The sequence below is a fragment of the Butyricimonas hominis genome (assembly GCF_014287455.1).
Taxonomy (GTDB): domain Bacteria; phylum Bacteroidota; class Bacteroidia; order Bacteroidales; family Marinifilaceae; genus Butyricimonas; species Butyricimonas muris.
In genome coordinates this window covers 57672-115342 of record NZ_JACOOH010000011.1, presented here as the reverse complement: position 1 = coordinate 115342, position 57671 = coordinate 57672, and the positions used below count along the sequence as shown (strand labels likewise).

Sequence of the window (57671 nt, the reverse complement as noted above, 5' to 3'; positions counted from 1 at the left end):
CGTAAACCGTCATGGAAAGACCCGAACGCTCAAATCGCTCCTTTCCACTGGGAAGAACAACCGGTACAAGCCGCAACCACGACTCAAACCACGACCGGAACCACAACTCAAACAACAAACACAACAAAATAGTCTATAAGGTCCATAAAGTAGTATTCCAGCTCCTCCTCTGTTTATAGAGGAAGAGATAGAATACTATCTTACCAACCACTTTACAAACCTTATAAACTATAATAAATTACAGGTATGAAAAAGACAATTACAATGAATGACCTCAAGAACTTAGTTCAAGAGGCACACGCGCAAGTGAAAGATTTGAAGGGAGGAAAAAACGCAAATTACATACCCTTCCTAGACAAGATTGATTCCAACCTATTCGGTATTTCCGTCTGTCTTCCCTCGGGAGAAGTAATCACGGTTGGCGACACGGACTACGTTTTCGGTATAGAATCCGTGTCCAAGGTCTACACGGCAATACTCGTGCTACGTCAATACGGGGCTCAAGCCGTTCTCGACCAGATCGGGGCTGACGCCACGGGATTACCTTTCAATTCCATCATGGCCATATTACTCGAAAACGATCACCCGAGTACCCCGTTGGTAAATGCCGGGGCTATCTCCGCCGACAGTATGGTGAAACCTATCGGTAATAGCGACGCCAAATGGAAAGCCATCACGGATAACATGAAAGAATTGAGCGGTAGTGACTTGCAACTACTGGACGAACTATACAAGTCCGAATCGGAAACCAATTTCAATAACCGTTCTATCGCATGGTTGCTGAAGAATTTCAACCGGATATACGATGAGCCGAATATGGCTCTCGACTTATACACCCGTCAATGTTCCATGGGAGTAACGGCAAAACAATTGTCTATCGCAGCTTGTACCATCGCTAACGGGGGACTGAATCCGGTAACAAAACAACAGGTATTCGATGCCTCTTTAGCCCCGAAAATCACCTCTCTAATCGCCACCGTCGGATTCTACGAGCACACGGGCGATTGGCTGTACACGAGTGGTGTCCCCGCTAAATCGGGTGTCGGCGGTGGAGTCCTTGGAGTCGTTCCGGGCATCTTCGGCATCGCCGCTTTCGCTCCTCCATTGGATGAAGCCGGTAACTCCGTGAAAGCACAAGCCGCTATCAAATATATCGCACAAAAGTTGAATATCAACGTATTCGGCGGTGACTATTTGGAAATAAAATAGAAATTGCCCGCGGCAATTTCTAAGTTTCAAGTTGAATTTGCCTACGGCAAGTTACAAGTTGCATTTGCTTTCAGCAAGTTTAAATGTTCAAGTGAAAAACAACTTATAATTTACCGCGGGCAAACTTATAAATTCATTTATCATGGAAAGAAGTAAAGTTCTGGAAAAAATCCTCAATGCTCTTGTTTTAATAGGTAGTATGGCTATCATCGTGGTGGCATCTATTGAATTATTAAAAGGCAATAACGCGCTAAGTGAAACATTCATACTAAAATTCCACCTGTGGGTATGTTCCCTGTTCCTCGCCGATTTCTTCGTGAGGTGGCACACGAACGGTTGGACGTCTCGTTTCTTCCGGGATAATTTCCTTTTCTTGCTCGTGTCCATTCCTTATTTGAATATCGTGTACGGTTTATCGACGCATATATCCCACTCGGCATGGATCGCCTTGAGGCTTATCCCGCTTGCCCGGGGCATATACGGTGTATCCCTTATCGTCAGTTGGATGACCCGCAGCAAAATCACGAATTTGCTTATCACTTATCTGACCATTTTATTCACGACAATATACTTTTGCAGCATCATCTTCTACTACATGGAACATGACGTCAATCCACCCGTGAAGACCTACTGGGACGCGTTCGATTGGGCACTCATGAACGTAACGACGGTGGGTTCCAACATCTTCGGCGTCACGAAACTAGGACAGGTACTCGCCGTCGTCCTCGCCGCCGCCGGAATGATCTTTTTCCCCATATTCACTGCCTACGTGACAACCAAGTTCCAGAACAAAAGACAAGGAAAAAACGGGAATCAATAAACCGGACAAAACACATCACGCGCAACACGTCAACGGGTGCCGTGCCACAAAACAAGTTCCTTGTCCCAGCTCGAAATTCAATTCGATATTGCCTCCAAAGTACCTCATGATCGTTTGGCTGATAGATAACCCCAGTCCGACTCCGCCTTTGAACGAATCCGCTTTATAGAAACGTTCAAATATTTTATTACGGGATTCTTCCGGAATTCCCGGTCCCGTGTCTTGAACGTACAGGCAAACTTCTTTCCCGTTTTTCGCCACGCGATAACCGAAACTGATATAACCTTCGACAGTAAACTTGATCGCGTTATTAATTAAATTGTTTATCACTTGTTTCAATCTCATCGGGTCGGTTCTCAGATAGAAACTATTCTCCGGTACATCCATCCTAAGCTCCACGTTCGGGGGCATATTCAACACTTGTGCGTGATATATATCCGTGAACAAATCATTCAATGACTGTTCCGAGTAATGAAATTCCATCGTATTCGCCTCGATCTTCGACAGGTCGAGAATATCCGAAATCAGCAATAACAACTGCTCGCTATTGGTATTGATTAATTTGGCATACTCCTTCTTCTCCTCCGCATCAAGTTCTGCATCAGAATCGGTCAACAAATTGGAAAAACCGACGATAGCGTTCAACGGGGTACGTATCTCGTGACTCATGTTCGCGAGGAAAGCACTCTTCAACTTATCGCTCACCAATGCCTTATCCCGCGCATCCATCAGGTTATTCTCTATCATCTTGTGATCGTGTATACTTTGGCACACACCCACGATACGGTAAGGCATCCCGTTCACTTCTCCCAAGTAAACTGACTGTGCCTCGAACCATTCCCACGTGCCATCCGCACGATGCAATCGATAGGTATACGGCTTCTTGTTCAAGCTACCCGCTACTTGCCCCGCTAAAGCTCCAAGCAACGTTTCCCGATCATCGGGATGCACCATATCCGAAAACTCCGCCGAGGATAGATAATCGCTCGCGGGATACCCCAAGTGCACGAACCAACGGGGATCTATATTCATTTTATTCCGTTCCAAATCGAAGAACCAAGGAAATATCTTCGTTTTCGCCAAAGCAAGATTCAACAGGTATTCTTGCGTCAATTCACGCTCGTAATTCCGGAAAAGAAAAATAATCTTTGACAAATATCCATTCTCCCTTAACCCGAGAAATTGCCCATTTATATAGAACTTATCACACCCGTTTAAAACACGAATATAGGCATTAGGAACAAGTTCTATAAACTTCGTTCCTTGATTCAATTGATTAATTATCTCGGGCAAAACATTCCGCACCTCATAGAACACTCCCAGTATTTCAAAAAGATTCTTACCGATAAACTCTTCCCTCTTCCAATTTAAATCCTCCAAAGCACGGGTGTTCATCTGCCTGATGATACCGTCATGATTAAAAATAATACTGCCTACAGATAAGGCACTAAAAATAAAATCATTAGCGATCATCTGATCGCAAACTTGTGATAAAAACACATTTCCCTCTTTTTCGGAATAATGATCTTCCATTATAACAAACGCATTAAAAAACTTCACATGAACTGTTTATCAAAAGTATATAAAAAAAAGCATCCAACTATTGATTTATTTAAATTAACAGTGTTATTTTATATTACACACTACATACTAAAAAAAGGGACTTGTAACAAGTCCCCTTTTTTAGTATCATCGAAATGCCCCGATTAACGAGAGTGGTTGAATACTCTTGGTTTCTGCGGTTCTTTCTTGCTCCACATGATAGCACTGTTAGTCGGTTCTTTCAACGTATCGAGTTGTTTCACGCAACGTTTGATGTCTTCCATCAACAAATCGGCGAGGTCAATACCTGTACCTTGACGAACAACAACACGCATGATAATCACGTCTTCCATCGCTTTCGGCATCGTGTAAGCAGGCACTTGCCATCCTTCCACGTGCAGGGCATCAGACAAATCATACAATGTCCAGTTCCGATTCTTGTCTTCTTTCAACTTCCAGATAAACAACGGGTTCGGCATATCGTTACTGAAGAACTCGAATATACCCATGTCTTGCAATTGTTTTTTCAAGTACAAGCACACGTTGATACAGTTTTGTTGAACTTTCTTGTATCCCTCCTTACCCAAACGCAGGAATTGATAGTATTGAGCCAATACTTGATTACCCGGACGAGAGAAGTTGATAGAAATACTCGGGATATTGGCACCAAGATAATTCACTGCAAAGTTCATCTCCTCGGGCAAATATTGTTTGTCTTTCCATACCACCCAGCCCACACCGGGATACACCATACCGAATTTGTGACCGGAAGTACTGATAGAAAGTACCCATTTCAGACGGAAATCCCACAACGTGTCGGGATCGATGAACGGGTGAATGAAACCTCCCGTGGCAGCATCCACGTGGATACAAATTTCCCAACCCTTCTCGGCATTCAATTTATCCAACGCATCGTTGATCTCTTTCACGTTATCATTCAAACCGGTAATCGTTACACCTTGAATAGGCACGACACAGATCGTGTTCTCGTCACACATCTTCACCACATCCTGCGGGTCAAGCGTGATCTTATCCATTGTCACGGGCACCATACGCATCTCCACGTCCCAGTAGATAGCGAATTTCTCCCATACCACCTGCATACAAGTTGAAATAATGAAATTCGGTTTATCGGTGGGAAGCCCTTTTGCCCGACGTCTTTTTTGCCAACGTTTCAACGCGGAGATTCCACCCAACATACAAGCCTCGGAAGAACCGACGGTACTCGTACCCGTGCAATACGGTTTCTCCGGGGAGTTCCATAATTTTGCAAGGATATTCACGCAACGACGCTCAATTTCAGCGGTCTGCGGGTATTCCGTCTTATCGATCATGTTTTTATCCATGTTCTCGGTCATCACTCTACGGGCGTAATCATCCATCCAAGTGGTTACAAATGTCGCCAAATTCAAACGTGAATTCCCGTCAAGCATGGCCTCGTCATGAACCATTTGATAAGCCACTTCGCCCGGCATCATTCCCTCAGGCATCTCGTACTTAGGCGCTACTCGTGCCTCTTCATCCGTCCCAAAAACCGGTGTGATAGGATTTTCTGTCTTCATAATTTAATTAGTTTAGTTTATTTTATAACGAAAAATAAATCGTCGTTCTTTCCGACGGTCGCTAATAATTACGTGATGAAAGCCCGAAGGTTTCAGCCTCGCGCCACATTTAACACCCCTTGTTATTTATTGATTCTACTCGTCCTTCACGACAAGCCCTAACAAACGGGACAAATCCAACGCCTGCAATGAAGTAACAACGACTCCCCGCAAATCCTCCGGGTTCAATCGGATTCCCGCCAACTGTGAAGAACGAAAATCCATCCCCCGCAACGTGGCACGGGAAAACTCCGCCTCGGTCAAGTTGCACGTGTCAAAATTCGCCGGGGAAAAAGAACAACGCTCGAAACTGCCGCTCTGCATATCACTATGGGCGAATAACACCTGCTTCATCTTCCCCATGGAAAAATTCACGTACCGGGCATTACAATGATGCAAAAGCACGTGATTTAGACTGCACTCCCCAAAATTCGTCCCCAATAATTTGCAAGCAACAAATTCCACCCGATAAAAGGAACTCTCGAAAAAAGAGACATTCGACAAATCACAATTCTCGAAACGCACGTCACTCACCTGCGCCCCCCGGAACTGGCAACCACTGAACGTCACCCCGTTAAACACACAGTGATTTATTTCCAAATCTCCCGCGTTCGCCCCCTCTACAATTTCTTTCCTGAATATCCGGTCACAAACCTCTTCTTCCGCCAATAACTCGCCCAACATCTCCCCACTCTCCCTTGCGCTCTGCACCATAGGCGGGGCTATCTTCACTTCTCCTTTTTCTTTACCGTTCTTCTGTCTTAATACCATAACTTCTTCGTTCTACCAAGATTTATTTTCCATGGAACACGTTCCAAAAATACGAATAACAATTGAAAATACAGTCCCTAACGCTAGAAAAGCAACTTGCAACTTGCCGAAGGCAAATTCAACCTGTAACCTGCAACTTGCCGAAGGCAATCTTTATCACCTCCTCGAACTTTTCCGTGCTATTTTCAGTATAACCAAGGATAACATTCTTAACCGATTAATTAGATTTGTCATGGAACAAAGTTTCTTAAAACTAATAGAACACAGCATAAAAGAACACTGGCACCTCCCCTCTCTCACGGATTATCAAGGTGCGGAACATAACTATAAAGACGTGGCTCGTTGGATCGAAAAATTGCATATCTTGTTCGAAAGAAGCGGCATCCGTCCGGGTGACAAAATCGCCTTGTGCAGCCGCAATACTTCAAACTGGGGAATAACCTTTCTTGCCACGCTGACTTACGGTGCCGTAGCCGTGCCCATATTGAACGAATTCCGACCGGACACCATACACCATATCATTAATCACTCCGAGGCTCGCCTGCTCTTTGTGGGTAAATCCGTGTGGGACAACATCGACCACGAGCAAATGCCTAATCTCACGGGAATAATCGCCATGGCGGACTATTCCGTTATCTCCTCGGAGAATGCCTCTTTGCGGGAAACGGCTCTTATCTTGGAAGAACTGTTCAAGTTAAAGCACCCGGAAGGTCTTCAATTAAAAGACATACACTACCGGGTGGAACGTCCCGGGGAACTGGCAATGATTAACTATACCTCGGGGACAACCAGTTCCCCCAAAGGCGTGATGCTACCTTATCGCAGTATGTGGTCGAATCTTCGCTACGCCCTCGACCAGATGGGATACACACCCGGCGAGAAACTCGTGTCCATCCTTACCATGGCACACATGTACGGGCTTGCTTTCGAGTTTATTTACCCGTTCGCCAGCGGCATACATATCTATTTCTTACAGAAAATGCCCTCCCCGAAGATTCTGGGTGAAGTCTTTGCCGACATCCGTCCGCACCTCATCGTGGCAGTACCGCTGATCATCGAGAAAATCATCAAGAGTCGGGTATTACCCCAGTTGGAACGCTTCCACATCAAATTGATGCTGAAAATACCCGTGATCGGCGGTAAAATCCGTCACAAGATCAAACAACAGATACTTGACGCTTTCGGCGGACGTTTCAAACTGCTCGCCGTCGGCGGTGCGGCATTGAATAAAGAAGTGGAAGCCTTCCTCCATTCCGTGAAATTCCCTTACACCGTGGGATACGGCATGACGGAATGTGGTCCGGCAATTGCTTTCGACCATTGGCAAACCTTCCGTCCCACCTCTTGCGGCAAAGCCGTCGACCGGATGGAGATCAAAATTGACTCTGATGATCCTTTTAATAAAGTGGGTGAGATATTCACGAAAGGAGCAAACGTCATGGACGGTTACTATAACAATCCCGAAGCGACAGAAGCCGTACTCGCCCCGGACGGCTGGCTTCATACCGGAGATCTGGGGGTATTGGATGCGGACGGTTATCTCTATATCAAAGGACGTAGCAAAAGCCTTATCCTCGGTCCCAGCGGGCAGAATATCTACCCGGAAGAAATTGAAGACATCTTGAACGCACAACCCTACGTGGCGGAATCACTCGTCATTGAACGGGAAGGCAAACTCGTCGCCCTCGTCTATCCCGATGCGGAAGCGATGAAACAGAACAAAGTCACAAAAGAAGCCCTTAACAAGATTATCAACGAGACACGCAAGACTATCAACCAGCAACTCCCTGCATACAGTCAGATTGCCCGCGTACAAATCCACGAGGAAGAGTTCGAGAAAACCCCGAAACGAAGTATAAAGAGATTTTTATATCAATAACGGCAAAACCGTTATTGATAGTTACAAGTTTCATTCGCCTTCGGCGAGTTGCAAGTTACATTTGCCTTCAGCAAGTTGAACTCAACCTGCAACCTGTAACTCGCCGAAGGCGAATGTAACCTGCAACTTTGCCGAAGGCAAAAACATCATTTGCAAAAACCAAATATATTTCGTAACTTAGCAAAAGTAAATATAAACTTGCCACAGGCAAATGCAACTAGCCGAAGGCGTATGAAACCTGAAACTCGCCGAAGGCGAATGTAACTTTGCCTTCGGCAAAACAAGTAACACCATGAAAACATTGAAAAGAATCATTCCAATAGGAATACTTTTATTCTCCTGCCTTTTCGCAGTAGCAGAGAAAAAACAAAAAGCGGACACGGCCGCGTTGAACAAGATCGAGAAACTGATGAAAAGCCGGATGTTCTACATCGAAGTAGACGCGGCATACCCTAGTGGCAGCGGTAGCATAACCATCAACTCCAAATACGGGCAAAAACGTATCGGTGGTGACGGCTATGTTTCTCTGGCAACCAACCAAGGGCAAATATTCATGCTCGACACGGTGGCCACGGGACGCCTGCCGTTCTTCGGACGGGCATATTCGGTACCTTACGGTGAAGGCGGTGGCGTGGAATTCGAGAAAGCCGAAATAAAAGACGAGTCGTTCAAAGTAATCAACAAGCGGAAAAAGAACTATATCGAGTACAAGTTCAATGTCCGCAATAATAACGATGTCTTCAATTTCTATATCGAGGTATACGGCAACGGGAAATGCACGGTCAACGTGACCAGCAACAACCGGGCATCCATCTCTTACAGCGGCAAATTAACCCCGATACCTGAAGACAAGAAAAAAGCGATGGGGCTATAAGGTTTGTAAGGTTTATAAAGTTTATAAGGTTCATAAAGTGACGGGAGTCCTTCGGACAGTGTTTATCGGTAGCAAACGCTGCCGTAGACAAAGCGTCCCGCAGGGGTCTATGAACCTTATAAACTTTACAAACCTTATGGACTTTACAAACTTATTCGTACCTTTGCTATTTGTTTGAAAGTTACCTGAGAGATGGAAGAAAGTTTTATCTATTATATTGAAAGTAGTATCAAGGAAAACTGGGAACGTCCGGCACTGACGGACTACCAAGGAGTAAATTGCAACTACAAAGACGTTGCCCGTAAGATCGAGAAGTTACATATCTTGTTCGAACACGCGGGCATCAAGAAAGGAGATAAAATCGCATTGTGCGGTAGAAACTCCACGAACTGGGGAATCGCGTTCCTCGCCACGCTTACTTACGGGGCGGTTGCCATTCCTATCCTTAACGAATTTAAACCGGATAATATCCACAACATCGTCAACCACTCGGAAGCCCGTTTGCTTTTCGTGGGCAGTGTCGTGTGGGAAGGTCTGAACGAGGCGTCCATGGAAGCGCTGGAAGGGATCCTTGCCATAGAGGATTATTCGACAATCGTATCACGCAGCCATACATTGACGCACGCGCGGGAACGATTGAACGAACTGTTCGGGAAGAAATATCCCGATCGGTTCCGACCGGAAGACGTTTCGTACACGTATGACAAGCCGGAAGAACTGGCGATCATCAACTACACGTCGGGAACAACCAGTTTCTCGAAAGGAGTTATGCTCCCCTACCGCAGTTTATGGTCGAACTTGGCGTTCGCGTTCGGCGTATTCGGGAAAATGCCCGGCGAACAAGTGATCTCCATGTTGCCCATGGCTCACATGTACGGGCTAGCTTTCGAGTTTATATACGAGTTTGCCAGCGGGGCACACGTGTTCTTCCTGACACGTACCCCTTCCCCCAAGATCATAGCGGATGCGTTCTCGACAATCCGCCCGAACCTGATTATTTCAGTTCCCCTGATTATAGAAAAAATCATCCGGAAGAAAGTATTACCTTCTTTGGAAAAGCCGCTGATCAAACTTATGCTGAATCTGCCGTTACTTGACAAGAAAGTAAAAAACTCCATCCGTCAAAAGGTGATCGATGCATTCGGGGGCAACTTCAAGGAATTGATCATCGGGGGTGCCGCACTCAACAAAGAAGTGGAAGAATTCCTTCGTTCCATCAATTTTCCCTACACCGTGGGTTACGGGATGACGGAATGTGGCCCCATCCTCTCCTACGCGGGATGGGAAACCTTCAAAAAAGGCTCCTGCGGACGGGCTGTACCCCGCATGGAATTGAAAATTGATTCTCCCGATCCCGCCCATATTGTCGGTGAGATTCTTGCCAAGGGGGACAACGTGATGCTCGGGTATTACAAAAACGAATCGGCAACACACGCCGCATTCACTCCCGACGGATGGTTACGCACGGGTGACCTCGGGTTAATTGACGAAGAAGGCAACCTCTTCATCAAAGGACGTTCCAAGAACATGATTCTAGGTCCCAGCGGACAGAATATCTACCCGGAAGAGATCGAAGACCAATTGAACAACCTGCCCTACGTCTGCGAATCCATCGTCGTGGAAAAAGACGGAAAACTGACCGCCTTAATCTACCCGGATTTCGAGGCAATCAACGCCGATCACAAAAATTCGGACGAGATGATTGCCGCCATCATGGAAGAGAATAAAAAGCAAGTAAACGAAACACTCCCGGCATACAGCCAAATCACCAACGTGAAAATATACAACGAGGAGTTCGAGAAAACCCCCAAGAAAAGCATAAAACGTTTCTTGTATCAATAAAAATATTAAGGCTGCCCGTGCATGGGCAGCCTTAATATTTTTATTCAAATTCACGAGGTTTGCCTTTGTCGTACACCACGTACAACTTATCACCTTGCATCAAAATCCCCCTTCCTTTACCCGCTTCACGGTTCTTTCGGTTATTCACGTTCACGGCAACGACCTTCCCGTCAAAGAAAGAAGTCACGTCGTCAAATATCGTGTGTCCCACGAATACACGCCCTACACCATATCGAGATAAAATCCGATCAACATCGGCGGGCGTAGACGGGCGGTATTTTTCGTCGTCTTTCACCATGCCCCGGAACCAGAAGGGCCCCCGGTCACAATAAATAGAATCGGATAGCGCGGACAAAACCTTCCGCTCCTCCTTGTCCAAGAAAACAGAACGCCCCATCTCCTCGTTTACCTCCATCACGCTATTCCCCATACCGGTAAACTCCTTGCTTAACCCGGCATGCACGAAAAGATTATTGCCCACGATCTGCATCAGGTTGCGGGAACGCAACCAACGCCCCAACTCGCTATTCCCGTGCCATAAATCAGCATACTTCATGCCAAGAGAATCCGCCAGATTCTTATATTTACCACGGGTATATTTCAGATTATTGCGCAACACCATTTCTTCGTGATTCCCCAGCATGAAAGTCATCACCCCTCCGGCTTCACGTGCTTCCTGTTCCAGTTTATAGATCAGCCAGAAGATAGGCAATACGTCTTTTCCCCGGTCAAATACATCACCAATGATGATAACCTGATTTTTCCCGAATTTCCAATTATAATCTTTCCCGATCACGCCATTGTTACGTAACACGGAAATAAAACTTTCGAGATCACCGTGAGGATCCGAAATAATCAACGTTTTCTCCTTCTGTCCAGTCTTCCATGCCGAGCGTTCTATCGGATGAAGCGGTACCCGAAAACGATGCCCGCCTTTCTCGGACACCACTTCAAGGGTAAACCCCGCGGGCAGGTCGGCGTACACCGTATCCCGCAAAACTCCCCGTTCGTCTACCCGCACCACACGTACTCCCCCGGTAGAATCATACATCACGTAAGGTCCGTCAACCGACAACCCGTCCTGCTGCTTTTCTTTATCTTGGGCAATACACAACCCGCTACATAACAGGAAAAATAAAAAAAATATATATTCTCTAAACCATTTCATAATTCAAGCTTTAAAAAACTACCGGGAATCCTCCGTACCCTAATTCCCGGTAAGATATACAAAAAAACTAATCGGCTTCCAATCTCATCCACTTGTTCAGGTCTGCAATACTTCTGATCCAGAACACCTCTTCCGTATCCCGGATAACCGTGAAACCTTTGCTACTAAAAAATGCATCGTAAATAACTCCCACGTGCTCGTTTTTATCCTTGTCATACAAATCTTTATCCGTGAAACCGGAAGACGTGGAATGACTCTTCTTGCTGTTATCGAACCGCACTTGGTTTATCGCGTTATTCAATAAAGTAAATGTACCGAAATCGTAATTATGGCTCTTCTCCTTTCCGTCCGCACTATTAACAGCCGTCACTCGGAATGATCCCTCGTAACCGGATTTACGATCCATCTCCAGCGTAAATTTAACGAAATTCGGATATTCTTCTTTCAAAGCCTCCCATTCCGCTTTCAAGCCATCGCTCATGTCCGTGATAATATACTCGTTATTATTCTTCAACATATCGACAGAAGCGATATACTTGTTAGGGACAAATGTCGGCACCTGTTCGGGAGTCAAGTTCAGAGGAGAAAGATCCATGATAAAGAAACGAATCGCCCCGTCGGCATCGTTAGACACGAACTCCCGATTGGTAACGCCATTGCTCAAATCAATTTCCAACCCGTTGAATTTCACCCCGGCAACTTCCACGTCATTATCGAAGCGGCATCCCTCCGCCGTGATGATATACGGGACAGACACCGTGACGGTATTCCCCTCCCCGTCTTTGTAAGCCATCGTGCAAATATGGAATATATCATCCAGTTCCACGTGTCCGCCAACAACCAGTTCACCGTTTACCATCATACCCAATCCGGCATTTCCCAACACGAAATACCCGGCCATTTCCGCCAACTTCTCCACGGTACTCCAATCCGCGGCAGTGGCTTTCTCCATGTTCAACTCCACCCGTGTCTTTTTCCCGATCAATTCAATCACACCGTCCCCCACGTCTTTCACGATAAACTCGAAATCTCCCTCCAGACCGAACCCTTTATTACCGTCCCGGACGGGAGACGCATACCCCGGGTTCGCCAGACGGTGTATCGGACTGTACGAGTCGAATGTCAACACCAGCCCCTCCGAGAGATTAAGATTGTAAGAATAATCCCCCACCTCCGTCTCGAAATCACTCGTCATTTCCACCCGGTTTTTCTCCTTGAACCGGAACAGGAAAGTAAAACCGCCATAACTCCCTTTCTGGGGATAATAAACAAACTTCCACCCGTCGGCAGCCCCCTTCAAGGCTATTTCACATTCCGTCCGAAAAGCCTCTATCCGCTCGCTCGGCAACTCGGAAAACACGTACTCGTCATCGTCCGAACAAGCTGTCGCCAGCAACATACCGGCAATCATACATAGATATATCAATTTTTTCATACTCATCAAGGATTAACAATTACACCATTCACCACGTCATTCAAAGCCTGCTCGCATCTCGCCTGTAAAGCGTATAAATCAACATTCCAGTTATCCCGGTAATACACGACCACCATTTCCACCTTCTGTTTCAACTTATCCTTCGCCTCCTGCGAGGAAGGCAAATCCAACATGGCCTCCCAATCCTCCGCACTGTTGGAAAGCATAAACCCTACAATCTCCGCGAAATCCTCTCCCGGTTCACTCATCGCGTAACCGGAAAGAAATCCTTGGTCATAAGCATCCTGATCTTTAATTTTATCCCACTCTTCCACGTAATTGGGCGTGATCGTTTCAAACTCTTTCGGGTACTCGATTGTCTGTGCCGCAATATGGGCAAACTCGTGGTGTACGGTCTTCATGTACCGTTTCAGACGAGTTGCGTTCGTCCGGTCGTACTGGTCTACTTCAAAAATCACGATTTTACGTCCTCCCTCGGCAGTACCCTTGGTCACCGTTCCGCTACTCGTGTAGCGCGAAGAACCGATAAACAACAATTGTTTCGGCGATACGCTCTTGAAAAAGGTTGCTCCGCCGACCTCCATGTAAGGTTCACACCAGATATTCAGCAACACATTTGCCAATCCTTTCGCGTTCTCCTCCTTGGGCGGAGTAAGATTATACCCCATACTGGTCTCGACATCCTTCCACTTGTAAATCACCTCTATGTTATAAGGATCCACAAATTTCTCCTGCAACCAAAGGTCCAACTCTGTCAACTCATCACCGGAAGTATCAAAAATAGAGGGTCCCAGATCATCATCGGAACACGCCGTTGCGAAAGCCAGTAACACGAACAACAACAAGCTAAATATATACTTTTTCATAATCTACTGTTTTTAAATTAATACACTACCGGGGATTAGCCTCTACCCCGAAAGCCTGCGCCTCGGACGGAATCTGTATGGCTCGTCGTAAATCATCTCCCGTGAGCGTGATTGCCGGTTCGCCGGAAACCTCGAACGTGTGAACCACGGGCAAATGGAAACGCTTGATATCGAACCAGCGCAAACCTTCCTGCATAAATTCTTTCCTTCTCCAATCGACCACGCACTTCAACATGGACATCTGGTCTTCGGATATCGTACCGGAATAAAAAGGCTGCAGATCGGGATACGCTTCCTGACCGTCGTAGAAAGCCTTAATCTTTGCCAAGTCCACCTGATAACGCATGAAATCGGCGTACGCATCATCATTGTTCACCCGAACCCGCTCGCCGAGATACAGGTTGATATCTTCCAAAGCCGAATCGAACTGCCCCTTCATGATATACGCCTCGGCACGATTCAACAGAGCCTCTTCGCCCGACAAAAGAGAGGAAACGACATATCCCTTACCTGAACTGGCACCTATCGCATCACGAATATACAACTCATCGTATTTATACATACGGGCGCTCCCGGACGAATTGGTAGAAATCACAAAGAACGTGGCATACGTCCCGGTCACGGGACTACCCGTCACGTTCTTGTTCATGAACAAAGAACCATGTTCTTCCTTTTTCATGCCGAAATGCAAGCTAAAAGATTGTGCATCCCTCGCCCACCAACTTTTGGCAGATATCATCAGGAATGGTGACGGTTGTTCAACTTTAAAGTATTTCGAAGCATACGCGTCCTTGTCCCCCCATCGCCCGTTTGCTTGAGCGGGATTCCTCAAATCGCGTAACTTGCTTTTCGGACTGTTCCCCAACGCAGCCGTCGCATGCACGATAACACTATCCCATTCCGCCTTATACTGGTAAAAACGAGCCGCGAAAGCGTGAGCCGCCGCCTTCGTGAAATGATACTTCGGCACCTCGTACGATTGATCCTGCAACAAAGGCAACCCCGCTTGCAAATCCTCCTCGATCAGATCATACACCTCTTTCAAACTATTCCGTTTATAATGCACGATTGCTTCCGTTTCCGGTTTCACGCAATACGGGATTCCCAACATCCGTCCCGCCTTATCCGAATCATAATGCTCCGCGAAAAGATTCACCAGAAGAAAATGACAGAATGCCCTGCACACCAACGCTTCACCCTTGATGGCAGCGTACTCCTTCGTGTCCTCTTCATTTTCCAGCGCTTCCAGCACGATATTGGCAGCCGCTATAGACTCGTAATAATTTGTCCACACGTAAACGGGATTATCCGTTCCCGTTTCCGTCCCCTCCTCCCACATGTACATCTGCCTATTCAACGTGGCACGGCTATGCGTTCCGGTTACGAGACGCTCCGCGACATTGTCACTCATCACCTCGCACACGTGATAATAATGTGCCCTCGGGTACGCCGACACCAGCAACTCCTTCATCGCCTCGGGACTGTCCAATTCAGTACGGTTATCCGGGGTCACATCCAGAAACGAGTTACACGCCGTTGCTGACAAGGCTAACATCCCGACCGTTAATATTTTATATGCTTTCATCTTATCTATTTTAACGATTTACCAATCTTTTCATCAAAATCCCACTCTCAAAGAGAACGTCACTTGCCGAGGGACAGGCAGCGCCACACCGCCCGAACGGAAGAACTCCGGATCCTGCCCGTGCAATTTCTTATCACTGTACAACAACGCCACGTTGGACATGATGCACTTCAACGACATCGAACTCAATCCGATATTTCTCACCCATTTATCATCGAATTTATACGTCAGGCTGATATCCTTCAACCGGATAAAAGAACCGTCGGCAATCCGTTCCGTGGAATAATTATAAGCATTATAAACTTTCTTGTACTCACTGTTCTTCCGCTCATTCTGGCGAACGGAAAGAATAGCGGGTACCGATGTAATATTCTCGTCACCCGGAATCATCCACCGGTCGAGAAAATCTTTCGGCATAGCCGACAAATCATTATACTCGCTCTTGAAATAATCGTGTAACCGCACCTTGTTCCCGAACTGATAATTCAAGAAAACGGCAAAAGAGAAATTCCCGTACTTGAACGTGTTTTCAAAACCACCTGTGATCTTCGGGTCTACCGGTCCCTCATATTTCAAGAAGTCCAACTTATTTGTTTCTTGAAAATCAATATCACCAATACAAGGATTACCATCGGAATCCATCACCGTGGGAATACCTTCACTCGTCAACCCGAGGAAAGGAACAGAGAAAATAGCCCTCACCGGATATCCCTGCCGGGGAGCTCCCTCCGCCTTTACCAGATCCATCACGCGGGGACGGGACTCCAGATTCGTGATCTTATTCTTGTTATAAGAGAAAGTCCAGTTCGTCGTCCAACTAAAAGAAGAATATACCACATTCTTCGTGTTCAATGTAAATTCAACCCCGTGGGACCTCATATCCGCGTAGTTTGCGCTCTTCGACTGCTGTCCGCCGATGCCGGAAACCCGTACTTTACCGATCAGATCGAATCCTTTTCTCCAGTAGAAATCGGCACTCAGGCTAACCCGGTTATCGAATACGCCCAAATCCATCCCCACGTTCGTCTCGTACTGCTTTTCCCATGTCAGATCCTTGTTTTCCAAGGCACCGATATAAATACTGTTCTCTTTTTCCTGCTGCGTCGGACGTTTTGTTACATCGTTATACAACACCACCCGCGAATTGCTCGACGGTCCCATGCTTGCCGTCAACCCGTAAGTGGCACGCAAAGTCAGGCGGGAAATCTTCTCCAGCGGTTCCATGAACGCCTCGTTCGATATATGCCATGCCCCGCTGACATTCCACGTCGGCAACCAACGGGCGGAAAGCGATTTCCCCAAACGGTTGGAACCGTCATAACGCCCCGTGGCATTGAAAACATACGTCCCGTTGTAACTATACCCCACCGTGGCAAAAAACGCCACGAAACGATCGAACTCCTCTTCCATACCGTAATAAGACATTCCGGCTTCAATCTGTTGCTTCAACAAATCGGGGTCAAGAAAAGGTACACCCCCGCGATCCCACTGGTAACCGAATCCCTGATTACTGGATTTCGTGCGGTTCGTGTAACGCAATTCCTCCCCTCCCATCACGTTCAACGTGTGTATTCCTTCATTAAAAGAAGTGTTATAATTCACCATTACCCGTTGGTAATAATTCAGCATCGAATTTTCACTCCGGTTATAAAGTCCCCCCTTGGGCATCACCACCTTGGCAGGATATCCCGGCATATCCGGGTCCTCGTACAAAAGTTTGTTCCCGTCCCGAATCGTGGCATCGCCTGCCGCCCGGTAAGCCTCCGCCGCGTTGGAATTATCATACACCCGGTGTTCCCGTGTCGTCTTCACGTAACGAACAGCCCCCAGCACTTTCACGTCCAACCCTTTCAACGGCCGGAATTCCAATTCCGTCTGGAATTTCGTATCCAACATATCGATCTTCAACTTGTTCGTTTCCAACTCGTGCAGAATACTGAACGGGGCATAATTCATCGTGTAATACTCGTAATTACCGTCATCGTCATAAGCCCGCAATGTCCGGCTCGTGTTCAACGCGTAACTGAAAGGGTTGATATCGAAATCACGTTCCACCTCCCCGCTAACGGCATTCGTTCTACGGCTGTTCGTACCCGGTGCATCCTGCATACGCAGTGAACCATTCGTCAACAGATTCACGGTCAACCATTTCTTTATATCAAAAGAAGCATTCATATTCGCCGTGTACCGTTCCACCTTATCCGCTACCGACCAACCGGCATCGTTGAAATAACTCATGGAAGCGTAGAAACGGGATTTATCCGTACCGGAAGACAAACTCACGGAATGCACCTGTTGCAAAGAATTACGGAAAAGAACATCAAACCAGTCCGTGTTCGCCATTTCATACTTTTGCAGGAAAGCGTTCTTCGCTTGTCGTGTATTCTTCAAGCCGAACTTCCCGCTCGTTTCATCGTACATGGAAATCATATCCGCCATCTTCTTGTAAACACCGCCATTTTTCTTCCGGGACACGTCCGCATAATTCAACCACCCTTTCTCCTCCATCTCCTTGTACACCATCATCTGCTCCTGCGAGTTCATCAAATTATATTGCTCGTAATCCGGCTTCATCCGTATCGTGAACTCCCCACTATAATTCACCTTCATCGTTCCCTTCTTCCCTCTTTTCGTCGTGATCACCACCACGCCGTTCATCGCCCGCGCCCCGTACAACGCTGTCGCCGAAGCATCCTTCAATATCTGGAAACTCTCGATATCGTCGGCATTCAAACCCGCTATGGCTGAACTGATCAGGGTCTCCGAGTCGCCCGAGGATAAATCGTCGGCAGAAAGCTCCACCACGTCCTCCAGCACCAGACCGTCTATCACCCACAACGGTTTCTGGTTACCGTTGATAGAAGAAGCACCGCGTACCCTCAACTTCGGGGATGCCCCGAAAGTACCCGAAACATTCTGTATCTGCACCCCGGCAGCTTTTCCTTGCAGCATACGGCTGATATCATTCGATCCTTCCACCATTACATCTTCCGCCTTCACGATGGCTGCCGCTCCCGTGAACAACTTGCGGTCGATTCTCTGGTATCCCGTCACAACCACCTCCTCGATGCTCTTCAATTCCTCTTTCAACACCACCCGTTTCAACGCCGTCGTGTCGGAAGCCGCTATCAACCGCGTCACGTAACCCACGAAAGAAAATTCCAGCATGGTTTTCGGATCGGTTACCTTCACCGTAAACTTCCCGTCCGCGTCCGTCACCGTTCCCCGCACAACACCCTGCCCGTCGGTACCGTTCTCTTTCACCTTTACCGTCGCTCCCGGCAAAGGCTCGCCTTCCTCGTCCACGACCTTCCCTTTCACCGTGATCTCTTTCTTTACCTTCTCGTCCGCACCAAACAGGATAATCGTGTTGTCCTTGATCCGGAACGAAATCCCCGTACCCTTCAGGCAAGCCTCCAACACCGTTTCAATAGCCGACTGCTTCACGTGCAGGGTAATATTCTTCACCCCCATGATCATGCCATCGTTAAAGAAAAAGGTAAAATCCGACTGGCGCTTCACCTGCTCCATGAATTGTGCGAAACTCCCGTTATCCAAGCTAATATCCAGCTTGACCTGTTGCGCGTGTACCGATCCGAAAGACTGGTACACCGTGAACAAGAGGAGTAGCATTGTTACTTTCATAATTCTGCACATTTTTTTTAATGACCCGTTTTTAGGAGGGTCATATTCTCCATTTTTTTTCATACCTTTGTTTCGTTTAAGTTATTATTGCTGATTAACTTACTCTTGAAGCAAACCGCGTGCCCGCGCAGTTTGCTTCTTTTCTATTTATTTTAATACAATTACAATCCTGTCCTTCACTTGAAAGTGAGCGGTCCGGGTAGATTCGATTACCTCCAGAATCTCCGTGAAATCCTCGTACTTCTTCACCTCACCCGTGAACGTGACATCCTTCAACGACTCTTCACTGAACACGACATCCACGTTATACCAACGTGCCAAGCGGCGCAACATATCCTCCAGTCGCACGCTCTTGAACACCAACCGCCCCTTCATCCATGCCGTGTAGATTTCCGTATCCACTTCCCGTTTTGTTATTTTATTCCCGACCAGACAAGCCTGTTCACCGGGTTCCAAGCGCACCCGTTCCTTCGTCCCTTTCACTTTTATCCCCACGGATCCCTTCACGAGTGTTGTCGTGATCTCCCGCTCGTCCTTGTACGCCAGAATATTAAATTCAGTACCGTAAACCCGTATTTCCGCACTCTCCGTTTGTACCTCGAAGCGTTTCTCCGGATCGCAGCTCACGTCAAAGTAAGCCTCCCCCTCAAGATACACTTTCCGGTGCCTCCCGACGAACTCCTCCGGGAAGCGCAAACGACTCTCCGCATTCAACCACACCCGTGTTCCGTCACTCAATTCCAACGAGAACTCGGCGCCTCTCGGAACCGTGATCGTGTTGAACCGTTCTTTCTGCCTCATCGTGCTACCATCCACTTTATACTTGATAATACCGGAGTCCTGCTTTATCGTCACCCTGTCACCCCGGGCAATATGCCGGGAGGACTCCGGCGTCAATTCCACGACCTTGCCGTCAGCCAGTTGAAGAATCGCCTTACTCTCCCCCGCAGGAAGTTCCACCCGAGCCTCTAACCGCGGTTCTGCCGGCAGTACGCCTCGCCCCGGACGGATGTAGAAATAAAAAACAACTGCCAACGGCAATAATATAGCGGCGGCATAACCGACAACACGTGTTACCCGACGCCGTCGAACGGAGCGCTCCAACTGTTTTTTCCGATTTAACAACTCTTCCAAAGGCTCTTTCCGGTTAATCCGCCCGTAGGCCCGCACTTTCTCCGAGAGCATCTTCTCCCCGACAAGCCTGTCAAACAACTCCTTATTCTCCGGAGATACCTCTACCCACTTTTCCAACCATAACTTCTCCGCATCGGTCAACTCCCCCAGTATACACCGGGAAATCATCTCCGACACGCGAAAAACTTCATCTGCCCTGTTCATATTTCTATAATTACGTTTCTATAGAAGAAACACCTCAGGAAATAAAACGGGGGGATGAAAATCAAAAAAAATAAAAGAAATTTACAAACTTATTAGAAATCAAAGAAAAACATACACGAACATACCCATTCCCAACGCCTGCAAACGGGCTCCCAGCCGTTTCTTCCCCTCCTTCTTGTACTCTTTCGCCGTATCGAGCGCTATTCCCATCCGCTCCGCCACTTCCGATATCTTGTACCCTTCCAGTGAAAGCATCATCACGTTCCTGTATTGTTGCGGCAACTCCTCTACCACGTGCATTACCCGCACGTACACGTCTTCCTCCATCACCCTGTCCCAAAAAAGATCCACATCGTCAAATTCCCGTATAACCATCGCCTCGTATTCCTCCCTCACCCGTTCGTGCCGGAGATAATTGAAACACCTGTTTTTCACCGAATTATAAAGATAGACTTTCAACGCAATCATGTTCTCGAAACGCTTCTTCTGCCCCAGCATCGAAATAAAAAACTCTTGAACCACATCCTTTGCCGCCTCCTCGTCCCGAATATACTTCCCGGCAAAAAGCACCATCGGAACATAAAACTGCTCGTACAATATCGTATAAGCCATGTCATCTTCCTTGGCTAAATGTTCTAATAATATTTTTTGCTCATTCTGCATGATCCCTCTTTCAAACACTCGGTTAACAATAAAATATCCGCCATAAACACACGCTCAAATTTCGAAACCAAATTTAAGAAAAATAACTCATACTCTCCAAACAAAGTTTCCTTTTTTGTCCTATATCCGGATTTATTTACCGTCACTTCAAGATACACGTACCCGTGGTTCCCCCGTGGGAACTCCAGACCAGATCCTGACTAAGTCCTGACCAAGTCCTGTATACACAGGAGTTAGTCAGGACTTGGTCAGGAGTTAGTCAATACCTGATAGCCGGGAAACACCCGAAGAACTCCCGTTGAGATAAGGGAGTAATAAGGGAACAAAGACGTTTCACCTTCGATACAAAGACGTTTCAAAGACGTTCACGAACGTAAATGAATGGTCTTTGACTGGAGAGTGAAAAGGATGTGAAAAATGATTACCCCGGTTATAGTATCTGATTACACGAGCAAGTAAAGCGTATATGCCGCATAAATGGCAAACAACACGATTCCCTCCCCCCGTCCGATACGGAAACCCGTGCGCATAAAAGGCAAAAGGAGTAAGGAAGAACCCACCATAACCCCCATGTCCAGCCAATTGATCTGGTTCGTTTCCACGGGAGCGATAGTTGCAGTCAATCCAAGTACCGCCAGTAAATTGAAAATATTCGAACCGACCACGTTGCCGATAGCTATATCCGTCCGCCCCTTGACAGCTGCCACCACGGAAGTTGCCAACTCCGGCATACTCGTGCCTGCCGCCACGATCGTCAACCCGATGACCGCCTCACTCCAACCCAAGGTTTTCGCGATAACCACGGCATTATCCACGAGTAATCCCGATCCCCAGACAAGCAATCCCAACCCCGCGACCATAAACACGATATCCAACACCCAACTCTTTGTCGGTCGAATCTCTTCATCGGTTTCAGCCACTTCACCCCGTTTCGCCTTGTAAATACAATACACCATATACGCGCAAATCCCGGCAAAAAACAATATTCCCGCCCATCGGGCAAATACCCCGTTACGGAAAATGACAACGAACAGAACCGTCGCCAATAACATCACCGGCATATCGAACCGGATCAACCGAGGATTTACCCGCAAGGGATAAATCATCGCCGAAATACCGAGTATCACGCATATATTGAAAATATTCGATCCCATGACGTTCCCCACGGCAATCCCCGGCGTCCCGTCCAACGCGGACTGCACGCTCACGAGTAATTCCGGAGCACTCGTCCCGAACGCCACGACAGTCAATCCCACCACCAGCGGTGAAATTCCCAAACGAACGGCAAGCGAAGAACTCCCTTTCACCAAAAAGTCCGCCCCGAAATAAAGCACCGCGAGCGAAGCAACTACAAGAAGAACCGGTACAAGCATAAAAGCTAAAAGTTAAAAGTTAAAAACTAAAAGTTCGTGTTCACGGAACAATTATTCATCGTTATTCGTACTTTTGAAGTTTCAAAAATAGAAATAAATTTACACTATCAGCTCTTAACTTTTAGTTTTTAGCTTTTAGTTTTTAACTCTATCGGCATGTTAAAGCATTTCAAGGAATTACTCAACACGGCAAAGCATACCCCGAAACTGGGGGGACTGGAAATATTCAAGTATATCGGACCGGGGCTACTCGTCACCGTGGGATTTATCGATCCCGGTAACTGGGCGTCCAATCTTGCCGCGGGAGCTGAATTCGGTTATGCCTTATTGTGGATGGTTACACTCTCGACAGTCATGCTTATCGTCCTGCAACACAACGTGGCGCACCTCGGGATTGCCTCCGGATTGTGCCTTTCGGAAGCCGCCAGCGAACACTTGAAGCCCCGCTATGCCAAAGGCATTCTCTATTCCGCCATGCTCGCCTCCATATCCACCTCGCTCGCCGAGATTCTGGGCGGTGCCATTGCCTTGCAAATGCTGTTCGATATTCCCGTACGTGCCGGCTCCTTACTCGTATTGGTGTTCGTGGTAATTATGCTTTTCACGAATACTTACCGGGTGATCGAGAAATGGATCATCGCTTTCGTGTCAATCATAGGCTTGTCATTCATATACGAACTTTCACTGGTAGACATTGACTGGAACGAGGCACTTCCCGCGTGGGTAACGCCCGCTTTCCCCGAAGGCTCCATGGTCGTGATCATGAGCGTGCTCGGTGCCGTGGTTATGCCTCACAATCTCTTCCTGCACTCGGAAATTATCCAGAGCCGACAATGGAACATACAGGACGATAAAATCATCAAGAAACAACTGCGTTACGAGTATGCCGACACGATACTCTCCATGGTCATCGGTTGGGCAATCAACAGCGCCATGATACTGCTTGCCGCCGCCACGTTTTTCCGTAGCGGAACTCCCGTCACGGAGTTAGAGCAAGCCAACTCATTACTCACGCCGCTGTTGGGTAATAACGCCGCCCTAATCTTTGCCGTGGCACTTCTGTTTGCCGGAATTTCCTCAACCATCACTTCCGGCATGGCGGCAGGCTCTATCTTCGCCGGCATATACAAGGAGCCTTATGATATTAAAGACAGTCACTCCAAAATCGGCGTACTGTCTTCCCTTATTCTCGCCTTTGCACTAATCATGTTAATATCCAACCCGTTCCAAGGACTGATTTACTCGCAAATGGCTCTTAGCGTACAACTCCCGATCACGATCTTCACGCAGGTACACCTTACCTCGTCCTCCAAGGTCATGGGAAAATACAAAAACTCCACTTACACGAAATGGCTGCTGTACGTCATCGGGGGAATCGTCACGGCATTGAACGTGATGCTGTTACTCAGCTTCTTCTAAAAGTTCCTTTAAAGAAAAGGCTGTAATCCAACTCCCCCTCTGTTTATAGAGGGAGTACCCCGAAGGGGGGAGGGAGTTCTTTTCACTATATTCAAAAACTCCTCCGGCACTCCGTGCCACCTCCTCTATAAACAGAGGAGGAGCTGGAATACAGTCTTCAACGCTAGAGAAGCAACCTGTAACCTGCAACTTGCCGCAGGCAACTCTTAAATCTCAAATTAAAATCTCATCAGCTCCTCAGGTACCCGTACCAACTCCTCCCCCCGCAACTCTTTCGCCAGAATCTTTCCGTCAGGGCTGACCAGAATAATGTGCGGGATACCCTTGATGCAGTAACGCTCCATCACATCATCTCCTTTTTCCAACATCAAGTGTTCCCAATAACTACCATCCTCGTGAATAGCCTCGATCCATTTATCCTTATACCTGTCGGAAGAAACACCTAATATCTTGAAATTCTTTCCCTTGAACTGTTTCAAGGCTTTCAGTAAAGCCGGAGTTTCTTCCCTACACCAATGGCAATAAGAATTCCAGAAATCAACCAACACGTAATTCCCCCGGAAATCACTCAATTTCACCGGATTGCCCAAAGTATCCAGACCTACAATTTCGGGAGCCTCGTGACCAATGGCGCAATTTTCGTACAAGTCCAACTTCTGTCCCATCTTGGGCAGATAAGAAGTATTCTTCGCATCTTTCCCGAAACTATCAATATACGCTTTTTCCGATACGATCGATTCTAACGTCGGGAAATCCTTACGCTGAAACACGTTATAATAATAAAGATACATCCCGAAAGGGTTCTCCATATTCTTCTGAACGTATTCTTTTACCAATTCCCGTTCTCTCTCGCTTCCCTCGTCATAATAAGGTTCCGATTCTTCTTTTATCCGTTTCATTTCTTCCCGGTTTCCTGCTTCCCTCGCTTTATAAAAGAGCGCGTTCAACGAATCTTTGATTGCCCCGAAAGTTTCGGCATACATACGTTTTTTAAACTCCCGGTATTTCTTGTCTAACGGAGAACCTTCCACAGACCAATCGATCTGTTCTTCCGAAATCGACTCGGGTTTCAATTTGATTTTGTTCCCGTCCAAGAAGAAATAACCGCCATGCCAAGGGGTATCCCCGATAAAATATAACTCCGGTCGGGCATCCTTCACGACAAAAGTAAATTGTCCGTTCTTCACCTCGGCAGAATCAATCACTTGATGTATACCCCGGTATTCATGCACAACCTCGCACAAGTATATCTTGTTAATATCCAAAGTTCCCGTATTCCCGGTTATCGTTCTCTGCCCGAAAACATAAACAGAGAAAATACATAATATCAATACAACAATCCCTTTTCTCATTTTACACGCTTTTATTATTTCAAAACAGCATCCAGCAAAGCGGTAATACCCTCTTCCGACGGACGGGGAGCATAAGCATTCACGATCTTAAAATCCTTGTCAATCAATATAAAACGAGGTATATACATGATACACCACTCGTCCTTCAACGCTTGATCATGTGATATATACTGCGGTAAATCCTTGTGATGATTTTTCAAGTAAGACAACCACGTGGATTGACGTGCATCCGTGGAAACCGGGATAAACACGATATCTTTCCCCTCGTACTTTTTACTCAAAGCCTCGAACGCGGGAGATTCCTGTATGCAAGGTCCGCACCATGTCGCCCAGAAATCGAGATAGATAGCTTTTCCCCGGAAATCACTCAATTGTTTCGTGTTGCCGTCAACATCCTCGATGACAATATCAATGGCCGGCTGTCCTTCTACCAATTTTCCCGCCTGCCCAGCCTTATATTTTACTTCCGTGGCGATATCCCGATTCTTAGAGCGAGCGATAAAGTCATTCGCTTGTCCCACGGTTTCGGGCGTCACTTCCCAGCGCAAACTCTCTACTTTTTCATAAGCCTCGTAAAGCTCTCCGGTTCTCTCCGGCAACACGATACCCTCGAACCATCCGAATTTATCCCCGTTAGCATAAGAAAGTACATCTCTCACGACGGCCACATTCAATAATAGGGTATCGGTCAAATCCTTGTACATCCGGTTCAATTCCGGTGTAATGGTCGCGAAATGCGCGTTCTGCATTTTCTCCAACTGCTCCTGTATCGCTTTTTGTTCCTCCGGGGTTGCTTTTTGGAAAGCTTGCCAATCCAGACGGTATTCTTTCCCGTAAGAAGCGTAACTGATATAACTATTCACAACGTCCGCGACAATCCGGGCATTCTCCATTCTCTTGAAATCCGGGGATACGTTCTTCAGGTTCTCCAACTCCGTTTTCCGAACAGCGGCAAGACTATCCACCAGAAGTTTCGTTGTCGGAAAATCCGTTCTCACGTTAGAACCGCCTTCCAGAAAAGAACCGCCTTTCGGGAACAATCTCTTCTTCATGTAATTGTTCGCCTCTGCCCCCACACCCTTAAACGTAGCCTCTTTATTACTTTCGGTAATATAAACTTCCATATCATCGCCGGGCGTCAGGTAAAGCGTGTTACGGCTTATCGAGAAATACTCCGGTTTCTTCAACTCGATCACCGTATCGAACATCCCGTTTTCATCCGTGTGCAAAATAATATCCCGACTATCCCCAATCATGGATGCCGTTCCGTTATAACGCATCACTTCCGAAGGTGTCATTCCCTTCAATTGTCCCTTCAAATGAACGGTAGTCTTTTCTTCCTTGCAGGAAAAACAAATAACCACCATGATAAATAAATATACAATACTTTTCATCCTGTTTCAATTTTAATACGTGGTAAAGGAAGAGCTGAACTACTCACCCTCTTTGGGATGTGTCGCCAGCTCCTCCCCCCATAAATTCTATCTCTCGTTAGGCTCCATGTTCGGATTAAAACTCAACACCTTGGGCGGTATCGGGAAAATATACCTCGGACTATTCGCTTCCAACGTGTAAGTCTGTCCGTTTGCCACGTGCGTTATCGTCTTCGCGTAACGAGGCTCCCGATTCAATCGCTTCAAGTCAATCACCCGGGTACATCCCAACATACACATTTCCTTTCTTCTCTCGGTCAACACCTTATCCAAAGCCTCTTCATTCGTTGCCGCACTTTGTGACTGATACCCGACAATCCGGTACTCCAACAATTGATCCAGATAAAGCATTGCCTGATCTTTACTTCCCACCCGGGCTTCGCACTCCGCCGCGATCAAAATAACTTCCGGCACGGACATCGCCATGTTAGCGTAAATATACGGTAACCACAAATAATTATCGTAATTCACCCCCCAAGCATAGTTGGAGAAGAAAAGCTTAAACCGCATATCATTATCGTGATCGTACAAAGCCACCAGTTCGTCGGAACCGAAAGCCGTACCTGAAAAACCAAATGTCCACGGGGCTAAACGGATATAAATATTCTCCGGATTATCCGCACCATAAGGAACATCTATACGACCGATACTTTTTTCCGGGTCAACCACAGAATAATTCTTCAAATCGAGTAAAGAACTATTCTCTGCCAAAGACTGTTTGGCATATTTCAACGCCTCGTTATAATCTCCCATATATAAATACATCCGCGCCAACATACCCAATCCCACGGGTTTGGAAGCCCGGTAGGCTGTCTTCTGTTTATCCGGCAAATAAAGAGCTGCCGTGTCCAAGTCTGTCAATATCTGATCGTACACTTGCTGTACGGTTGCCCTCTCCAAATTGGACTTATTAATATTCTTGTCCAGCATCAACGGTACTCCCGGATCAGTAGCGGCTGTATTCTTGTTATAATGATTCGCGTACGCGTTTACCAAGGTTAAATATTCAAATGCCCGTCCCAACAAAGCCTCTGCACGTAGGGAACGTTTTTTATCCAACGTGACATCTTCCACGTTCATCACATCCTCAATGATTGTATTGTAATAATAGATGCGATTATACGAATATTCCCACAACCCATCTCTCTCCGCATCCCCGAATATCTCCGCTTGAAACGTGTATAAATTCCGATCAGGTACTTCCAAATCATTGAAATTAACATCCCCGTCGTCCGGCAAATACACGTCGTCTGTCATAAAATTCGGGTATGAGTCGGAAGCCTTCAACAATTGGGCATAATTGATCAATTTCTCGTAATCCTCGTAATTTTTCGGAATAACAATTCCTTTCGGTTGGAGATCCAAAAAACTGTCACACGAGATAAAACATCCCGTAAGACACAATAATAATAAATATATCTTGTTTTTCATAATGCTTAATACTTTAGAAAGTTACTGATACACCTAACGTACAAGTTGTCGGGACAGGCAAAGTTCTGGCACCCCAACCATAACCGGTGGTCGTGTATGCCTCCGGATCAAGGTCGCTATTGTTAGCCACCCAGCGCCATAAATTACTAACCTGACAATTCACGGACATACTTTCCAGACTAAACTTCCGAATCCACTCTCTCGGTAAATCGTAAGACAAAGTCACATCACGCAATTTGATATAATCTCCTTTGATAACATGCGTGTCAAGTGCATACCATACTTGCTTCATCGTGTAGGAAGCACTCCTGTTCATGGCAGGCGCAATACCCTTGATATTCTCGTCTCCCGGTTTCCGCCAATGGTTCATTGCTTTTTTAGAGATATTACTTGTTACACTACCCGTCAAGTAAGGAGATATCTCATCTCTCAACACGTGTCCGCCATTATATATAAACATAAACGACAAACTCCAACCTTTGTATCTAAATCTATTAATCAACGAAGCCGTGTAAGGTGGACGCGTCGTTCCCGAATACTCCAATTCCTCGATCGACCCAACATTTGAGACCTTCTTACCATCCTTATCATACACTAACGGAGCTCCGTTTTCCGGGTCAAGTCCCGCGGACTGGTAACTGAACAAACTGTACATCGGTCGTCCCTTCGTGTGTACTACTCCTTGCACGTAAGAAAATACAGTAGTACCACTATGTTTCATCTTGGTTATTTTATTTTTATTGTACGAGAAATTCAAATTAGTCCGCCACTCAAAATCGGGTTTTGAAATATTAATACTTCCCAATGCCACTTCAATACCCTTATTATTCAAACTACCGTAATTCACCTTCAAACTACTCCATCCTAACGTCGGGTCCGTATCTCGATTTCCTAACAAATCCGTACTCTTGCGAATATAGTAATCTATCGTTCCGTTCAAACGGGTATTAAACATCGTGAAATCCACTCCGATATTTGTGACAGCCGTCTTTTCCCAACGCAATTCCGGGTTAGGCGGACTCGTGATGTTAGCACTAAAATCCCCCGTCCAATTGTTATAACCGTAATCCTCCACAGTCAAATAAGGTCCGGTTTCTTTCGATACATTACCGTTTATACCGTAAGTTAAACGTAAATTCAAACGATTGATCCATTTTACATTACTCATAAATTCCTCCGACGCCATAAACCAACTGGCACCCACCGACCACAACGGGCGATATTGGTATTTCGGGTCCGTACCAAATAAATTGGATTGATCCACACGAATACTCCCGTTAATAGAATAACGATTATTATACGTGTAAGAAGCATTACCGTAAAAAGAAACGTAACGGTCCTCGTCCTGCGAGAAATAATTCCAATCCCAATCAACCCAATTATAAGAACCGGAAAGAGCCTCCGTTCCGCTTATCGGACTCATTTCATTAGGGTTAACCGGTTTATAACTAAGACTGTGATCGTCATATCCCATCTTGTAAACACTTGTCTTTGTATCTCGTATCAACCTACGTTCCGCACCTGCCAAGGCTGCCACACCATGCATTTCCTTAAACACCCGGTTAAAATTCACTTGACCTCTCATCGTGTAAGAGTAAATATCTTCTTCCATTTGTAACAGTTGTCCACCAGAAGGAATGTTCATGGTAACTTCTCCGGTTTGCTTGTCTACCGTGGATGCATCGTTCACCATATTCCTCACGTAGTAAGAATCTTTATCATACAACTGTCTATTTTTGATCTGTGTGTTCTCCGTCTGATACCTCAAATCCACTGTCAATCCTTCGATAATCTTCACGTTAAACCCTGCCTGCAAACGATAGTAAGACGATTTATCCTTGTAATGTTTACGCTCCAACTCTTCCAGCGGAACATATCTCTCGTTCAACAAACCAAGACTCTCCAAACGCTCCAACTCGTAATCCGATTTACCTTTTCTCCATTCCCGGGGACTTCCGTCATCATTTCTCAACATCTGATAGGAAGATCCTCCCGTGTACAAGGACAACTCTGTATTACTCCGGGTTCCAGAACTACTTATATTGTCAAAACCGTTCTTTCCGCTATCCTTCGTGAAACTACCGATCACGCCAAAATCTGCCGATAACCAATCGAAGAACTTCACGTTTTCTTTCAACGTGAAACCGATTCTCTCGTCACTACGATTTTTCTCGTAAGGATTATTGCCGTAATAATTCAACGAAACCAAATAATTATTTTTCTCCGTTCCTCCCGTGAGCGACAGATTGTGCTGATGCGTGATCGCCGTTCTTAGAAATTGATCCTTAACTTGATTCTTGTTATTGGCATTCCGGTACACATCTAATTTTTGCTGCAACTCGGTTTCTCCGATTTGTCCCTGCTCCGCCATATACAACAATTCCGTCACCTCATTCAAAGCATTCCGCTTGTTCAAGTTAGCATAAGGAGTATGATAATACTCGAACCCTTCCACTTGTAAATCCACTAGTTGCGAACTATTCATCAATTTCAGGTAATCCAAATCCGGAAGCGGTTTGAACTTCACGCTACCATCATACGTTATTCTAGTCTTACCGCTTCTCCCACCCCGGGTAGTAATCACGATCACCCCGTTAGCCGCACGTGCACCGTAAATAGAAGCTGCCGTCGCATCCTTCAACACGGAGATATTCTCCACGTCCGCCGGGTTAATTGCCTCGATCTTACCCTCGTAAGGAACTCCATCTACTACATATAGCGGATTCCGGTTCCCGTAAACGGTAGATACTCCCCGGATACTCACCTGTTTGTTATAATTTACCAAACCCGTTACCAATCCCTCGATTCGGGACATGATATCCGTTTCCATCTTACCCTTATAATCTTTCGTCGTCACGACCGAGAATGATCCGGTTGCTCTCTCTCTTGAAATCTTCTGGTACCCGGTTACGATCACCTCATCCAGATTCTCCGCCTCAGCCTCCATGACCACGTTCACTTCTTGCTGCTGTTGCCCTACCGTGATCTCTTTATTTTTCATTCCCACGAACGAAAACACCAGCACGATAGTCGAATCGGGATCACATTTCAATTCAAACTTCCCGTTGACATCCGTGGCGACTCCCGTTAACGTTCCTTTCACCAACACGGTAACACCGGGTAACGGTATCCCCTTGTTATCCTTCACGGTACCCCTTATCAACCGTTTTTCCTGTGCTGCGGTTTTCTCTCCTTTCGCACGAATCAGAACTACATTATTAAAAAGTTCGTACTCCAAATTCACTTTTCCCAACACCATTTTCAACACACGTTCCAACTCCATGTCTTTCACCTTCACGGAAACAGTTCCAGCCTCCCGTACCAGTGCGGAATTGTACATGAAACGGACTGTTGTCTGGTTTTTGACAGCCTCCACAAACTGTTCAACCGACACGCCCGCCAAATCCAAAGTCACCAGACTTTGCTGTGAATAGACGTGTGCTGACAGATTCAGACTAAACAAGAAAACAAATACGATACAACATTTCATAATCATTAAATTTTTCTTGTACCTTTTTAATAGGTCGGAAAACCTAATTAATCGCTTTTTTTTCATACTATTGTACAATTTATATTAGAAATATAGATTCACGGGAGCCGGACACCGAACCTGAGAAATTTGTTGCCCGGTTTCCCTTTTTTATTTAAACAAAATCACTGTATGCCCTTTTATATCATAATGTACATCTTTTAATCGCTCCAATAACTGCAAAAAAGTATTGATATTATCATACCGTTCCAAGCTACCCGTGTACTCCAAATCTCTTAGAGAATCATCCTGAAAAACGGCTTCTACCCCGTACCAACGTCCCAAAATATCCATGATAGCACCTAACGTCCTATTCTTAAAGACAAACAACCCGTCTTTCCATCCCACGTATTCCTCCACGTCCACCGTTCTTTTTTCCAACACCCCGGAAATGTGAACAACAGCCTGTTCGCCGGGAGCCAACAGCATATCTTCGTTATTTCTCGATGTAAACCGTACTTTACCGGATACCAGAGTCGTGTATCCCTCCTGTCCTTTATAGGCTCTTATACCAAACGAAGTTCCTAAAACGGTAATATCCCCCGTTTCCGTTTTAACCACGAACGGACGGGAATCTTTTTTCACGTCAAAGTATGCCTCCCCGTAAAGTTCCACGTGGCGGGTATCCCCGTTAAAACGAACCGGATATTTCAATTTGGAATCTGCGTTCAACCAAATCTCTGTCCCGTCGTCCAAACACACGTGACATTCCCCTCCTACCGGAACCTCCAACTCATTATATAACTCTTCCGACGTAGCCACCTCTGAAGAATATGAAAGATAACCTTCTTCATATTTCAAGACACTTCCTCCTGTTTCCTCGATCTCCAGACTCTCGCTACCGATAGGAACCATTCTCCCGTCTGCCAGTTTCAACATGGCAGTCTTGTTACCCGGGGGAATAATATGTTGTGCTGCGACCTGTTCTTTCACGGGTTCGATATTTTGTTCTCCTTTATATACAAGCACAAAAGCCAGAATAATCGCTGCTGCCACGGAAGAAGTCCACGCGATCAAACGACGATTTCTACGCTGCCGATGATAACCTTTCAATTTATTAAAAGCCGGTTTATACTCGTACTCGTCAAATTCTCGGAACTTTTCAACAAGAAAGGTTTCATCCGACAATTGTTCATAGGCCTTTTTTAAAGAATCATCGTCCAGAATCCCTTTCAACTCCTCCCCTTCCTCTCCGGTAAGGGATGAAGTAAAAGATTTTCGGAACAATTCGATCACTCTATGCAAATCCATTTTCATTCTTTATATTTTAGTCTGTCATATAACTCTTTAGCCACATCTCACGCATTATTTTACAGTATCAATAATGGATCGTTTTTTAATGGTTTCTACTTTACTCTAAACTCATTTTTTCCTTTTTTGCAAGTCACTTGATTTCAATTGCTTACTTTTTAACATGTTATTATTAACTGTGAAGATCGCTTCTATTAAAAAACGATCGTTTAATTGTATAATACATGAAAGTACCAAGAGTATGACAAAAAAGGAAAGTTTTTTCAATTAAATTAAAAATAATAGAACGGAGTCCTTCAACTTCTCTCGCAAATACTTGAAACTCCGGTTTTTTTGTGTTTTAACCGTGTGAATGGTCACGCCTAGTTTTTTCGCAATTTCCGGTCCGGAAAGTCCCTGTACACTCAATTCGATAATTTCACGGGCACCTTTCGGCAATTCCTTTATATAGTAGTATAATTGACGTAATAATTCATCCCGGACGGTTACCGCGAACATTTCATCAGAGAATTCCTCCTCAATTTCCAACACGATTTTCTGCTCGATTTCTTTGCGCAAACGGACATTCCGATTGTGAATCAAAGCATTATTATAACACGCCTTATAAAGATAAGACGTCAACTCCTTCATGTCCGCAAAACATCTGGAAGACTTCCACACCGCGACCAAAACATCCTGCACAATATCCTGTGCCTGATCCCTATCTCGTGTGATTCCATTCACATACGAACAAAGCACGGCATAATACGCCGCGTAAAGTTCTTCCCACGCCCTCATTTCCTTTCTATTAACACCTTCTAATAAAGCCTCGAAATCAATTGACATAAAAAGGATGTTTTAATCTAACAAATATACACTGAAAATTAATTTTTTCAACAATATGGATAAATAAAACACAAAAATAGAGGTGTGTTTGACACACCTCCAGTCTGTAAAGTCCATAAAGTCGAACCTTCGGTTCCTAAAGTCCGTAAAGTCAATGAATATCAACAAAACAATGATTTGACCTTACGGACCTTATAGACCTTACGGACTTTATGAACTACTCAAATTCCTTCAACGTCTTCTCGATAACTCCGATTGCTTCCAGCAACTGTTCCTCGTTGATAACCAGAGGCGGGGCGAAACGGATGATATGATCGTGTGTCGGTTTTGCCAACAAGCCGTTGTCACGGAGTTTCAAACAAACATCCCAAGCGGTCTTGCCGTTTTTCGGGGTAACCACGACGGCGTTCAACAAACCTTTACCACGCACGAGTCCGATCATATCCGATTTGATCTGTCCCACGCGTTCACGGAATATCTTACCCAATCTCTCGGCATTCTCGGCAAGTTTCTCGTCTTTAATCACTTGCAATGCAGCCATGGATACCCGACAAGCGATCGGATTACCGCCATAAGTGGAACCGTGTTCTCCCGGTTTGATCGTCATCATGATCTCGTCGTCTGCCAACACGCAGGAAACGGGCATCAAACCGCCGGAAATAGCTTTACCGAGGATCAACACGTCGGGACGTACCCCCTCGTGATCGCACGCCAGCATCTTACCCGTGCGGGCAATACCGGTCTGCACCTCATCGGCCATAAACAACACGTTGTGTGCCTTACACAAATCATAAGCTTTCTTCAAATAGCCCTCGTGCGGCACGTAAACCCCGGCTTCTCCCTGAATAGGCTCCAACAGGAATCCCGCCACGTTCGGGTCTTTTAAAGCCTCTTCCAACGCGGGAATGTCATCGTAAGGAATACGCACGAATCCGGGTGTAAACGGTCCGAATCCGGCATACGAAGAGGGATCGTTGGAAAGCGTCACGATAGTAATCGTACGACCGTGGAAATTATTCTCGCACACGATAATCTTTGCCTGATCGGCAGGAATACCTTTCACGTCATATCCCCAACGACGACAAAGTTTCAGAGCTGTCTCGTCCGCCTCTGCACCGCTATTCATCGGCAGCACCTTGTCGTACCCGAAATACTTGGTGATGTATTCTTCCCACTCTCCCAACACGTTGTTGTAAAAGGCACGGGAAGTCAGCGCCAGCGTTTTCGCCTGCTCGGTCATAGCCTCAACGATCTTCGGGTGGCTGTGTCCTTGGTTCACGGCAGAATAAGCCGAAAGGAAATCAAAATAACGTTTCCCGTTGACATCCCACACGTAGATTCCTTCTCCTTTTTCCAACACCACGGGTAGCGGGTGATAATTGTGGGCGCCATATTTCGCCTCACGATCCATGTACTCTTGTTCGGTCATTTTTTTCATAATATCATTTTAGTTAGGTTCGACGTTTTCACGTAACGAGCCCAATTTCACGAAAAAAAACCAAAAAAACAATGACAAACAATTGAAAATTGAAAATTGAAAGTTGAAAATTACAATTACTGCTTATTATCAGATGATTGCGAAGACTTCTTTTTCCGTTTAAAAATAGCCGTGTACTTGCGGAAGAGTTCCCGGAAGGTATCAAAGGCTTCCTGATAGGAAACACCGACACCCTGCACGGTCTCCGTGGCGTTATACGTGATCTTTTCGTTCGTGTGGGAATAAGCCTTCAGCTTCAACGTTCCCTGCTGGTTCAGCTTCACGTCCACGTCAAAGTCACCCGTGATAGAGGTATTCGAGTTCGTTTTCGACCCTTCCACCATGTTGCCGTTGGCGGAAATGGTCACGCGGTTGTTCCATATCTGGGTAGACAATGCCAACTCGAACTCGTTCGTCGTCACTTGGTCACCCGGGCGGTACGAGAAACCGATATCCAAATTATTGCTGATCTGCGACAACCAACGGGACACTTGATTCGACAGCAACTCGCTCGCCGTCGTTACCCCCATCTGGTAGCCCGTGTTGCGCTCCTCCTGCTCCGCATCCTTATCCAAATAATCGGGCGTGTAGAACTTGTTCAACAACAAAAGCGAGAACATTTGTTTGTTTACCTCGTCCTGACTGGAGAAAAGACTCTGCATCAAACTCCGCATCTGCACGTCGAGGGAGGGGAAATTAATCCCGAATTGCACGTTCGGGTTCATCAGATTGTCCCCCAGCTTCAACACGCATTCCACGGGAACTTTCGTGTTCTTGTCCATTGTCGTGTTCGTCCCCGCCAACAAATCACTCAGAGAAGTACGCAGGTTATAAATCGCGTTCACGTCAATCGTGGCGTCGTAAGGCGAACCGTTCCATTTGATACTTCCGCCGGGAGTCAACACGAACTTCTTGTTTATCAAGTTACTCAACGTGAAAAGATAATCTCCTTTCGCGATCTTGTACTCCCCGAACAAATCCAACTCGTTGTCCTTACCCAAGGTAAAGCGCAGATTACCGCTTCCCACGGTTTTCAGTATATCCCCGATCGTGGGGTCGAATATAATCTGCACCTCCAGATTGTCGTTCACCTCGATATTCGCGTTCAAGTCGAAATCGGATATCAGGGAAGACCGTTCCTCGAGCATCGCGGACTGTTCGCCGGGTTGACGGTTATTTATAAACCGCAGGATACTGCCGTCCTCCTCCGTCAAGGCGGAAGTCAAGGGTATATACAGCACGGAATGGGGTTCCGGCTTCAAATTGACAGACAGTGCGGAATTACCCGACAGATTATTCATCCGGGTTTGTCCCGTGATATACAACTGCCCGTAAAACGTCTCGCCTTGGGATTGCTTCGTGTTCAACACGCGGAAATTATTAAACTTCAAGTTTACATCATACTTGTTCTGTTGCAAATCGTAGAACCCGGAACAGACGGACGCCCGCCCCTTGGCATCGTATATTTTGAAATCATCAAGCACGATCCGATTATCCTTCACTGGGATACGGTCATGAATCATAAACGGCGTGTTCAGCATACTCAAGGTCAAAGCCACCGAGTCCATGGCCAGAAAACCGTTGATCGCCGCCGTCCGGCTCGTCCCTTTCATTTCCAACTCGCCGGACAATGTACCCTCCCCGCTTTTCAACATATCCGGGAAATAACGGGTCAGGTAATTCACGTCTATTCCCGAAAGCACGAGATTCATGTTCAGGCTGTCCGTGGACGGTTTATAATAACCGAACACGCTGAACGGCGCCTCATCGTTCTTCATCTGGTTGATCACGCTGACCTGCAAGGCACTGTTCGCCGCATCCCACTGGGACATCAGGTTCAACGTCCCCAAAGTATCCCGGTTAAGCCCCCAGCGGTCGATCTCCATATTCGCGTAAATAAGACGGTCGTTGTACGCATCCTGTATCGTGGCTTTCCCGTTTACCAACCCGAAAAGCTTCACTTTATTGTCAAAAAGAATATTATTGAACTCCGCCAAATTGAAATTATGGAACGCCATGGAGAGGGTATCCCGCTTGTTCCCGCTCACCCGTCCCCGCAGGGAAAAACTTTGCTCTCCCCGGCTGATCTTGAAATTATTCACGAAAATATCATCTCCCTCTTTCAATATCATGGAACGTCCCACCTGCCACACGCTATCCGCCATCACGATCGTGCTGGGCTGGATAAGCACCTGTGTCATGTGCCTGCCCCTGTAATTCAACAACCGGAGATTGGCGACCAGCGAGCCGCAATACGTCTCTTTCTCCCAGTTACTCCACGTCAGACGGTTCGTGACATTGTTCGTGTACACGTTCATCGTGTTGCGCACGTTATACAGTTTCCCGAAATTCAAGTATTTCAACTCGTCGGCAACACAGGTACAGATCAAGTTGGTACCGTTGCCCGCTACTTTCACCCTCGCGTCCCGCGTCTTCAGATCCCCGAAAGAGATCGTATCCGCTTCCAGTAACAGATTCGTCCGCCGGTCGGCATAATTGTATTCACACGATAAATTGACACCGCTCGAAAGTTTCAATCGCGGGTAAGCGACCCGCAGCAAAGGATTGACATTCTTCAACCGCACTTCGGCAATCAGATTGGTTCCTTCCGGCAATGGTTTATCCACCGCGTAGCGGTAAGCGGGCAAATAGGTCATGACAAAACTATTCCACAAATCCGACAATTCCAGCGAATGGAAAAATCCCTCCATGGTGACATCCCCCACTTCCGATTGCAGGTTCGAGTAACTATATTCTCCCAGCACGGTATTCGTCAATCTCACCGAATCCGTCGTGAACACCCCCCTCGTGTTCTCGTATTTCAAACGGGGTATGATTGCCTCGAACCAATTGTTGTCCTCTTGCATTTTCAGGTTCCCCGAGAAATCAAATTCAAACGATTCCTTTTCCCCGCAAACGGACTGTCCCCATGAATCCCATTGCCGGACATTCACGTACCCCCGCGCGTCCGCGATTTGAAGAGAATCCCCCATGACATAATTCAATTCGAAATCAGCTTGCAAACTATCGTTCTTCACGGACGACAGCAAATACAGGCGATCATTTTCCGTCCCCACCGAGAGGCGTACCCCCCGTAGCCGACCGTCGTACACGTCGAGGTATCCTAACGCACTCGACATCCCGAAACGAGAGGTGGAGTCACCCAGTACCCCGTTAAAGTTCGCGAACAGCGAACCGTTCTTCAAGAAAGACTGCCCCGTCAGAAAACCGAAATTCACCCGGAACAGGTTAGCCCGTCCCCCGTAACGATAATCTCCCGCGCTATCCAAAACATAGTTGAACACGAGAGAACCTTCCATTCCCGGGGTAACGCTTTTCGCATCCACGACAAAATCCTCGATCTTCCCCTTGAAAGTACCATCAAAAGTGAAATAATCATACTTGTGCAGCATTTCCGGTATCTTCACGTAACGGCTTTCCAGCCACGGCATATAAATAGCTTCCAGTTCGGGCGGCGAAATCCGCGTATCGGTAAATTCGATAGTGAAGTCCGTATCAAAAAAACGGGGCAACCCCTTGGAAACAAATGAACCGTGGAACACACTTTTCTCACCCAGATACACTTCCAGATTCTCGCCCTGCAAATTACTTATCGTGTTGAAAACCACGCCGCTCCCGTACAACACATTATTCATTCCCAGCAACTTGCCGTTAAAATAAGCTATATCATCGAAATGTACCCTTGAAGAGGTGAACACGTATCGTTGTTGCATCTTCGTGGTAAAATTACGCCAGTACTCCTGATCCGGAACCCAATTATACTCCAACGTATCCAGATGAGCCTCACTCCGTTCGGTCTGAATCAAGGTATTCGTGACCAACAGGTTATTATTCGTGGCGACAACCCTTCCCCCCATGTTAATCACCTCGAATCCGGATTTCTCCCTGAAACTCAACCCAGTAACCGTGGCCTCGTAACGTCCCTCCTTCGAGAACCTGATTCCGGAAATCATCACGTTTAAATCCCGGCAATCGACATCCGTCCAGTTAATCCCGTAGTCCACGGGTTCATAATCGTTCTCTATATACCGGAAACGACTGTTGAACAACGATATTCGGGTCAGGTTCACTTTCCACCCCAAAGGAGAGGCGGGCACCGTGTCCGTCATCGAGGCGGAAAGGGAATTGATTAACTCCTCAACGTTCGTGACGCTCTCCCCCCCGTCTTTCCTACGCTCGATCCACAAGTTAAACACGGCATTGTCGAAAGTCGCCTCCGTGATCGTGAATTTCCGTTTCACGAAACTCACCGAATCCACCCGCATCACGAGCCGCTCGCAAAACATCAGCGTATCCTGACGGCAGTCTTTCACGAACACATCACTCAGTATCAATGATTCTATCGGGCGAAATTCCACCCTCCCGATCGTGATCGTCGTTCCCGTCCGATCCTCCAAAATACGGGTAAAATAATCCACCAACTTCGTCTGAACGTACGGAGTCATCAAGGCAAAATAGGCCGCAAATGCCAAAAGCACAAGCACCATTACACACCGGGACAATATGGAGATTATTTTTTTTATACTTTCACCATTTAGTTTGCTTGCAAATTTAGTAATATTGCAGGAATAAATTCAATTGAAAATGGAAAGAGTTTATAAAGTTCATAAAGTTTATAAGGTTTATAAAGTTACGGGAGTCCTTCGGACTGTGTTTAACGGTAGCTTACGCTACCGTGGACAAAGTGCCCCGCAGGGGTCCATTTACTTTATGAACTTTATAAACCTTATAAACTTTATAAACCCCAAAGCCCGTGCGGCTGACAATCTAAAATCTAAAATCATTAAATCTAAAATATACCATGGGCGTTGTTATTCTAGGAATTGAATCATCTTGCGACGATACCTCGGCCGCGATACTAAAAGACGGGGTGGTACTCTCTAATGTCATTGCCAGTCAAAAAGTACACGAGGCTTACGGGGGAGTCGTTCCCGAACTGGCATCGAGAGCGCATCAACAAAATATTATCCCGGTCGTGGCGCAGGCCTTAAAAGTCGCAGGCGTCAATGCAGACGAAATCAATGCCGTCGCTTTCACCCGCGGACCGGGACTGCTGGGCTCTCTCCTTGTGGGAACTTCCTTCGCCAAGGGATTCGCTATCGCGAAACAAATTCCCATGATCGAGGTCAACCACTTGCAGGCACACATCCTCGCCAATTTCATCAAAGAACCGGGAGTGGAAGCTCGCCACCCGAAATTCCCGTTCCTGACGCTACTCGTGTCGGGCGGTAATTCCCAGATCATCGTGGTTCGCGACTATCTGGACATGGAAGTCATCGGGCAAACAATCGACGACGCCGCCGGCGAAGCCTACGACAAATGCGCCAAAGTCATGGGATTGTCCTATCCCGGGGGACCCGTGATCGACCGTCTGGCGAAAGAAGGGAACCCAGACCGTTTCACGTTCAACAAACCCAATATCCCGGGACTGGATTACAGCTTCAGCGGGTTGAAAACCTCGTTCCTGTACTTCATCCGAGACGAACTCAAAAACGATCCGGACTTCATCCAACATAACCTGAACGACCTTTGTGCCTCTTTACAGAAAACGATCGTCGATATACTCATGGCCAAACTTAAAAAGGCCGCCAAACAAACCGGAATAAAACAAATCGCCATCGGTGGCGGTGTGTCGGCAAACTCCGGGTTGCAAAAAGCCGTGTACGACGAGGGAACCCGCGCGGGCTGGGACGTATTTATCCCCCGCCTCGGCTTCTCGCTCGACAACGCCGGCATGGTCGCCGTCACCGGGTACTACAAATACCTCGCTTCGCAATTCATCGGATTGGACGCACCTGCTGACGCAAGGATGAGCTTGAACAATGGAAAATTGAAAGTTGAAAATGAAAAGATTCCCGAAGAATATTCCAGCTCCTCCTCTGTTTATAGAGGAAACCGGCGAGTAAGCGAGGGCAATAGGGAAGCTTGCTTCCTGATTGCCGAGCGTGAGCCGGTTCGAGACCGGCTTCCGGGCTCACTTGGACGCGAAGCGGACGGAGGAGTTTAATCTAAAATCTAAAATTATAAATCCTTCAATTTAAAATCTAAAATTTAAAATCAAAAATATGAAAGTTCTTGTTACTTACAACATTCCCCGCGAGTCATTCGCGAAACTTGGAAAAGAGCATACCGTAACTATGCCCGACGGCGAGTATTTCACCACCGAAGAATTAATCAAACTGGTACCCGATCACGATGTCATTCTCGGGATATTCACCCGCCCTATTGACAACAGCGTTATCGAGGCGGGCAAAAAACTGAAACTGATCAGTAATTTCGGCGTGGGCTACAACAACATCGACATTAAATTTGCCCGCTCGAAAGGAATAGCGGTATGCAATACCCCGAAAGCCGTTTGTTTCCCGACCGCGGAAATGGCAATGGGGCTCATGCTGAGCGCCGCCCGCCGTATCACGGAATGCGACCGCCGCATACGGGTAGAGAAAGAGAGCATGTGGGGCGTGATGAAAAACCTAGGCTTCACGCTGGAAGGACGCACCCTCGGGATCATCGGCATGGGAAATATCGGCAAGACCGTGGCACGACTGGCAGAAGCGTTCCACATGAACGTGATTTATTACAACCGCCGGAGCACGGTAGAAGGATACGAGAGAGTCGATCTTGACACCCTGCTGAAAAGATCGGATTTCGTTTCTATCCATACCCCGTTGACGGACGAAACCCGCCACATGATCGGCAAGCGGGAAATAGAACTGATGAAGCCGACCGCTATCCTCGTGAACACCGCCCGCGGAGCCGTCATTAACGAAAAAGAACTGGCAACCTGCTTACAAAACAAAACGATAGCCGGGGCAGCCCTCGACGTTTTCGAAGACGAACCACACGTGACGGAAATGCTCTACGGACTGGATAACGTGATCCTCGCCCCACACAACGCAACAGGCACTATCGACACGCGTATAGCCACCGGGCAGGAAGCTGTCGATAACATCCTGAATTTCTTTAACGGTACACCAACTAACGTAGTAAACTAATGAAAACAATTATTACAATGCTCGTGCTTACATTCATGGGAAGCACCATGAATGCTCAAAACATCAAGTTACCCGCACCGCAGAAAACCGAGGGAAAATCACTCGCCGAATGCCTGAACGAACGGCAAACATCCCGTGATTTTGACACGAAAAAACTACCCCTGCAAGACCTTTCCGACCTCGTGTGGGCAGCGAACGGCCTTAACCGCCCGGAGATCGGCAAACGTACCGTTCCGACCGCCACGAACTGGCAGGAAATGGTACTCTACGTGGCGACAGCCGACGGCATCTACCGCTACAACGCCGAAAAACACGAACTGAAACTCGTGAAGAAAGGCGACTACCGGAAAGAATGCGGCCCGCAACCTTTCATGACGGTAGCTCCCGTGTGTTTCATCTATGTAGCCAACCACGACAAAGAGGGACGTATCTCCGATCCGGAGCAAAAGCTACTGTACTCCAACCACCACGCCGGGTACATGGCTCAAAACGTGTACCTCGTTTGTGCCGCCAAGGACATGGCAACCGTGACAATCGGTTCCGTCAACAGAGAGGCTCTAGCGAAAGTGATCGGTTTACCCAAGAACAACTTCGTGATCTACACCCAACCTATCGGGTACAAAAAGTAGATTTTCAAGTCGCCTTCGGCGACTTGAAAAGTTGCAGGTTACATTCGCCTACGGCGAGTCACAAGTTGTGTTACCGGCGTTTGGGACTGTAACTTAGCTCTCCCTCTGTTTATAGAGGGAGTACGGCGAAGCCGGGAGGGAGTTCTTGGATTTAGTGATTCAATAATTGTCGATTTAGTGATTAACGAAGCGTTGGCAAGTGGAGAGAAATCATTCAATCTAAAATCACTCAATCACTTAATTAATAAACTCCTCCGTCGGCTACGCCTCCTCCTCCTCTATAAACAGAGGAGGATCTGAAATACTATCTCCAATGCAGGAAAAGTAACCTGTAACTTGCCGAAGGCAAATGCAACCTGTAACTCGCCGAAGGCGACTATAAAAAAGTTCGCATACAATAGGTTTACCCCATATATATCCTATTGATTCACAGTGGATACATGCCTTGTTATTCTATTGTCATTCTATTATTATTTTATTATTATACTATTTTAATAGAGTAATAGTAGAATAACAATAAAATAATTAGTAAATTACAACCAGAGATACCTTAGAATATCCCTAGGGATACACGGGGAAAAGATATAAAAAATGAAAGAAGCGTTGGTAGGTGGGAAGCAATCTACAATTGTTAAATCTAAAATTAATTCCCCTGCTTCCATCACTAGATTAAAGTTCTTTTTCGCCAAAATACATTATCTTTGTCCCCCGAACAATGCCCTCCGCCCACCACAGGACCCAAGGACAAAATAAAACAGCAAGTATGTACACGACACAAACACGGGAGAAGCTATGGACTTCCAATTTCATTTTAGCGTTCCTCGGGAATTTCTCGATTTTTTTCGCGTTCTACCTGCTACTGCCTGTACTTCCTTTCTATTTGATAGAAAAATTTAACGCAGACAGCGCATTAATCGGTACGATTCTCGCTTCCTACACGTTGACAGCACTACTCACTCGTCCGTTTTCCGGCTTCCTCGTGGATTACTTCTCTCGGAAACCGTTGCTCGTCACCTGTTATTTCGTCTTCGTGGGCTTCTTCGCCGGGTACATCGTCGCGGGGACACTCCTGCTTTTCGCTATATTGCGTGCCGTCCACGGGTTCTCGTTCGGCATGGTCACGGTGTCGAACTCGACCATGGCGATCGACGTGATGCCTTCATCCCGGCGTAACGTGGGGATCGGGTACTACGGGCTGTCCACGAATATCGCGATGGCACTGAGTCCCACCCTATCCCTTTTCCTGCATGACAATTACGGGAATTACGACTATATATTCCTGTGTTCCCTGTTGACCGGAACTTTCGGGCTAATCTGTGTTTCCCTCATCAAGGCCCCGGAGAAAATCACGTCCGCGGGGGAACCGATCTCGCTAGACCGTTTCTTCCTTCTGAAAGGCATTCCCGCGGGAATAAACATCGCTCTCCTGTCTTTCATCTACGGCATCATGTCTACCTACGTCGCTATCTACGGCGAACAAGAGGTACACATTAAATCGGGTACCGGGTTTTTCTTTATGCTAATGGCATTCGGGCTTATCACTTCCCGGTTACTGTCCGCCGGCCAGATGAACCGGGGACACTTGACGCGAACGATTCTGCTGGGCATCTTGTTCATGATCACGGGATTCTCGTGCTTTATATTCCTTAAAACGATACACTTCTTTTACCTGTCGGCATTCTTGATCGGAATGTCGTACGGTTTCGTCTGTCCGGCATTCCAAGCCATGTTTATCAACCTCGCGAGGCATAATCAGCGAGGCACCGCGAACTCGACTTACCTCACGTGCTGGGATATCGGTTTAGGCGCGGGTGTATTCCTCGGCGGGTATATCGCCAAAGCCTCGAACTACACGACGGCCTATCTCGTGGGATTGGGACTGGTCATTCTGGGACTCATTTTATTCCAAACACTTACCGCGTCATACTACACGCGCCATAAATTGCGTTGAGGTCCACGAGACGGAGAAGATAGTCTTTTCCATTTTCCATTTTCAATTAAATCTTGTCACCCGTTTTCTAATTTTTCCTGTCGTAAATAAGACTTTAAAAATTAATGTAAATGAAGTACCCTATTTTAAGACCTCGTTCGTTATAGACGAGAAAGACGAAATATAACTAAACTAATAACAGCAAGATGACTAGAAGATTAATCATTACCTGTTGCGTGTTGCTATTCGGCGGAAGCCTGCACGCACAAGAACTCACCGCGAAGGAAATCATGGAGAAAGTGACGAGTAACAAACAAGGAGAAACTCTTTACTCGGAAGTCACCATGACAATCGTACGCCCGACGTGGACAAGGGAAGTCGGTATAAAAAACTGGACGAAAGGAGAGAAATATTCACTCATCCTCATCACCTCACCAGCGAAGGACAAAGGACAAGCGTTCTTGAAAAGAGAAAAAGACTTGTGGAACTGGATGCCGAGCATCGACCGGATGGTAAAAATGTCCTCGTCCGTTATGGGACAATCGTGGATGGGAAGCGATTTCACGAACGACGATATGACGAAACACTCGTCCAAGATAGAAGACTACACGCACGAGCTGAACGGAACGGAAGAAGTGAGAGGACACGAGTGCTACAAACTGACGCTGGTTCCCAAGGAAGACGCCGCCGTGGTGTGGGGCAAAATCGTGGTGTGGATTACCAAGAAAGACTTTATCGAGGTCAAATCCGAATTTTACGACGAGGACGGCGTGCTGATCAACACGTACAACGGTCATGACATCAAAGAAATACAGGGACGGAAAATTCCCACCCGACTGGAAGTCATCCCGGCTGACAAGCCGAACCAGAAGACCGTTCTGACCGTACACAAGAACGAGTTCGACAAGCCCATGAGTGATAGTTTCTTTTCCCAACAAAACATGAAAAAACTCCGGTAACATGATAAAACTCGCTTGGCGAAATATATGGCGTAATTCCCGCAGAACGGGAATCACGGTGGCATCCGTGTTTTCCGCCGTGTTATTCAGCATTTTGACAATATCCTTGTCCGATGGCAGCTGGAACAAGTTAATGGATAACTTGTTGCGCACGCAAGTCGGACACATCGAAATTCACCGGCAGGGATACTGGGAAGAGAAGAGTATCGACAATTACATGACCATGGATGCCGCCATGATCGAACAACTCCGCACCCTCCCCCACATCACGAACGTATCGCCCCGGGTGGAAACGTTCGCCATGATTTCCTCGGATAAAACCACGAAAGGCGTCGGTATCGTGGGCATCGATCCCGCGCAAGAAGAACTCAAATCGTCGTTGTCACAACGAGTGACACGAGGGAAATACCTCCGGCAAGACGATGACGGGATACTGCTCGGCAAGGGGTTGAGCGAATACCTGCAAGTGGAAGTCGGCGACACGGTAGCCCTCATGGGACAGGGATACCACGGGACGAACGCTATCGGGTTGTTCCCCGTACGCGGGATCGTGTCGATCATCATCCCGGAAATGGACAAAGGATTCCTCTACATGACATTGCCCGCCGCCCACGCGTACATCAATATGCCGGACGGGTACAGCGGGATGCTCATATCCATTGACGAGGACGAGAACCAAGAGAAAGCCTTTGCCGCCGTGCAGGAGCGAGTGGCAGGCGCACCGTACGACGTGATGCGATGGCAGGAATCAATGGAAAGCCTGCTGACACAGTCGAGAGCGAACAAAGTATTCTCGAAAATCATCATGTTTATCCTGTACGTGATCGTGGGTTTCGGCATCCTCGGGACGGTGATCATGATGACGAACGAACGCCGGCACGAGTTCGGGGTGGTCGTGGCACTGGGAATGAAACGGCAAATCCTCTCAAACGTGGTATGCCTTGAATTGTTTTTCATGACGCTGCTGGGCGCGTGTCTGGCTATCGCGGTGAGCATTCCTATCACGTATTATTTCAGCTATTACCCGATACAGCTCACGGGAGAACTGGCGGAAATCGCCCTCGGTTACGGCATGGAGCCCGTGATACCCACGGCGACAAGCACGTATATTTACGTGAACCAAGCCTTAGTGATCTTGTTTATCACGTGCCTGACAAGCATTTACCCCATCAGTAAAATACTCCGTTTAAAAGTCAATAAAGCCATACGCCCATGAAAATAACTTTAATGCTCGTGCGCCTGTCATGGAAAAACATCTGGCGCAATAAATTCCGCAGTATACTTATCCTTAGCGCAATAGCTATCGGGTTGTTCGCGGGAACCTTCACCATAGCATTCGTCACGGGTTGGGGACGGGCAACAATCGAGACAGAAATATGCAATCAACTATCGCACACGCAGATACACACGCCGGAATTTAGCTACAATTACGACATCAACTCGTACTTCACGCGGGATAGGGTGAAACCGATAATAGATTCCGTGACGGGATTGGAAAGCGTCACGTACCGCTTGAAACTGTACGGGGTGCTTGCCTCCGCCTCGAATACCGTGGGGGCTTTCGTGCACGCTATCGACCCGGCGGAAGAGAAAGCAACCACCACGCTCCACCAGTATATCCCCGATTCGCTGGGGACATTTCTGGAAAGCGGCAAATTACCCGTCGTCATCAGCCAACGGGTAGCCAAGAAACTGAAAGCGCGCTTGCGGTCAAAAGTAGTACTTTCCATTCAAGACGTGAACGGTGATATGCAAAGCATGGCGTTCCGCGTGGGCGGAATATTCAAAACAAATAACAGCATGTTCGACGAGTCCACGATCTTTGTCAGGAAAAGCGACATCCTCCCCTACACCGGTCTGCCGGAAGACGCCGCCCACGAGGTAGCGATACTCGCCGCCAGTGTTGACGAGGGGAAAAAGGTCACGGAAGCCGTGACTGCCGCGCTCCCGGACATGGACGTGCAAGGATGGAACAAACTCCAACCCGCCCTCGGGCTGATGTACGCGTGGACAGACCTGATCAACGTGATCATTCTGTCGATATTCCTGATAGCCCTCTCGTTCGGTATCGTGAACACGATGCTCATGGCTGTACTGGAACGGACGAAAGAACTGGGGGTACTCGCCTGCATCGGGATGAACAAACGAAACATATTCAAAATGGTGATGTTCGAGACACTATGCCTCACCGTCGTGGGGAGTGCCGCCGGTATCCTGCTGGCACTCTGGGTAATCGGGTACACGGGGCAACATGGTATAGATCTCGGGTTCATGCTCAACGCGAATTACGAACGATTCGGGTTCAGTTCGGTCGTCTACCCGTTCTTATTCCCTAAAGCCTTCATGGAAATCGTTATACTCGTGGTTATCACGGGCATCGTGTCAGCGATCTACCCCGCCCGAAAAGCGCTGAAGATCAATTCATGGGAAGCTACAAAGAGTTAAAGAGAGCTTGAAAGACGGTAATAGAAATCAAGAATGTAGAATGAAGCGTTGGCAGGTGGGGAGAAATCTAAAATCTAAAATTTAAAATCTAAAATTAATGTGTCATGCCAATTATAGAAACTAAAAACTTATACAAGACTTACAAAGACGAAATGTCTGAAGTACACGCTGTCGATGATGTCAATATCAGTATCTCCGAGGGAGAATTCACGGCCATCGTGGGACCTTCGGGTTCCGGGAAGACCACCTTGTTGAACCTGATCGGGGGACTGGACACGCCGACCTCCGGCAACTTATATATCGACGGGCAGGATATCTCGCTATTGAAACCCAAAGAAATGGTCGATTTCCGTTTACACAATATCGGGTTTGTATTCCAGTCTTTCAATCTTATCCCCGTGTTGAGCGCCAAGGAAAACGTCGCGTTCGTCATGGAATTGCAAGGACGCAAAAAAAGCGAACGGGACGAGCGTGCCCAAGAATTGCTGGAATCCGTCGGTTTGGGAGATCGCGCCAACAGCCGCCCCTCCAAGCTTTCCGGGGGACAACAGCAACGCGTGGCAGTAGCCCGCGCGCTGGCATCAAAACCCAAATTCATCCTCGCCGACGAACCGACAGCAAACTTGGATAGTAAATCCGCGGAGAATCTTCTGGACATGATGGAAAAGCTGAACGAGAAGGAGAATATCACGTTCGTGTTCTCCACGCATGACCCTCGAATCATGGCAAAAGCAAGGCGAATCATTACCCTTGAAGACGGTAAAATCATAAACGACATCGTGAAATGAAAAAATATATTGTTCTTTTTTGTGTTATCATTTTGTCAAAGAACCTCTTCTCGCAAGAGGTTCAAAAACCCGAATTCTCGGGCTACGTGAACGAAATGTTTTCCATGTTCACCGAGAATCTGGACGATTCATGGTACTGGCAAAACATCGTGCACAACCGCCTGACATTCGGTTGGCAACCCGGGGAATGTTGGAGAATCGACGCAGGAATACGAAACCGATTGTTTAGCGGCGACTTTCTCGACATTCCCGGGTACGCCAAAAGAATGGAAACGGACAATGGCTACATGGATTTATCGTGGAACATCATGGACGAAAAGAATGCCCTGTTGAACCTGACCTGCGACCGCCTCTATTTCACTTTTGAGAAAGGGAGATGGTGCCTGAAACTGGGCAGGCAACGGGTAAACTGGGGACAAACTTTCGTGTGGAACGCGAATGATCTCTTCAACAGTTACTCGTTCTTCGACTTCGACTACATCGAGCGTCCCGGTTGCGACGCGTTCCGGGGAACGTATTATCACGACGAAACTTCTTTCAGCGAAGTCGTTGTTTCTCTCGACAACTCGAAAAAGGTTACCGCCGCCTTTTTACACCACGGTACGATCAAAAACTTCGACTTCCAAGTCATGGCAGGGATTCAATCGGAAGACGACTTTGTCATCGGCGGGGCCATGACCGGAGATATCAGGGGCGTGAACCTGCGCGGGGAACTCGCTTATCGCCAACCACTGGACAACTTCGGTAAATCGAGCGGTATCATCGAGGCTTCCTTCGGTGCCGATTACCTGTTTTCCAATAAAATCATGTTACAGGGAGAAGTGATGTACAATAATAAAGAGAGTATTTTCTCGTTGAAGAATATCCTCAAATTCGTACTCAATCCCTCGTCGGCAAACATCATGACCGCCATGAACGATTGGAACGCCGTCGCGATGGTCTTCTATCCCCCAACCGACCGATTGTCACTATCCCTGTCGGGGATGTACATGTCCGGACTGGAAACTTGTTTTGCCGGATTTATCATGGATTATTCCCTGTGGAACAACCTCGATTTCTCCATTATCTCACAGTATTTCACCACAGTAGACGACACCATCCCCATCGACGTGAGAGCGTGGTTCGGTTTCGCCCGCCTAAAGTTTTCATTCTAACCCCAAGATTTATCGCTAAAAACTACAAAAAAAAAATAACTCTAACTATTGCGTCAAAACCAAAAAGCTGTATATTTGCAGCCGAAACAAATGTTCTTTGAACAAAGGGGAGATACCAAAGTGGCCAACTGGGGCTGACTGTAACTCAGCTGACATCGTCTTCGTAGGTTCGAATCCTGCTCTCCCCACATTCGCGGAAATAGCTCAGTCGATAGAGCACTAGCCTTCCAAGCTGGGGGTCGCGGGTTTGAGTCCCGTTTTCCGCTCTCATTTTAAAGCACTTACAAAAGTAAGTGCTTTTTGCTTTTAAACGGTTTTCATGAAGTTTTGAGCATTTATTTAAACCAAGGTTTAAACCGAATTCAGGATAGTGTAATGCCTCCTGAAATATAATATTCACGGATGTCTTTTTTTATAATTCTCTATACGAATATCTCTTTCTTCTTGAGGCATATCGGCAGGAAATTCAAAGGTTGTTCGTGCACTGATTGTCACGTGAACTACCTCTCCGACTTTTTTCTTGTACTCTTTAAGTACGTTATCTACTGACTGCATAGATTGATATTTCTCGGGACGCACGTTATCACTTTTCATTTCTTGAATTTTATATATTAAAATACATTACCTTCATCAAGTACAGATTTTTATTTGTACTTGGTCTAAAACCACGGATTAGAGAAAGAGGACAATTAAAGGTGAGCGCTACTTTATAATAATAAAAAGAAGGACTGAAACAATAATGATTCAAAACTCTAAATCGTATCAAAGATAATACAATATTTGAATAAAACAAATTCTATTCCTTGATTTTATGAATATAACGTGAATCACCACCCAAATACTCTTCTTTAAATATATTCACGCAGAAAGCGAAAATAGCTAACAAGAGGGGGCCGAAAATCACACCCATAAAACCGAATAACGAAAGCCCGATAATCACACCGAAGATCGTGATCAAAGGATGCGTGTCCGCCATTTTCTTTTGCAGCATAAAACGCACGAGATTATCCACGTTGGCAATCACGACAACCGCGTAAATTGTCAAACCGATAGCGGCTCCCCAGTGTCCCGACAACCCGAGAAACAGAGCCAGCGGTATCCATATTAATGCCGTCCCCACGATCGGGATAATCGTGGCAAAACAAGAAAGGAATCCCCAAAGAAAAGGGTTCGGCACCCCGAAAATAAAATACCCGATCATCGCAACTATCCCTTGTATCAATGCCAACAACGGGATACCGATGGCATTGGACTTCACGATCATGTTGAACTCGTGCAGAATATTCCGTTTATTCCGTTTATTAAAAGGCAGAATATCACTCACGTACTCTTCCATTCGGGTTCCCCCGATCAGCATAAAATAAAGCACGAAAAGAAGCACAACCACGTTAATGGCGAAACTACTGATACTCCCCATTAACATTTGCCCTATCTTGGGCAACATCGAAAGTAAAGAATCCACGTTTTCCTTACTCATCACGTCATACCCGACACGTTGTTCGATAAGATCCGCCACGTGTTCGACAGGCGCAATCAGGCTATGGGGATCAAGATTGATTGCCTGCAACTTGTTCACGAATACCCAAACCACCAGAGACAATGGCACGAGGAAGCAAAGAATGGTTTCCATAAGCAAGAGCACCGCCATCCAACTCCGACGCATACGTTTTTTTAGTGTTAGGTATAACATCTGACCGCGTAACAAGATATAAATAGTCATCGCTCCCAGTATACCGCTGATAAACGGTAACGCCTCAAAAAATATAATCGTCCCCAACAACAGAATAATGATCACGAGGGAATATCTCCAGTATTGTTCTTTCAAGCTCATATTACTTTATTTACAGTTAATCAAATCGTCAGCAAACAGATGAATCATACTGTCCGCCTACACCGTTTTTTAACGAAATAAAGAATAAAAATGTTATTATTAAACTGCTGAAATTATTACATCATTGCCCGGCGCAAAGCTTGTCGGTCGAGAATGGCTATCTCCCGGCGATTCACGACAATTAATCCCTCGTCCGCCAACTCGTACAATACCTTTGCCAACGCGGGACGGGTAACCCCGAAATACTCTGCCAGTTCTTGTTGCGATTTATCCAACACGACGTTCTCGTTCCCGGCAGAAGCCAGCTCCAGTATGTAATGGATTAATTTTCCCCGAATCGTTTTGAAAGAAAGGAATTGCAATCGTCCCGTCAAGAATGTTGTCCGGTTGGAGTTGACGGAAAGAAAGTTCCGCATGAAGACTTCGTAACGCGCCAACTGTCGGAATACCGATTCTTTCGTGGCGATAAAAACCTCGGTTGCTTCCGCCACCGTTGCCGTCACCGGGAAATGGTTGTCTCCGGCGAAAAGGAACGCGGGAGCAAGAGCCCGCGGCGCCCGTATCGTTTCAATACGCAACATAGCTCCCGAATCGTCGGTCATCTCCGCCTTTACTTCCCCTTCCAACAGAATATACAGAAAACGGCAAGCTTCCCCCTGCCGGAACACGACCTCGTCCCGACCGTAATTTTTGACCGTGTAATCAAACCCCTCTAAAAAGCGTTCCCGTTCATTCTCCGGGATACCGACACATAGCGGACAATCAAAAAAACGAACTAATGCCATACCTGTAAACTTTTGATACTCTCGCGAATGTAGTACTTTATCCCCAGCATTCCATTTTTACCCGTCCTCTTTTTTAACCTTTACACGAATTCACCGTACAAATTATTGAAATTTAAACTCGGTTTGTAATTTATATTACAATTATTGTTTCCTCGCACCCTTACATTCGCGATAAACAAGAGAAAAATAATATTCATTTAACACACTAGACTATGGAAAAAATGTTTTGTTATCAATGCCAAGAAACCGCGAAAGGTACGGGATGCACCGTACGCGGCGTATGCGGAAAAACTCCCGACGTGGCTAATTTACAGGATTTACTGTTATTTGTACTGAAAGGAATCGCCCATTACCGGGTACAATTACGAGCTTTAAACGCCGTGGACCACACTGCCGACCGTTTCATGCTCGATGGTCTTTTCATGACAATCACGAACGCCAATTTCGACAAGCAACGTTTCATCGACAAGATCAAAGCGGCACTCGAATTGCGGGAGCAATTGAAACAAACCTTCCTCGCAAAAGGCGGAAAAATCGAAAACATCACTTTTGAAGGTGCACACTGGACAGCCTCCACGCCGGAAGAAATGGAAGCAAAAGCCGGAAACGTCGGGGTATTATCCACTGAAAACGAAGACATCCGTTCTTTACGCGAATTGCTTACCTACGGCATGAAAGGCATGGCAGCTTACACGGAGCACGCTCACAATCTCGGTCACGAGAATCCCGGCATATACGAATTTATAGACCGGGGATTGGTTGCCACGACCATTCCGCTCTCCGCAGACCAACTCGTGCAGATGGTTCTGGAATGCGGTAAAAACGGGGTGGACGCCATGGCATTACTTGACAAAGCAAACACGGACACGTACGGGAACCCGGAAATCACGAAAGTGGACATCGGTGTCAGAAAGAACCCGGGCATATTGATTAGCGGACATGACTTGAGGGATTTATACGAATTGCTGGAACAAACCGAAGGCACAGGAGTTGACGTGTACACGCACAGCGAGATGCTTCCCGCCCACTATTATCCCGCTTTCAAGAAATACAAACATTTCGCCGGGAACTATGGTAACTCGTGGTGGCGTCAGGTATATGAATTCCAACACTTCAACGGTCCGATGCTTTTCACCACGAACTGTATCGTTCCCCCGCATCCGGATGCCAACTACAAGGATCGGGTATACACGACCGGCTCAGCCGGATTCCCCGGCTTCAAACACATCGAGAGAAAACCGGGACAACCCAAGGATTTCAGCGAGATCATAGAGCACGCGAAGAAATGCCCGCCACCGGAAGAAATCGAAAATGGCAGCATCATTGGCGGATTCGCCCACAACCAAGTATTCGCTTTAGCTGACAAGGTTGTAGAAGCCGTAAAATCAGGTGCTATCCGCAAATTCTTTGTTATGGCAGGATGTGACGGTAGAATGAAGGGGCGTGAATACTATACCGAGTTCGCGCAAAAACTCCCGAAAGATACAGTAATCCTTACCGCCGGGTGTGCCAAGTACCGTTATAACAAACTTCCCCTTGGAGATATCAACGGGATACCCCGTGTATTGGACGCCGGACAATGTAACGACAGTTACTCGCTCGCCGTTATCGCACTCAAATTGAAAGAAATATTCGGCGTGGAAGACGTTAACCAGCTTCCTATCGTTTACAACATCGCGTGGTACGAGCAAAAAGCTGTTATCGTACTTCTGGCGCTACTTTATCTTGGCGTGAAGAATATCCACCTCGGACCGACTCTCCCGGGATTCCTTTCCCCGAACGTGGCAAAGGTTCTGATCGACAAATTCGGCATCGCCGGTATAACCACGGCAGACGATGACTTGAAATTTTTCTTGGAGAACTAAGAAAGAGTTTATAAAGTTTGTAAGGTTTATAAAGTTTGTAAAGTTAGGACCCCACGGGCGCTTTGTTCACGGCTGCTTTGCTGCCGATAAACCTTGTCCGAAGGACACCCGTCACTTTATAAACCTTATAAACTTTATAAACCTTATAAACTCATTTATATCATTTCCTTTACCACTTTCAACGTATGCGTGTATCTTTTTATATCCTCGTTAAAGATACCATGGTGATCAATTTTATCTATTCGTACCCGTCCCGAAGCATGGATGATTCTTCCTTGTTCCCATAGAATACCGACATGTGTAATACAACCGGAAGTATCCCCGAAGAATGCCAGATCACCGGGTTGAGCTTCTTCCAGAAAAGATAAAGTCTGTCCCTCGTTTACCTGTTTTTCCGCTTCCCGGGGAATAGTGATTCCGGCAAGCCGATACACCATTTGCACGAAACCGGAACAGTCAATTCCCTTTGGAGTCCGCCCCCCCCAAAGGTAAGGCGCGTTAAAATACATCAAAGCATATTGTATCAATAAATCTCGCACACTCTCGATGCCCACTTCACGCGGCCCCCCAAGCACAACATACTCCTCATCCCCCAAAAACATTCTTTTCGTGTAAGCATCGTAAAAAGGAAGTACGCTTCCGGCTACAATCAGACGGTTTTCCCAATCTCCTTTCTTCATGACCAAATTGAAAACCTCCCCCATAATCAGCTGGTCGGAAGCCCTATAGTTTTGCACGTAAGCCTCGTCCACTTCCCTGAATACCTTTTTCTCCACCCAACCTTCACAATTGTCATGCAACAAGCGGATGTAGAGCCACTTCTCGTCTGTTTCCAACACCTCGTATACCTCACCGAACAGCATCTGGGAAACCATCTCGCTTCGCTCCGACCGTTCCCTTCGCATGGGGGTAATACTTAAATCCGCTATTCCATAACTCATAATAATGCAAAAACCATTTTCAATCCCGCAAAAATAGGGCAAAGTTTTGAAATATCATAACGGAACATCTTTCATCGGTAAGATTTTTTAGCTAACTTGCTGACGCATTTTAGAAATAAAATCCTATTTGATTATGAAGAAGTTAGTCATTTTAACCGGGGCAGGCATGAGTGCCGAAAGCGGAATCCGTACTTTTAGGGACAGTGACGGGTTATGGGAAGAATACAATGTTATGGATGTATGTACCCCTGAAGCATGGGAACGTGATCCGGAATTAGTAAACCGTTTCTATAACGAACGCCGGAAGCAACTCTACGAGGCGCAACCGAATAACGGACATTACGGGCTTGCCGATCTGGAAAAAGACTATGACGTACAAATCATAACGCAAAACATTGACGACTTGCACGAAAGAGCCGGGAGTACCAAAGTATTACACTTGCATGGTGAACTCAAGAAAGTAAGAAGCAGCCGGAATCCCAACCTGATTTATGACCTTGACGGTTGGGAATTGAAATTCGGCACGAAAGCCGACGACGGTTCTATCCTCCGTCCCCACATTGTTTGGTTCGGGGAGGCAGTTCCCAACATAGAACCTGCCATCGACCTCGTCCGTCAAGCTGACATTCTGGTCATCATAGGGACTTCCCTAGCCGTGTACCCCGCGGCAAGCCTGTTGCATTACGCACCCGCCGGATGCCGTATCTTGTTGATCGATCCGAAAGTCCCCGAAAGCGTCAGAACCAGCAAAATCGAATTCATCGAGAAAGGTGCCTCCGAAGGCGTCAAAATCCTAAAAGAAAAACTAGCAACAATTTCAGATTTATGAATTACGATTTATGATTAAACAAAAACATTCACGTTCAAAAAAGAATCATAAATCCAAAATCATAAATCAAGAAATTGACCAAATCGTAAATCTAAAATCATAAATCTAAAATCAATTTATGTCTCGCGGTAAAAAGCCCTTACTAGAAAACGTTGAAATAAAAAAAATAGCAGCAGAAGGAAAATCCATAGCTTACGTGGATGAAAAAGTACTGTTCGTACCGAACACCGTTCCCGGCGATATCGTGGACGTGCAAGTCACCCGGAAACGTAAAAGTTTCATGGAAGGCTTTATCGTCAACTTCCGGAAATATTCCGATATCCGGACAGAACCCTTTTGTGCCCACTTCGGCGTGTGCGGCGGTTGCAAATGGCAAAACCTGCCATACCAACAGCAAACCGAGTTCAAACAGCAGGAAGTTATCGACAACTTGGAAAGAATCGGTAAAGTCGAATTACGCGACATCGCCCCAATCATCGGTTCGCCCAAAACAACCTATTACCGGAATAAACTGGAATTCACGTTCTGCAACAAACGCTTTCTCACCCGTGAGGAAATAGCAGAGGGGAATGACTTGAACCGTACTCCGGCAGTCGGTTTCCACGTTCCGGGACTCTTTGATAAAGTCATAGACATTAATAAATGTTACTTGCAAGCGGAACCTTCAAACGCTATCCGCAACTTTATCCGGGAATACACCCTCGCACGGGGTCTGAACTTCTACGACATCCGGGAACAAGCGGGATTCCTGCGCACATTGATTATCCGCACCTCTTCCACGGGAGAAGTGATGGTTATCGTTACTTTCGGCAGAGAAGACCGGGAAACAAGAGAAGCCCTGCTCCATGCTCTCGTGGAACAATTCCCGGAAATCACCTCGTTGATGTACGTCATCAACGAAAAGATGAATGACACGATCACGGATCAGGAAGTCGTGTGTTTCCACGGGCAAGATCATATCTTCGAACAAATGGAAGACTTGAAATTCAAGATAGGCCCTAAGTCTTTCTACCAAACCAACTCGGAACAGGCCTATAACCTATACGCGAAAACGAGAGAACTTGCCGGACTTACCGGAAAGGAAATCGTTTACGACTTGTACACGGGTACGGGAACCATCGCCAATTTTATTGCCCGCGATGCACAAAAAGTTATCGGTATCGAATACGTG

General features: G+C 46.7%; 41 protein-coding genes, 2 tRNA genes and 1 pseudogene (2 of these 44 cut by a window edge). 21 read left to right on the top strand and 23 right to left on the bottom strand.

The window, feature by feature from the left end:
- From gadC to H8S64_RS20790, 3 genes are all read left to right on the top strand, one after another.
- On the top strand, positions 1-132 hold the end of the coding sequence (gene gadC / locus H8S64_RS20800) for a glutamine/gamma-aminobutyrate antiporter GadC (protein WP_255469650.1). Its footprint begins 1407 nt before the window's first position; the window shows 132 of its 1539 coding nt (coding positions 1408-1539); its start codon lies off the left edge, out of view; the stop codon is at positions 130-132.
- 114 nt (positions 133-246) lie between these two features.
- Entirely contained in the window at positions 247-1209 is a 963-nt protein-coding gene (glsA, locus tag H8S64_RS20795) for a glutaminase A (protein ID WP_186978564.1), read from the top strand.
- Between the two features lie 142 nt (positions 1210-1351).
- Entirely contained in the window at positions 1352-2029 is a 678-nt protein-coding gene (locus H8S64_RS20790; protein ID WP_186978563.1) for an ion transporter, read from the top strand.
- 15 nt (positions 2030-2044) lie between these two features.
- On the opposite strand, the gene H8S64_RS20785 is transcribed toward H8S64_RS20790, so the two are convergent.
- The 3 genes from H8S64_RS20785 to H8S64_RS20775 form a co-directional block, all read right to left on the bottom strand.
- Positions 2045-3562 carry a PAS domain-containing sensor histidine kinase gene (locus H8S64_RS20785; protein ID WP_255469649.1) on the bottom strand — a complete coding sequence of 506 codons (1518 nt, stop codon included), beginning with the start codon at positions 3560-3562 and terminating at the stop codon, positions 2045-2047.
- Between the two features lie 173 nt (positions 3563-3735).
- Positions 3736-5133, bottom strand: coding sequence for a glutamate decarboxylase (gad, locus tag H8S64_RS20780; RefSeq protein ID WP_186978562.1), 1398 nt, complete (start codon positions 5131-5133; stop codon positions 3736-3738).
- Between the two features lie 135 nt (positions 5134-5268).
- Positions 5269-5943, bottom strand: coding sequence for a pentapeptide repeat-containing protein (locus H8S64_RS20775; RefSeq protein ID WP_099291969.1), 675 nt, complete (start codon positions 5941-5943; stop codon positions 5269-5271).
- A gap of 232 nt (positions 5944-6175) precedes the next feature.
- On the opposite strand from H8S64_RS20775, the gene H8S64_RS20770 reads away from it, so the two are divergent.
- The 3 genes from H8S64_RS20770 to H8S64_RS20760 all read left to right on the top strand — a co-directional run bounded on the left by H8S64_RS20770 (position 6176) and on the right by H8S64_RS20760 (position 10538).
- Positions 6176-7822, top strand: coding sequence for an AMP-binding protein (locus H8S64_RS20770; protein ID WP_186978561.1), 1647 nt, complete (start codon positions 6176-6178; stop codon positions 7820-7822).
- A gap of 292 nt (positions 7823-8114) precedes the next feature.
- The gene (locus H8S64_RS20765; RefSeq protein WP_099291967.1) at positions 8115-8696 is read left to right on the top strand and encodes a DUF4251 domain-containing protein; all 582 of its coding nucleotides are present in this window, start codon (positions 8115-8117) and stop codon (positions 8694-8696) included.
- Positions 8697-8888: 192 nt separating this feature from the next.
- The gene (locus tag H8S64_RS20760; protein ID WP_099291966.1) at positions 8889-10538 is read left to right on the top strand and encodes an AMP-binding protein; all 1650 of its coding nucleotides are present in this window, start codon (positions 8889-8891) and stop codon (positions 10536-10538) included.
- A gap of 40 nt (positions 10539-10578) precedes the next feature.
- Here H8S64_RS20760 and H8S64_RS20755 read toward each other — a convergent pair whose 3' ends face one another.
- The 8 genes from H8S64_RS20755 to H8S64_RS20720 form a co-directional block, all read right to left on the bottom strand.
- A complete protein-coding gene (locus H8S64_RS20755; RefSeq protein ID WP_186978560.1) occupies positions 10579-11706 on the bottom strand; it encodes a metallophosphoesterase in 1128 nt (375 codons plus the stop codon).
- Between the two features lie 67 nt (positions 11707-11773).
- Positions 11774-13141 carry a DUF4302 domain-containing protein gene (locus H8S64_RS20750; protein WP_186978559.1) on the bottom strand — a complete coding sequence of 456 codons (1368 nt, stop codon included), beginning with the start codon at positions 13139-13141 and terminating at the stop codon, positions 11774-11776.
- A 5-nt stretch (positions 13142-13146) separates the two neighbouring features.
- Positions 13147-14007, bottom strand: coding sequence for a zinc-binding metallopeptidase (locus tag H8S64_RS20745; protein WP_186978558.1), 861 nt, complete (start codon positions 14005-14007; stop codon positions 13147-13149).
- Between the two features lie 25 nt (positions 14008-14032).
- On the bottom strand, positions 14033-15592 hold the full coding sequence (locus H8S64_RS20740) for a RagB/SusD family nutrient uptake outer membrane protein (RefSeq protein WP_186978557.1): 1560 nt from the start codon (positions 15590-15592) through the stop codon (positions 14033-14035).
- 33 nt (positions 15593-15625) lie between these two features.
- Positions 15626-19237, bottom strand: a complete 3612-nt coding sequence (locus H8S64_RS20735) for a SusC/RagA family TonB-linked outer membrane protein (protein WP_255469648.1) — start codon at positions 19235-19237, stop codon at positions 15626-15628.
- A gap of 147 nt (positions 19238-19384) precedes the next feature.
- On the bottom strand, positions 19385-20575 hold the full coding sequence (locus H8S64_RS20730; RefSeq protein ID WP_186978555.1) for a FecR family protein: 1191 nt from the start codon (positions 20573-20575) through the stop codon (positions 19385-19387).
- 99 nt (positions 20576-20674) lie between these two features.
- Positions 20675-21238 (bottom strand): RNA polymerase sigma factor, encoded by a 564-nt coding sequence (locus tag H8S64_RS20725; RefSeq protein ID WP_186978554.1) that lies wholly within the window; start codon positions 21236-21238, stop codon positions 20675-20677.
- A 443-nt stretch (positions 21239-21681) separates the two neighbouring features.
- Positions 21682-22611 (bottom strand): calcium/sodium antiporter, encoded by a 930-nt coding sequence (locus H8S64_RS20720; protein ID WP_186978553.1) that lies wholly within the window; start codon positions 22609-22611, stop codon positions 21682-21684.
- Positions 22612-22767: 156 nt separating this feature from the next.
- Here H8S64_RS20720 and H8S64_RS20715 point away from each other — a divergent pair, with 156 nt between their 5' ends.
- On the top strand, positions 22768-24030 hold the full coding sequence (locus tag H8S64_RS20715; protein ID WP_186978552.1) for an Nramp family divalent metal transporter: 1263 nt from the start codon (positions 22768-22770) through the stop codon (positions 24028-24030).
- 218 nt (positions 24031-24248) lie between these two features.
- Here H8S64_RS20715 and H8S64_RS20710 read toward each other — a convergent pair whose 3' ends face one another.
- From H8S64_RS20710 to H8S64_RS20675, 8 genes are all read right to left on the bottom strand, one after another.
- Entirely contained in the window at positions 24249-25382 is a 1134-nt protein-coding gene (locus tag H8S64_RS20710; RefSeq protein WP_186978551.1) for a TlpA disulfide reductase family protein, read from the bottom strand.
- Positions 25383-25396: 14 nt separating this feature from the next.
- Positions 25397-26776 (bottom strand): TlpA family protein disulfide reductase, encoded by a 1380-nt coding sequence (locus H8S64_RS20705; RefSeq protein ID WP_186978550.1) that lies wholly within the window; start codon positions 26774-26776, stop codon positions 25397-25399.
- Between the two features lie 87 nt (positions 26777-26863).
- Positions 26864-28246 carry a RagB/SusD family nutrient uptake outer membrane protein gene (locus H8S64_RS20700; protein WP_186978549.1) on the bottom strand — a complete coding sequence of 461 codons (1383 nt, stop codon included), beginning with the start codon at positions 28244-28246 and terminating at the stop codon, positions 26864-26866.
- A 13-nt stretch (positions 28247-28259) separates the two neighbouring features.
- On the bottom strand, positions 28260-31736 hold the full coding sequence (locus H8S64_RS20695) for a SusC/RagA family TonB-linked outer membrane protein (RefSeq protein ID WP_186978548.1): 3477 nt from the start codon (positions 31734-31736) through the stop codon (positions 28260-28262).
- A gap of 150 nt (positions 31737-31886) precedes the next feature.
- Positions 31887-33032 carry a FecR family protein gene (locus H8S64_RS20690; protein ID WP_186978547.1) on the bottom strand — a complete coding sequence of 382 codons (1146 nt, stop codon included), beginning with the start codon at positions 33030-33032 and terminating at the stop codon, positions 31887-31889.
- Between the two features lie 261 nt (positions 33033-33293).
- The gene (locus H8S64_RS20685) at positions 33294-33851 is read right to left on the bottom strand and encodes an RNA polymerase sigma factor (RefSeq protein ID WP_186978546.1); all 558 of its coding nucleotides are present in this window, start codon (positions 33849-33851) and stop codon (positions 33294-33296) included.
- A gap of 217 nt (positions 33852-34068) precedes the next feature.
- Positions 34069-35280, bottom strand: coding sequence for an ornithine--oxo-acid transaminase (gene rocD, locus H8S64_RS20680; protein WP_099294447.1), 1212 nt, complete (start codon positions 35278-35280; stop codon positions 34069-34071).
- A 125-nt stretch (positions 35281-35405) separates the two neighbouring features.
- Entirely contained in the window at positions 35406-39794 is a 4389-nt protein-coding gene (locus tag H8S64_RS20675) for a translocation/assembly module TamB domain-containing protein (protein WP_222621222.1), read from the bottom strand.
- 356 nt (positions 39795-40150) lie between these two features.
- On the opposite strand from H8S64_RS20675, the pseudogene tsaD reads away from it, so the two are divergent.
- The 11 genes and pseudogenes from tsaD to H8S64_RS20620 form a co-directional block, all read left to right on the top strand.
- Positions 40151-41167, top strand: a pseudogene (tsaD, locus tag H8S64_RS20670) (tRNA (adenosine(37)-N6)-threonylcarbamoyltransferase complex transferase subunit TsaD); the annotation flags it as partial.
- Between the two features lie 247 nt (positions 41168-41414).
- Positions 41415-42344, top strand: a complete 930-nt coding sequence (locus tag H8S64_RS20665) for an NAD(P)-dependent oxidoreductase (protein WP_186978544.1) — start codon at positions 41415-41417, stop codon at positions 42342-42344.
- On the top strand, positions 42344-42973 hold the full coding sequence (locus H8S64_RS20660; protein ID WP_186978543.1) for a SagB/ThcOx family dehydrogenase: 630 nt from the start codon (positions 42344-42346) through the stop codon (positions 42971-42973). Before H8S64_RS20665 ends, H8S64_RS20660 begins: the two co-directional genes overlap by 1 nt.
- A gap of 763 nt (positions 42974-43736) precedes the next feature.
- The gene (locus tag H8S64_RS20655) at positions 43737-44924 is read left to right on the top strand and encodes an MFS transporter (protein ID WP_186978542.1); all 1188 of its coding nucleotides are present in this window, start codon (positions 43737-43739) and stop codon (positions 44922-44924) included.
- 185 nt (positions 44925-45109) lie between these two features.
- A complete protein-coding gene (locus H8S64_RS20650) occupies positions 45110-45862 on the top strand; it encodes an outer membrane lipoprotein-sorting protein (protein ID WP_099291944.1) in 753 nt (250 codons plus the stop codon).
- 1 nt (position 45863) lies between these two features.
- Positions 45864-47078 (top strand): ABC transporter permease, encoded by a 1215-nt coding sequence (locus H8S64_RS20645; RefSeq protein ID WP_186978541.1) that lies wholly within the window; start codon positions 45864-45866, stop codon positions 47076-47078.
- The gene (locus H8S64_RS20640) at positions 47075-48307 is read left to right on the top strand and encodes an ABC transporter permease (RefSeq protein ID WP_186978540.1); all 1233 of its coding nucleotides are present in this window, start codon (positions 47075-47077) and stop codon (positions 48305-48307) included. The genes H8S64_RS20645 and H8S64_RS20640 overlap by 4 nt, the downstream gene beginning before the upstream one ends.
- Before the next feature lie 104 nt (positions 48308-48411).
- Positions 48412-49095 carry an ABC transporter ATP-binding protein gene (locus H8S64_RS20635; RefSeq protein ID WP_186978539.1) on the top strand — a complete coding sequence of 228 codons (684 nt, stop codon included), beginning with the start codon at positions 48412-48414 and terminating at the stop codon, positions 49093-49095.
- Complete coding sequence (locus H8S64_RS20630) at positions 49092-50249, top strand: hypothetical protein (RefSeq protein WP_186978538.1); 1158 nt, start codon at positions 49092-49094, stop codon at positions 50247-50249. The genes H8S64_RS20635 and H8S64_RS20630 overlap by 4 nt, the downstream gene beginning before the upstream one ends.
- A 106-nt stretch (positions 50250-50355) precedes the next feature.
- Positions 50356-50437 (top strand) — tRNA-Tyr (locus H8S64_RS20625).
- Between the two features lie 5 nt (positions 50438-50442).
- Positions 50443-50515 (top strand) — tRNA-Gly (locus tag H8S64_RS20620).
- Between the two features lie 130 nt (positions 50516-50645).
- On the opposite strand, the gene H8S64_RS20615 is transcribed toward H8S64_RS20620, so the two are convergent.
- The 3 genes from H8S64_RS20615 to H8S64_RS20605 form a co-directional block, all read right to left on the bottom strand.
- Positions 50646-50843: a hypothetical protein gene (locus tag H8S64_RS20615; protein ID WP_099291938.1), complete on the bottom strand. Its 198-nt coding sequence runs from the start codon at positions 50841-50843 to the stop codon at positions 50646-50648.
- Positions 50844-51045: 202 nt separating this feature from the next.
- Positions 51046-52080, bottom strand: a complete 1035-nt coding sequence (locus H8S64_RS20610) for an AI-2E family transporter (protein WP_099291937.1) — start codon at positions 52078-52080, stop codon at positions 51046-51048.
- A 116-nt stretch (positions 52081-52196) separates the two neighbouring features.
- On the bottom strand, positions 52197-52865 hold the full coding sequence (locus tag H8S64_RS20605; protein WP_099291936.1) for a Crp/Fnr family transcriptional regulator: 669 nt from the start codon (positions 52863-52865) through the stop codon (positions 52197-52199).
- Between the two features lie 221 nt (positions 52866-53086).
- Here H8S64_RS20605 and hcp point away from each other — a divergent pair, with 221 nt between their 5' ends.
- Positions 53087-54730, top strand: a complete 1644-nt coding sequence (hcp, locus tag H8S64_RS20600; protein ID WP_099294445.1) for a hydroxylamine reductase — start codon at positions 53087-53089, stop codon at positions 54728-54730.
- Positions 54731-54885: 155 nt separating this feature from the next.
- Here the strand turns inward: hcp and H8S64_RS20595 are convergent, their stop codons facing one another.
- The gene (locus tag H8S64_RS20595; protein WP_186978537.1) at positions 54886-55671 is read right to left on the bottom strand and encodes a C40 family peptidase; all 786 of its coding nucleotides are present in this window, start codon (positions 55669-55671) and stop codon (positions 54886-54888) included.
- 133 nt (positions 55672-55804) lie between these two features.
- Between H8S64_RS20595 and H8S64_RS20590 the strand changes: the two genes are divergently transcribed.
- Together H8S64_RS20590 and rlmD are read left to right on the top strand one after the other, a co-directional pair.
- Positions 55805-56500 carry an SIR2 family NAD-dependent protein deacylase gene (locus H8S64_RS20590; RefSeq protein ID WP_099291934.1) on the top strand — a complete coding sequence of 232 codons (696 nt, stop codon included), beginning with the start codon at positions 55805-55807 and terminating at the stop codon, positions 56498-56500.
- A gap of 118 nt (positions 56501-56618) precedes the next feature.
- Positions 56619-57671 carry the 5' portion of a 23S rRNA (uracil(1939)-C(5))-methyltransferase RlmD gene (gene rlmD, locus H8S64_RS20585; protein ID WP_186978536.1) on the top strand. It continues 351 nt past the right edge of the window, so 1053 of the gene's 1404 nt are visible here — the first part of the coding sequence; its start codon is at positions 56619-56621; its stop codon lies off the right edge, out of view.

Bases quoted from the DNA above. Each gene is read 5' to 3' on its own strand.
- glsA (WP_186978564.1), top strand. From the start codon at position 247: ATGAAAAAGACAATTACAATGAATGACCTCAAGAACTTAGTTCAAGAG.
- H8S64_RS20790 (WP_186978563.1), top strand. From the start codon at position 1,352: ATGGAAAGAAGTAAAGTTCTGGAAAAAATCCTCAATGCTCTTGTTTTA.
- H8S64_RS20785 (WP_255469649.1), bottom strand. From the start codon at position 3,562: ATGGAAGATCATTATTCCGAAAAAGAGGGAAATGTGTTTTTATCACAA.
- gad (WP_186978562.1), bottom strand. From the start codon at position 5,133: ATGAAGACAGAAAATCCTATCACACCGGTTTTTGGGACGGATGAAGAG.
- H8S64_RS20775 (WP_099291969.1), bottom strand. From the start codon at position 5,943: ATGGTATTAAGACAGAAGAACGGTAAAGAAAAAGGAGAAGTGAAGATA.
- H8S64_RS20770 (WP_186978561.1), top strand. From the start codon at position 6,176: ATGGAACAAAGTTTCTTAAAACTAATAGAACACAGCATAAAAGAACAC.
- H8S64_RS20765 (WP_099291967.1), top strand. From the start codon at position 8,115: ATGAAAACATTGAAAAGAATCATTCCAATAGGAATACTTTTATTCTCC.
- H8S64_RS20760 (WP_099291966.1), top strand. From the start codon at position 8,889: ATGGAAGAAAGTTTTATCTATTATATTGAAAGTAGTATCAAGGAAAAC.
- H8S64_RS20755 (WP_186978560.1), bottom strand. From the start codon at position 11,706: ATGAAATGGTTTAGAGAATATATATTTTTTTTATTTTTCCTGTTATGT.
- H8S64_RS20750 (WP_186978559.1), bottom strand. From the start codon at position 13,141: ATGAAAAAATTGATATATCTATGTATGATTGCCGGTATGTTGCTGGCG.
- H8S64_RS20745 (WP_186978558.1), bottom strand. From the start codon at position 14,007: ATGAAAAAGTATATATTTAGCTTGTTGTTGTTCGTGTTACTGGCTTTC.
- H8S64_RS20740 (WP_186978557.1), bottom strand. From the start codon at position 15,592: ATGAAAGCATATAAAATATTAACGGTCGGGATGTTAGCCTTGTCAGCA.
- H8S64_RS20735 (WP_255469648.1), bottom strand. From the start codon at position 19,237: ATGAAAGTAACAATGCTACTCCTCTTGTTCACGGTGTACCAGTCTTTC.
- H8S64_RS20730 (WP_186978555.1), bottom strand. From the start codon at position 20,575: ATGAACAGGGCAGATGAAGTTTTTCGCGTGTCGGAGATGATTTCCCGG.
- H8S64_RS20725 (WP_186978554.1), bottom strand. From the start codon at position 21,238: ATGCAGAATGAGCAAAAAATATTATTAGAACATTTAGCCAAGGAAGAT.
- H8S64_RS20720 (WP_186978553.1), bottom strand. From the start codon at position 22,611: ATGCTTGTACCGGTTCTTCTTGTAGTTGCTTCGCTCGCGGTGCTTTAT.
- H8S64_RS20715 (WP_186978552.1), top strand. From the start codon at position 22,768: ATGTTAAAGCATTTCAAGGAATTACTCAACACGGCAAAGCATACCCCG.
- H8S64_RS20710 (WP_186978551.1), bottom strand. From the start codon at position 25,382: ATGAGAAAAGGGATTGTTGTATTGATATTATGTATTTTCTCTGTTTAT.
- H8S64_RS20705 (WP_186978550.1), bottom strand. From the start codon at position 26,776: ATGAAAAGTATTGTATATTTATTTATCATGGTGGTTATTTGTTTTTCC.
- H8S64_RS20700 (WP_186978549.1), bottom strand. From the start codon at position 28,246: ATGAAAAACAAGATATATTTATTATTATTGTGTCTTACGGGATGTTTT.
- H8S64_RS20695 (WP_186978548.1), bottom strand. From the start codon at position 31,736: ATGAAATGTTGTATCGTATTTGTTTTCTTGTTTAGTCTGAATCTGTCA.
- H8S64_RS20690 (WP_186978547.1), bottom strand. From the start codon at position 33,032: ATGAAAATGGATTTGCATAGAGTGATCGAATTGTTCCGAAAATCTTTT.
- H8S64_RS20685 (WP_186978546.1), bottom strand. From the start codon at position 33,851: ATGTCAATTGATTTCGAGGCTTTATTAGAAGGTGTTAATAGAAAGGAA.
- rocD (WP_099294447.1), bottom strand. From the start codon at position 35,280: ATGACCGAACAAGAGTACATGGATCGTGAGGCGAAATATGGCGCCCAC.
- H8S64_RS20675 (WP_222621222.1), bottom strand. From the start codon at position 39,794: ATGACTCCGTACGTTCAGACGAAGTTGGTGGATTATTTTACCCGTATT.
- H8S64_RS20665 (WP_186978544.1), top strand. From the start codon at position 41,415: ATGAAAGTTCTTGTTACTTACAACATTCCCCGCGAGTCATTCGCGAAA.
- H8S64_RS20660 (WP_186978543.1), top strand. From the start codon at position 42,344: ATGAAAACAATTATTACAATGCTCGTGCTTACATTCATGGGAAGCACC.
- H8S64_RS20655 (WP_186978542.1), top strand. From the start codon at position 43,737: ATGTACACGACACAAACACGGGAGAAGCTATGGACTTCCAATTTCATT.
- H8S64_RS20650 (WP_099291944.1), top strand. From the start codon at position 45,110: ATGACTAGAAGATTAATCATTACCTGTTGCGTGTTGCTATTCGGCGGA.
- H8S64_RS20645 (WP_186978541.1), top strand. From the start codon at position 45,864: ATGATAAAACTCGCTTGGCGAAATATATGGCGTAATTCCCGCAGAACG.
- H8S64_RS20640 (WP_186978540.1), top strand. From the start codon at position 47,075: ATGAAAATAACTTTAATGCTCGTGCGCCTGTCATGGAAAAACATCTGG.
- H8S64_RS20635 (WP_186978539.1), top strand. From the start codon at position 48,412: ATGCCAATTATAGAAACTAAAAACTTATACAAGACTTACAAAGACGAA.
- H8S64_RS20630 (WP_186978538.1), top strand. From the start codon at position 49,092: ATGAAAAAATATATTGTTCTTTTTTGTGTTATCATTTTGTCAAAGAAC.
- H8S64_RS20615 (WP_099291938.1), bottom strand. From the start codon at position 50,843: ATGAAAAGTGATAACGTGCGTCCCGAGAAATATCAATCTATGCAGTCA.
- H8S64_RS20610 (WP_099291937.1), bottom strand. From the start codon at position 52,080: ATGAGCTTGAAAGAACAATACTGGAGATATTCCCTCGTGATCATTATT.
- H8S64_RS20605 (WP_099291936.1), bottom strand. From the start codon at position 52,865: ATGGCATTAGTTCGTTTTTTTGATTGTCCGCTATGTGTCGGTATCCCG.
- hcp (WP_099294445.1), top strand. From the start codon at position 53,087: ATGTTTTGTTATCAATGCCAAGAAACCGCGAAAGGTACGGGATGCACC.
- H8S64_RS20595 (WP_186978537.1), bottom strand. From the start codon at position 55,671: ATGAGTTATGGAATAGCGGATTTAAGTATTACCCCCATGCGAAGGGAA.
- H8S64_RS20590 (WP_099291934.1), top strand. From the start codon at position 55,805: ATGAAGAAGTTAGTCATTTTAACCGGGGCAGGCATGAGTGCCGAAAGC.